42 protein-coding genes, 1 tRNA gene and 1 rRNA gene (1 of these 44 running past the window's edge) are annotated in these 57,671 nt (G+C 47.1%); 4 read left to right on the top strand and 40 right to left on the bottom strand.

Annotated elements, in window-relative coordinates; all coding sequences use genetic code 11:
• The 8 genes from NSB28_RS18385 to NSB28_RS18350 form a co-directional block, all read right to left on the bottom strand.
• Positions 1-6,340: the 5' portion of a GEVED domain-containing protein gene (locus NSB28_RS18385; RefSeq protein ID WP_109748072.1), read on the bottom strand. It extends 1,235 nt beyond the left edge of the window; 6,340 of the gene's 7,575 nt are visible here — the first part of the coding sequence; it begins with the start codon at positions 6,338-6,340; its stop codon lies beyond the left edge, outside the window.
• Between the two features lie 72 nt (positions 6,341-6,412).
• Positions 6,413-8,683, bottom strand: coding sequence for an endopeptidase La (gene lon / locus NSB28_RS18380; protein WP_109748071.1), 2,271 nt, complete (start codon positions 8,681-8,683; stop codon positions 6,413-6,415).
• 165 nt (positions 8,684-8,848) lie between these two features.
• Positions 8,849-10,261: an alpha-galactosidase gene (locus tag NSB28_RS18375; protein WP_109748070.1), complete on the bottom strand. Its 1,413-nt coding sequence runs from the start codon at positions 10,259-10,261 to the stop codon at positions 8,849-8,851.
• 24 nt (positions 10,262-10,285) lie between these two features.
• Positions 10,286-11,977 carry an alpha-glucosidase gene (locus NSB28_RS18370; protein WP_257497884.1) on the bottom strand — a complete coding sequence of 564 codons (1,692 nt, stop codon included), beginning with the start codon at positions 11,975-11,977 and terminating at the stop codon, positions 10,286-10,288.
• Between the two features lie 17 nt (positions 11,978-11,994).
• A complete protein-coding gene (deoC, locus tag NSB28_RS18365; RefSeq protein ID WP_109748069.1) occupies positions 11,995-12,684 on the bottom strand; it encodes a deoxyribose-phosphate aldolase in 690 nt (229 codons plus the stop codon).
• Between the two features lie 9 nt (positions 12,685-12,693).
• The gene (locus tag NSB28_RS18360) at positions 12,694-13,761 is read right to left on the bottom strand and encodes a Gfo/Idh/MocA family protein (protein ID WP_109748068.1); all 1,068 of its coding nucleotides are present in this window, start codon (positions 13,759-13,761) and stop codon (positions 12,694-12,696) included.
• A gap of 93 nt (positions 13,762-13,854) precedes the next feature.
• On the bottom strand, positions 13,855-14,895 hold the full coding sequence (locus NSB28_RS18355) for an alcohol dehydrogenase catalytic domain-containing protein (RefSeq protein ID WP_109748067.1): 1,041 nt from the start codon (positions 14,893-14,895) through the stop codon (positions 13,855-13,857).
• Between the two features lie 53 nt (positions 14,896-14,948).
• Positions 14,949-16,001, bottom strand: coding sequence for a Gfo/Idh/MocA family oxidoreductase (locus NSB28_RS18350; protein WP_109748066.1), 1,053 nt, complete (start codon positions 15,999-16,001; stop codon positions 14,949-14,951).
• Positions 16,002-16,228: 227 nt separating this feature from the next.
• On the opposite strand from NSB28_RS18350, the gene NSB28_RS18345 reads away from it, so the two are divergent.
• The gene (locus NSB28_RS18345; RefSeq protein ID WP_257497885.1) at positions 16,229-17,017 is read left to right on the top strand and encodes a DeoR/GlpR family DNA-binding transcription regulator; all 789 of its coding nucleotides are present in this window, start codon (positions 16,229-16,231) and stop codon (positions 17,015-17,017) included.
• A 94-nt stretch (positions 17,018-17,111) separates the two neighbouring features.
• Here the strand turns inward: NSB28_RS18345 and NSB28_RS18340 are convergent, their stop codons facing one another.
• The 22 genes from NSB28_RS18340 to NSB28_RS18235 form a co-directional block, all read right to left on the bottom strand.
• Positions 17,112-18,611, bottom strand: coding sequence for a xylulokinase (locus tag NSB28_RS18340; RefSeq protein ID WP_109748064.1), 1,500 nt, complete (start codon positions 18,609-18,611; stop codon positions 17,112-17,114).
• 35 nt (positions 18,612-18,646) lie between these two features.
• Positions 18,647-19,921, bottom strand: coding sequence for an L-cysteine desulfidase family protein (locus NSB28_RS18335; RefSeq protein WP_109748063.1), 1,275 nt, complete (start codon positions 19,919-19,921; stop codon positions 18,647-18,649).
• Positions 19,922-20,006: 85 nt separating this feature from the next.
• Positions 20,007-21,122: a uroporphyrinogen decarboxylase family protein gene (locus tag NSB28_RS18330; RefSeq protein ID WP_109748155.1), complete on the bottom strand. Its 1,116-nt coding sequence runs from the start codon at positions 21,120-21,122 to the stop codon at positions 20,007-20,009.
• A gap of 38 nt (positions 21,123-21,160) precedes the next feature.
• A complete protein-coding gene (locus NSB28_RS18325; protein WP_109748062.1) occupies positions 21,161-22,195 on the bottom strand; it encodes a Gfo/Idh/MocA family protein in 1,035 nt (344 codons plus the stop codon).
• 29 nt (positions 22,196-22,224) lie between these two features.
• Positions 22,225-23,586 carry a hypothetical protein gene (locus tag NSB28_RS18320; protein WP_109748061.1) on the bottom strand — a complete coding sequence of 454 codons (1,362 nt, stop codon included), beginning with the start codon at positions 23,584-23,586 and terminating at the stop codon, positions 22,225-22,227.
• Positions 23,587-23,636: 50 nt separating this feature from the next.
• Complete coding sequence (locus tag NSB28_RS18315) at positions 23,637-24,620, bottom strand: ABC transporter ATP-binding protein (protein ID WP_109748060.1); 984 nt, start codon at positions 24,618-24,620, stop codon at positions 23,637-23,639.
• On the bottom strand, positions 24,617-25,612 hold the full coding sequence (locus NSB28_RS18310) for an ABC transporter ATP-binding protein (RefSeq protein ID WP_109748059.1): 996 nt from the start codon (positions 25,610-25,612) through the stop codon (positions 24,617-24,619). The genes NSB28_RS18315 and NSB28_RS18310 overlap by 4 nt, the downstream gene beginning before the upstream one ends.
• Positions 25,613-25,633: 21 nt before the next feature.
• A complete protein-coding gene (locus tag NSB28_RS18305; RefSeq protein ID WP_109748058.1) occupies positions 25,634-26,485 on the bottom strand; it encodes an ABC transporter permease in 852 nt (283 codons plus the stop codon).
• Positions 26,486-26,495: 10 nt separating this feature from the next.
• Positions 26,496-27,452 carry an ABC transporter permease gene (locus NSB28_RS18300; protein ID WP_109748057.1) on the bottom strand — a complete coding sequence of 319 codons (957 nt, stop codon included), beginning with the start codon at positions 27,450-27,452 and terminating at the stop codon, positions 26,496-26,498.
• Between the two features lie 120 nt (positions 27,453-27,572).
• The gene (locus NSB28_RS18295) at positions 27,573-28,961 is read right to left on the bottom strand and encodes an amidohydrolase (RefSeq protein ID WP_109748056.1); all 1,389 of its coding nucleotides are present in this window, start codon (positions 28,959-28,961) and stop codon (positions 27,573-27,575) included.
• Positions 28,962-29,145: 184 nt separating this feature from the next.
• Complete coding sequence (locus NSB28_RS18290) at positions 29,146-30,846, bottom strand: ABC transporter substrate-binding protein (protein ID WP_257497886.1); 1,701 nt, start codon at positions 30,844-30,846, stop codon at positions 29,146-29,148.
• 230 nt (positions 30,847-31,076) lie between these two features.
• Positions 31,077-32,204, bottom strand: coding sequence for a GGDEF domain-containing protein (locus NSB28_RS18285; protein WP_257497887.1), 1,128 nt, complete (start codon positions 32,202-32,204; stop codon positions 31,077-31,079).
• Between the two features lie 79 nt (positions 32,205-32,283).
• Entirely contained in the window at positions 32,284-32,697 is a 414-nt protein-coding gene (locus NSB28_RS18280) for a DUF3021 family protein (RefSeq protein ID WP_109748053.1), read from the bottom strand.
• 25 nt (positions 32,698-32,722) lie between these two features.
• Complete coding sequence (locus tag NSB28_RS18275; protein ID WP_257497888.1) at positions 32,723-33,157, bottom strand: LytTR family DNA-binding domain-containing protein; 435 nt, start codon at positions 33,155-33,157, stop codon at positions 32,723-32,725.
• 210 nt (positions 33,158-33,367) lie between these two features.
• Positions 33,368-34,267, bottom strand: a complete 900-nt coding sequence (gene iolE, locus NSB28_RS18270) for a myo-inosose-2 dehydratase (RefSeq protein ID WP_109748051.1) — start codon at positions 34,265-34,267, stop codon at positions 33,368-33,370.
• On the bottom strand, positions 34,260-35,285 hold the full coding sequence (gene iolG / locus NSB28_RS18265; RefSeq protein WP_109748050.1) for an inositol 2-dehydrogenase: 1,026 nt from the start codon (positions 35,283-35,285) through the stop codon (positions 34,260-34,262). Before iolG ends, iolE begins: the two co-directional genes overlap by 8 nt.
• Positions 35,286-35,297: 12 nt before the next feature.
• Positions 35,298-36,320 (bottom strand): Gfo/Idh/MocA family protein, encoded by a 1,023-nt coding sequence (locus tag NSB28_RS18260; protein WP_109748049.1) that lies wholly within the window; start codon positions 36,318-36,320, stop codon positions 35,298-35,300.
• Between the two features lie 21 nt (positions 36,321-36,341).
• The gene (locus tag NSB28_RS18255) at positions 36,342-37,493 is read right to left on the bottom strand and encodes an iron-containing alcohol dehydrogenase (RefSeq protein WP_109748048.1); all 1,152 of its coding nucleotides are present in this window, start codon (positions 37,491-37,493) and stop codon (positions 36,342-36,344) included.
• Positions 37,494-37,504: 11 nt separating this feature from the next.
• Positions 37,505-38,287 carry a 5-deoxy-glucuronate isomerase gene (locus NSB28_RS18250; protein ID WP_109748047.1) on the bottom strand — a complete coding sequence of 261 codons (783 nt, stop codon included), beginning with the start codon at positions 38,285-38,287 and terminating at the stop codon, positions 37,505-37,507.
• 51 nt (positions 38,288-38,338) lie between these two features.
• Complete coding sequence (gene iolD, locus NSB28_RS18245; protein WP_109748046.1) at positions 38,339-40,270, bottom strand: 3D-(3,5/4)-trihydroxycyclohexane-1,2-dione acylhydrolase (decyclizing); 1,932 nt, start codon at positions 40,268-40,270, stop codon at positions 38,339-38,341.
• An 18-nt stretch (positions 40,271-40,288) separates the two neighbouring features.
• A complete protein-coding gene (gene iolC / locus NSB28_RS18240) occupies positions 40,289-41,326 on the bottom strand; it encodes a 5-dehydro-2-deoxygluconokinase (RefSeq protein WP_109748045.1) in 1,038 nt (345 codons plus the stop codon).
• A 325-nt stretch (positions 41,327-41,651) separates the two neighbouring features.
• The gene (locus NSB28_RS18235) at positions 41,652-42,689 is read right to left on the bottom strand and encodes a LacI family DNA-binding transcriptional regulator (protein ID WP_109748044.1); all 1,038 of its coding nucleotides are present in this window, start codon (positions 42,687-42,689) and stop codon (positions 41,652-41,654) included.
• Positions 42,690-42,988: 299 nt separating this feature from the next.
• On the opposite strand from NSB28_RS18235, the gene NSB28_RS18230 reads away from it, so the two are divergent.
• From NSB28_RS18230 to NSB28_RS18220, 3 genes are all read left to right on the top strand, one after another.
• Positions 42,989-43,720 carry a hypothetical protein gene (locus NSB28_RS18230; RefSeq protein WP_109748043.1) on the top strand — a complete coding sequence of 244 codons (732 nt, stop codon included), beginning with the start codon at positions 42,989-42,991 and terminating at the stop codon, positions 43,718-43,720.
• A gap of 81 nt (positions 43,721-43,801) precedes the next feature.
• Positions 43,802-45,487, top strand: coding sequence for a vWA domain-containing protein (locus tag NSB28_RS18225; protein WP_109748042.1), 1,686 nt, complete (start codon positions 43,802-43,804; stop codon positions 45,485-45,487).
• Positions 45,488-45,528: 41 nt separating this feature from the next.
• Positions 45,529-46,671, top strand: a complete 1,143-nt coding sequence (locus tag NSB28_RS18220; protein ID WP_109748041.1) for a toxic anion resistance protein — start codon at positions 45,529-45,531, stop codon at positions 46,669-46,671.
• An 86-nt stretch (positions 46,672-46,757) separates the two neighbouring features.
• Here the strand turns inward: NSB28_RS18220 and NSB28_RS18215 are convergent, their stop codons facing one another.
• From NSB28_RS18215 to NSB28_RS18170, 10 genes are all read right to left on the bottom strand, one after another.
• Entirely contained in the window at positions 46,758-48,344 is a 1,587-nt protein-coding gene (locus NSB28_RS18215) for a carboxylesterase/lipase family protein (protein ID WP_109748040.1), read from the bottom strand.
• 189 nt (positions 48,345-48,533) lie between these two features.
• Positions 48,534-49,658 carry a nucleoside hydrolase gene (locus NSB28_RS18210; RefSeq protein ID WP_109748039.1) on the bottom strand — a complete coding sequence of 375 codons (1,125 nt, stop codon included), beginning with the start codon at positions 49,656-49,658 and terminating at the stop codon, positions 48,534-48,536.
• 252 nt (positions 49,659-49,910) lie between these two features.
• Positions 49,911-51,398, bottom strand: a complete 1,488-nt coding sequence (locus NSB28_RS18205) for a response regulator (protein ID WP_109748038.1) — start codon at positions 51,396-51,398, stop codon at positions 49,911-49,913.
• Positions 51,383-53,173 (bottom strand): sensor histidine kinase, encoded by a 1,791-nt coding sequence (locus tag NSB28_RS18200; protein ID WP_109748037.1) that lies wholly within the window; start codon positions 53,171-53,173, stop codon positions 51,383-51,385. The genes NSB28_RS18205 and NSB28_RS18200 overlap by 16 nt, the downstream gene beginning before the upstream one ends.
• Before the next feature lie 31 nt (positions 53,174-53,204).
• On the bottom strand, positions 53,205-54,035 hold the full coding sequence (locus NSB28_RS18195; protein WP_109748036.1) for a carbohydrate ABC transporter permease: 831 nt from the start codon (positions 54,033-54,035) through the stop codon (positions 53,205-53,207).
• A gap of 1 nt (position 54,036) precedes the next feature.
• The gene (locus NSB28_RS18190; RefSeq protein ID WP_109748035.1) at positions 54,037-54,894 is read right to left on the bottom strand and encodes a carbohydrate ABC transporter permease; all 858 of its coding nucleotides are present in this window, start codon (positions 54,892-54,894) and stop codon (positions 54,037-54,039) included.
• 57 nt (positions 54,895-54,951) lie between these two features.
• The gene (locus NSB28_RS18185) at positions 54,952-56,268 is read right to left on the bottom strand and encodes an ABC transporter substrate-binding protein (protein WP_109748034.1); all 1,317 of its coding nucleotides are present in this window, start codon (positions 56,266-56,268) and stop codon (positions 54,952-54,954) included.
• A gap of 99 nt (positions 56,269-56,367) precedes the next feature.
• Positions 56,368-57,342 (bottom strand): D-2-hydroxyacid dehydrogenase, encoded by a 975-nt coding sequence (locus tag NSB28_RS18180; protein WP_109748033.1) that lies wholly within the window; start codon positions 57,340-57,342, stop codon positions 56,368-56,370.
• Between the two features lie 60 nt (positions 57,343-57,402).
• Positions 57,403-57,474 (bottom strand) — tRNA-Asn (locus NSB28_RS18175).
• Positions 57,475-57,557: 83 nt separating this feature from the next.
• Positions 57,558-57,671: ribosomal RNA gene (locus NSB28_RS18170) — 23S ribosomal RNA — on the bottom strand; the annotation flags it as partial.

Genomic DNA, 57,671 nt, shown 5'->3' with positions numbered 1-57,671 from the left:
CCGTACTGCTGCCTGCTGAAAGCTCACTAATCCTGTAAACGGAATCCCATTTTTCCCACGTCAGCCCATTATCTGCCGAATACTCTGCATCTGTGAGCTGGCTGGGCACAGCATCGATCACGGCTATTCCCCTGGCGGTTCCCGGTCCATTATTTGTAACAGTCACTGTATAGACTACCCTTTGCCCCGGAACAGCCGGAACAGGTGAGGCTGTCTTTGTAACAGCAAGGTCCGCCGTATCGTATACCTTCACCACAACCGTAGACGTGTTATTGTCCGGATCAGGGTCAGGAGTACTACTCTTTACTACAGCTGCATTCGCCGTCTCCGCTGCATTCTGGCTTACTCTTCCTCTTATAGCCAGGTCTGAATAGGATTCTCCGGCAGCCATACTGCCAATCACATAGCTGCCGCTCCATCTGCTCCAGGTACTTCCTCCATCAGTCGAATACTCTGTATCTGTGAGTTCACTCAATACTGCCTTATCTTCTATTGTCACCTGCTCTGCTTCCTCCGGCCCCAGATTCCTGACATCCACATAGTAAGTGAGAAGCCCTCCCGGAGCAGCCGTTTCAGGTACTGCTGACTTGGTGATCTTCATATCTGCCAGGCCGCTGACAGGAGTCTCTATCACAGCCGTATTATTACCGGGATCAGGATCGTCTGTTTCACTTTCTACAGAAGCTGTATTCCTGAGAATTCCTGCACCTGCCTCATTTAAAGGCAGCAGTCCTCTGACAAGGATTTCAGCCGCCATTCCTCCTGCCAGACTGGTCATCTCATACGTTCCGCTCCATGGATACCAGCTGACGCCCCCATCGATGGAATATTCCTGATTCTGGAGCACCTGCGGCAGCATATCAGTAAACTGAACATTTACTGCATCTGACGGTCCTGCATTGGAGGCAGCCAGAGTATAAGTGACCCGCTGCCCCGGCACCGCCGGACTGGGGCTGACTGATTTGACCAGTGAAAGATCCGCTTCCGGCTGTATCTGACGCTCATCGACAGCTTTATTGTCGGATGGATCAGGATCAGGCGTTGCCGATGTCACAACAGCCGTATTAATTACTGTACCGGATGCCAGGGAGGCCAGGACTCCTCTTATGGTCAGGCTCAGTTCCGATCCCGGCGCCATCACATCACTCTGGTACGTTCCTGTCCACGGCTGCCATCCCGGGATGCCGTCTGTGGAATATTCTGCATTTTCCAGGATTCCCGGCACGGCATCTATCACTGTTATATCTCTTGCAGCAGACGGACCTGCATTTTTGACTGTCAGAGTATATGTCAGTACTTTTCCCGGTACGGCCGGATCAGGTATCCCGCTCTTTGTAATTGACAGATCTGCCAACGGAACAAGGGCTGTTTCCGCAGCGTCGTTATTATTAGTCATATCTGGATCTGGTGTTGATGAAGCCACAAATACTCTGTTCATCAGATCCCCTTCCGCCTCCGGGTCTATGGTCCCCCTGAGATGTACCGTGATGCTCTGTCCATCTGCCATACTCCCCAGATATATGCTGCCCGTCCACGGGGAGTATGTGATTCCATCAAGTGAGTACTCAGGATTCTGAAGCCCCATCATGTCTGAATCTGTCATTGTAACATCTGCTGCCGTATCAGGCCCGCCATTTATAATATTTACCAGATAATTATATAGACTTCCCGGTACTGCTGTTCCCTCTTCCGCAGTCTTCGTCACGGATAAATCTGCTGACGTACTTACCGGCGTATTAAGCGTAAATATATTGTTGTCAGGATCAGGATCAGGCGTCTGGGCCGCAGCCGAGACAGAATTGTTCACAATCCCGGAGGCCGCACTGCTTAAAGTCCCCCTCAGCAATATCTGTATGCTGTCCCCGCTGGCTATATCTCCGGCCGCATAGGGATTTACCCATGGATTCCAGGTATTTCCTCCGTCTGCTGAAAATTCCGGCCCTGATAATTCCGGCGCTGTACTGTCTGTGACTGACACTGCCTGTGCCGTATCAGGCCCGGCGTTGTTCACCACTATTGTATAAGTCAGCTGCTGCCCCGGTTCTGCCGGTACAGGTGCTGCAGTCTTTTTCACTGATACATCTGCGGAAGTTTCGATGGGCGTCAGAACTATATCCGTATTATTGACAGGATCCGGATCAGGCGTCGCAGAACTGACTGCTGCTGTATTGCTCAGTATCCCTGCTGCCGCACTGTTTACTGTTCCCCTGATCAGAACCTCTGCTGAAGCATCCGCCGCTATTGTCCCAACATTTAAAAATCCAGGCCAGTCATTCCAGCTAATGCCGTTATCTGTTGAAAACTGCGGATTTGCCAAAAGTGAGGGCAGAGTATCTGCCAGTTCTATATTCTGGGCATCTGCCGGACCAGCATTTGAAATAGTGACAGTATATGTCAGTTCTCCTCCTGGTAATACAGGACTGGGGCTGGCTGTTTTTGTGACTGAGATATCGGCCGACGGATCCACAGGCGTAGCTGTGGATGAAGTATTATTGCCCATGTCCGGATCAGGTGTATCTGATGAAACTGACGCCGTATTTGCAATTGTATTTACAGCTGATGCTGCCACAGTCCCGCGCACATATACAACGGCTGCCTCACCCGCATCCAGAGTTCCTACAGAATACGGGCTGCTCCAGGGCGCCCAGTTCTGCTCATCAGCAGACACCTCTGCTCCTGTAAGGACCGGAGGCAGCTCATCCTCAAGGATAACACCTGCTGCCGCTGACGGGCCTGCATTGCTCACAACTAAGGTATAGGTCAGATACTGCCCGGGAACAGCAGGACTGAGGGAGGCTGTCTTTACGACAGAAATATCTGCACTTGCTTCAACAGACGTCGTCACTGTACCGCTGTTGTCCGATGGATCCGGATCAGGTGTGGAAGATGTGACTGAAGCACTGTTTACCACGGTCCCTGCCGCCAAAGAACTGACATTTCCGCGGATCATAATAGTTACAGATTCAGATGCTTCCAGCGTACCTGCCCGGAAGCTGCCGCTCCATGGTATATATACGCCTCCATTTACAGAATACTCCGGGTCATTTATCTCAGAAGGCACCGCATCTGTCACCTCCACATCAGCGGCAGCCCCCGGTCCTGCATTCGAAACTGTAACCGTATAAGAAATCATTCCGCCTGCTTCCACTGATGCCGGTCCTTCCTTAACCAGTGTAAGATCTGCTAAAGCTTCGGCCTGCGTAATGACTGTATCTGCATTATTATCTGGTATGGGATCAGGCGTATCACTCGCAACAAATGACGTATTCACCAGGCTTTCCGTCTGTGTGACATTTACTGTCCCGCGTATAGTCAGCGTAAAAGAACTCCCTGCGGGTAATATCGAAAGTGAGTAGCTCCCCGTCCAGGGTTCTTCTGCACTTCCGTCCACAGAAAACACAGGATTTTCAATTTCTGCCGGCAGAGTATCGGACAGGACCACATTTGCTGCATCTGAAGGCCCGTCATTGCTTACCACTACTGTATAAGTCAAAATCTCTCCCGAAAGGACAGCAGAAGGAGATGCAGTCTTAGTTACTGACAGGTCTGCCGCCGCTTCCACAGTTATGATCTCTGTGTACGTATTATTATTTGGATCAGGGTCATCTGTGGCAGAACTTATCGTAACTGTATTCATCATTTCACCTGTCTGCGCATCAGGATCCACATCACCTCTTAAATAGAGTGTATATATATCCCCCGCTGCCAGGCTCCCCGCCGCATACTCTCCTGTCCATGGATACCAGATAACTGAATCAAAAGAATATTCCTGGTTTAACAGCTCTGCCGGAAGCGCATCGGAAATAATGACCTCTTCCGCCTGGGACGGTCCGCTGTTTGTCACTGTTATAGTATAGATAAGCTGTTGGCCCACACTGACAGGATCAGGCTCTCCTGTCTTAATGACCCCCAGATCAGCCAGCGCAGACTTTGGTACAGTAATGGTTACCGTATTATCAGAGGGGTCAGGATCTGATGTGTCGCTTGTAACAGACGCTGTGTTCTGCAGCTCATCCTGAGTGCCCGCTTCCACTGTCCCCCTCAGCAGGAATGTAAAAGCAGTGCCCGCCTCAATTATCCCTGCATCCAGCTGCCCATGCCACGGCATCCAGCTGGTTCCTCCGTCAGCAGAATATTCCGGCGTGCTGAAATCTGCCGCTGCTATATCATTTATTATGGTATTTTCGGCCGGATCCGGCCCATGATTTGTCACTGTAATATTAAATGTGAACGCCTCTCCTATTACAGCAAAGCTTTCATCTGCTGTTTTAGTGATCTCAAGATCAGCTGCCCGGTCCACCGGCGTGACGGTGGTAGCTGAATTGTTGCCCGGATCAGGGTCCTCTGAGTAAGAAGTCACTGTCGCCGTATTTATCACAGGGCCAAGTACAGAACCATCAAACACCCCCTGGATAACAACAGTGTTCACCTGTCCCGGCGCCATAGTTCCCAGTACAAGAGTTCCGGGCCAGTAGTCAGACGGCCCTCCGTCCAGACTGTATCTCGCACCTGTGATCTCAGGCGGGACTATATCTGTCAGGAGCACATCATATGCATCCTCCGGACCATAATTACTTACTGTTATCGTATAGGTTATGGTATCCCCTGTGGACAGTACCTGCAGATCTGCTGTTTTAGTCACCGACAGGTCCGTGGTAGTCCCGATCTTCAGAATATAATCCTCCACTTCCCCGTCTGATGCCGGCCCCACACTCCTGGTATCCTGGATCTCTGTCCCTGTATCCTGCAGATCATCCGTGGTGAGGCGCAGGCGCAGGAATGTATGGTCCGGCGTCAGCGCACTGCCGGGAGGGCGGCCAAAATCCAGGGTATACTGGCCGGTACCTGAATATGGAGGTATCTGAATGACTGCCGCTGCCTCCGAAGCCTCAAACAGCCCGTTCTTATTAAAATCGATCCACCCATACAGATTTGCCGTATCCCCTGTATCATTCGTCACCGCTGCTGTCAGTGAATAGTTCAGGGCATCTACAGGCAGAACAGGCAGCGGAAGAGTCAGGGCATCATCCTGGATCCCCTGGGTCAGGTCATCCCCGTCTGCCATTGCACTCTGATGTGCGTCATCCTCTGAAGTTACCCGTGTTCCCAGATACAATGGACTTCCCAGACCATGCCGCGGGCCATTGCTGGCAAGAAGAGTATTGTAATTTCCTGCTCCCCCGCCTCCTCCAGCATCAGGGGCATCTCCGAAATCTGTTTCTATAATGGCATAAGGACACATTGCCGCATCAATAAAACTTCCCGGCTGTGTGGCTGAGAAACGCATTCCCGCCGCTGAATACCCGCTGAGCCTGTATCTGTAAATAGTCCCGTCGCTGCTGCTGACTGCATAGAGATTCCCATTGCCATCGACAGCCACAGCCCCGAACAAAGCACCCGGGTTCGGCCCGGTTGTATCAAGGGGAGCCACATCTCCCGTCAATTCATTGATCCTGTAAACTACCCCATTCCTCTCCACTCCGTACAGCCGCCCGTCGGCCGGATTAAACGCCCAGTCTCCTATAGCCAGCGGTGAGGACAGAGCTGTGCCATAGTCCTCTGTCTGCTCCCTGTAGCCGTCTGAAGGATCCACCAGACGGAGAAATGTGGCTGAATCAGGCCGCAGATCTACCGTATAGAACCTGCTGCCGCCCGGTATATATACATAGTAAAATCCCGACATATCAATGGCTCCGGCCGAGTAAGCCGCTGCAGGCATCCCCTCAGGCCTGGGTTCAAGATACATGACATCACCATTCTGATCTACTCTGACTATTGTATTCTGCACCTGGTCATAGCCATAGATAAAATTATCCTCTGTATTAAACCCAACAGCATTCACAGCTGCCGGGCTCTGTACAGGTCCCATGTCGGCTGCATCGCCTGTCACAAGATTGACTGCAAACCTCCCTGTAGGCTGCTCCCCTTCAAATAATATCATTTCCGGCCCGCAGTTATATGGTATCCCCCACATATCATGGCCAAAATCAGGCCCATTTACTGTATTATCACCTGATATCTCTTCCTGTGTGAGTATGACCGTCCCTTTTCTGGGAGTGTTTGAGTGATAGTACCCCGGGGGCTGGCTCACCAGTGAAGGCGGACAGCTGCCTGGAAATATTACGGTTTCATACACAGTGTACGTGCCCGGCTCTGTAACTGTAAAGCTGTAAACACCGTCTGTTCCGGTCTGGACAAAAGTGCAGGCCGGGCTGCCGGGCTGTGTACTGTCTGCTGAATATAAAACGACGTTCACTCCTGGAATTCCCGGCTCACCCGGAGTAAAACGGCCGTCATGATCCATATCATGGAACACCGTGCCGGTGATAAATGCTGGCATAAGTATAATTCCTCCTGAAAATATGCGTATAGTTTTATTGTATTCTGTTTTCAGGAGGTGGTGCCTGCATATCTACGATGTTAACACAGTCTTCAGTACATCCGTCACTTTTTTCACCGGCAGGATCTGCAGCTTCCCTTTTACCTCTTCCGCCACCTCTTCCAGGTCATCTATATTATCTTCCGGTATAAAGACCATTGTTATGCCAGCGCGCTGCGCGGCCAGAAGCTTCTCCGGCAGGCCGCCTATGGGCATTATCCTGCCCCTGAGGGATATCTCCCCCGTCATTGCGTATTCGGGGTCAACTCCCCTTCCCGTTATCAGGGAGGCAATGGCAGTCAGAAGCGTGATGCCTGCTGACGGGCCATCCTTGGGCACAGCCCCAGCCGGGACATGTATATGCAGATCATTCGTATTCAGTTTTTCTGCTTCCTCAGGATAGAGAGCTTTTACAAGGGTGATGGCTATCTGAGCTGATTCCTTCATCACCTCTCCCAGCTGGCCCGTTATCTGTATCTTTCCCGAACCTTTTGTAAGAGAAGTCTCTATAAAGAGGATCTCACCGCCTGCTGACGTCCACGCCAGTCCGGTCACTACCCCCGGAATCTTCTCCTCCAGTATTCCTTCATGATGCAGGACATTTCTTCCAAGAAATTCCGCAACTCTCTTTTCGCTTACTGTGATACTCTTCTGCTCTTCTTTTACAAGCTTTACCGCTGCCGATCTGCACAATGTATCTATCTGCTTCTTTAATCCTCTGACACCGGACTCCATCGTGTAATCGTCAATTATTTTTCTGAGCGCACCGTCTGTGATATTTAAATTTCTGGCCTTTATCCCCATGCTCAGCATTGCCTTTGGAATCAGATGTTTTCTGGCTATCTGAAATTTTTCCAGGGCTGTATATCCAGGGAACTGAATGACTTCCATCCTGTTAAGAAGAGGCTCTGGAATCGTATCCGTTGTATTTGCCGTGCACACAAACAGGACCTTTGACAGATCATACGGCACATTCATATAGTGGTCCGTAAAGTTGGAATTCTGCTCCGGATCAAGCACTTCCAGCAGCGCGCTGGCCGGGTCGCCCCCATAGTCCTTTGCCAGTTTGTCCACCTCGTCCAATACCATTACAGGATTCATCACTCCGCTGCGTTTCATGCCCTCCATGATCCTGCCCGGCATGGCCCCTATATAAGTCCTCCTGTGCCCGCGTATCTCAGCCTCATCCCTGATGCCTCCCAGGCTGATCCTGACATAGCCCCGGTGGAGCGCACGGGCTATGCTCTGGCCTATGCTGGTTTTTCCTGTTCCCGGAGGCCCCACAAAAAGCAGGATAGAGCCGGCCTGCTTTTTATTCAGGATCATCACCGCCATCTGCTGTATAATGCGCTCCTTTACTTTCTTTAGCCCATAGTGGTCCTCATCAAGTATACGCTCAGCCTCCAGAAGATCCACATTATCATCCTCATGTGTCTGCCAGGACAGGCTTGTCAAAAAATCCAGATAGTCATACAGCATCCCGTATTCATGGCCGTCCTTGCCTTCCTGCTTCATACGGTTAAGTACCTTATCGGCTTCCCTGCGCGCTTCTTCATTCATACCTGATTCATTCAGCTTGCTCTCAAACCTGCGCACATCAGATATATTCTCAGGGTGCATTTCATCCAGCTGCCTCTGCAGTATCTCTATCTGTTTCTTAATAGCCATCTCACGGTAAGCCTGCTCATTTGTCTCTTCCTGGGCATCCTCCGCCTCTCTGCTGATCTTGGATACTGCCATGAATTCATAAACAGCCGCCTCTATTTTCTCATAACGTTCTTTTTTGGAGCCTGTCTCCATAATGGCATATTTCTCTTCTGAAGAAATAGTCAAATACCCTGAAAGTGCACATGCTACCTCATCCAGGCTCCTCCAGTGCAGTATAAAGCTCCTGGCCCAGACTCCCCACTGGAATCCCTGTACAAACTTCAAAAGTGAGGACTTGATCTTTTCAAATTTCTGGCCAACTTCTTCCGGTGTAATATCCTCTTTATCCTCCAGAGAGCTGGCTGAGGCCTCAATCACCTGTTCAGAAACCTCTATATCACATATCTCCACTCTCTCATTAGCTTTAATTGAAATATTGCCCTCTGAATCAATGTTATCAACCTTTCCTGATATGCCGACAGGATAAAAATCATCAGCCGTCATTCCCCCTCTCTCTTTGTCGGATTTCTGGACTATGAACAAAATGTCCTCATCCTTTTTTATCTCTGCAATATCAGGTCTCTGTAATATTTCACTTTTAAAATAGAATGTCACTCCCGGCAGAATCATCATGTCATATATAGGTACGATTATCATAAAATCCCTCCTCCCCGATGTACGCCACTAACCTGGCATATGCAAAAGTTTTTGACTCTGGCATCTTTAGATTATTATAGCAAATTTTCTGCAAAAGTAAAATAGCTGTGCATCACGGAGCGTGTTACTGATCACGGAATAAACAGTAACAAAAAGAGCAGGCCGTCAGTCCGCTCTCTCTATCCTGTATGCTCTTACTCCTCCCCCTGCTTTATAATCTCCCGGCACACTCACCCGCAGGCATCCCATATACTTCCCTTCTACTGTCCTGCACTCCCCGCTCCATAAATCGCGGACCTGATAAGATGCCTCCGGTCCAAACCCTATCTCCTCAAGAGGTATCTGCACAATAAAATCCCTGTCAGCAATGCCCTCATTCCCCATGACCAGGATAGCCGCTTGTCCCTCAATATACCGAATATAAGGTATTGACCCGCTTTTGGGAATACACTTTGCTGGAAGGATGTTTGTCTCTTTTCTGTTATAGTGAAGGATGTCCTGGTTTTCATTCCGGATCCTTAATATCTGTCTGCAGTCGTCCAGCATTTCTCTGTGTCCGTGTTCCTTTATCTCATCCCATACGATGCGGCTGCCAAGCAGCCAGCCGCCTGACTCTGAGTCAGGATTGGAATCGTAGAAATCAATCTCCCGGCTCTTTTCAAAGCCTTCATAGATCTTTTTCTTTAAACTGCTCACGAAATGCACCCCGGAATCAAATTCCTCACCTGACATAAATAATGGGATATTATATCCAAATACAGCACTGTAACCGAATTTAAATCTGCTGCCTCTGAGCGCATAATAATTCCCGCTGCCCATATTGATCCCCTCATCATGGCAGCTAATCTGCATTGTGGCATACCCTGGCTCTTCTGAGAATTCGCCTGCCATATTATGTGAAAAATCATCCCTGTCACACTGCCTGATATGATAACGGCTGTTTTCTCCTATCACCGCTATCTCATGCCCTCTCCTTCTGCATTCCCAGGCAATGTCATCCCAAATGCCCATCACGTCCTCAAAGGGCGAAACACCGTTTGGTCCGTCCAGCCTGTACCCGTCAAATCCATATTTGACTGTAGTTTCTACCCACAGGTCGACCCACCATTTTTTGAATTCGGGATTTGCATAGTCAAAGTCCGCCATTCCCCATTCTCCGCCTCTGAACCAGCCCGGATGTTCCGCAAGCAGCGGGCTGTCCAGTGTCACTCCATGTGTCACTGCTTCTCCAATTATGCGTATCTCCCTCTTGTGAGCTTCCCTGATAAGCTCCTTCAGAGCCTCGTCTGTCCCAAGGGCAGGATCTACTTTTCTTGGATCCCGCATGGCATAGACAGTCCAGAATTCAGAAAAATGACTGCTGCCCTCAGTGCAGCCTGCCAGCCATACTGTATTAATTCCCAGCTCCTTCAGATAGTCCAGCTTTCCTATAGTACTACTGAAGGTACCGCTTCCTGAGCCGGCACCTTCTCCATCCGGTGAAGTAAAGGTCCGCGGATTAATCTCATAGATGATGGCATTCTTCAGCCAATCAGGAGGTGGGGTGGGGTTTTTCGTCGTAATTTCAATATGTGCCATTTTTCTCCTCCTCTTTCATTTGCTTCATACAAGGTACATTCTGGCCTCATATGGTCTAAGCTCTGTTTCTTTTCTGATTTCTGGATAGTTGCAAATCAGCAGTTCTCCCCATTCCTCATTATCAGGCAGCTTTATCGCTCTTGTAAGCTCATGAAAATTACAGATCACCCGCAGGCTTTCCTTCTCCCCCGTCCTTGTGTACCATATAATGTCAGGATCTTCTTTATACTCCATCGTGAATCTTCCATCCCTGAATACATCATAGGTTTTCCGTAATCTTATAAGCTTTTTGTAATAATGAAATACCGAGTCTTCATCCTGAAGCTGGGCACCGGCATTTATAGTTTTGTAATCCGGATTCACAGGCATCCACGGATCTCCGGTTGAGAAACCCGCATTTGGTGAATCATCCCACTGCATAGGTGTCCGGGCATTGTCCCTGCATTTTGCATGTACAGACCGCATAATTTCTGCTCTGCTGCACCCCGCCTCCAGTCTTTCCTGATACATCCTGAGAGTCTCAATATCTCTGCACTCTTCAATAGAAAGCCCCGGATTTGTCATTCCCAGTTCTTCCCCCTGATAGATAAAGGGTGTACCCTGCATTCCGTAAAGAATGGAAGCCAGCATTTTTGCCGACAGTTCTCTGTATTCTCCGCTGTCATTTCCCCATCTGGATACGACCCTGGGCTGGTCGTGGTTATTCCAGAAGAGGCTGTTCCAGGCCTTTCCATACATCCCTGTCTGCCATTTTTCAAAGATCTTCTTCATTCTAATAAAATCAAGAGGCTTCAGGTCCCACTTTATGCCATTCTCGCAGTCGAGTTCCATAAGCTCGAACTGGAAAATCATGTTTAATTCTCCTTCTTCAGCCCCTGCATATTTCCATGCTTCTTCCAGAGTCACTCCGCTGCACTCGCCTACTGTCATCACATCATAAAGGCTCAGCACCTTCCTGTTCATTTCCTTCAGATACTCATGGACACAGGGACCATTTGCCGTGACTTCAAATGAAGTATACCCGCTCTCTCCTGCTTCACCGTCAGGGTACCCCGGCAGCTTTGAGATCAGACTGATAACGTCCATCCTGAATCCATCGATCCCTTTATCCAGCCACCACCTCATCATTTTATATATCTCTTCCCGCACCAGAACGTTTTCCCAGTTTAAATCAGGCTGCTTCCGGGAAAAGAGATGCAGGTAGTATTCTTTTGTGGTGCTGTCCCATTCCCATGCACTTCCCGAGTAGCAGGAGCCCCAGTTATTTGGTTCATCCCCCCAGGCCTGTTCTTTACTGGTATCTAATCCCTCCCTGGTGTTCTGCCTTTTCCCCTCTTTCCATATATAATAATCCCTGTATGGATTGTCTTTTGACTTTTTGCTCTCCTGAAACCAGACATGCTCATCCGAGGTATGGTTCACAACTAGATCCATAATGATTCTAAGCCCAAGCCCATGAGCTCTTGAAAGCATCCTGTCAAAATCCTCCATGGTTCCGGCCTCTTTTAACAATTTATAATAGTCTCTGATATCGTAACCGTTGTCATCCTGAGGGGAATCATAGATTGGAGACAGCCATACAACATCCGCTCCCAGTTCCCGGATATATGGCAGCTTTTCTGTAATTCCGTTAATATCTCCTATCCCGTCTCCGCTGCTGTCCTTAAAGCTTTTTGGATAAACCTGATAAACTACTGCATCCTTCCACCATTCCATCCTGCTCATCCTCCCCTTCATTTATTTTCCATCTCAAATTCTTCCAGTATCTTAAGGGAGCTGCTGGTGCCTATCCGGCATGCACCTGCCATAAGCATCTCCCGGCATGTCTGCCAGTCCCTAATCCCTCCTGCGGCCTTTACTTTCACATCCTCTCCCGATGCTTCCTTCATGATCCGCACAATATGCGCATCTGCCCCAGAACAGCCAAGCCCGGTACTCGTCTTAATATAATCCGGTCCCACCTTCTTTGCCATACCTGCAGCCATTTTGATTTCCTCTCCGGTGAGATAACAGATTTCAAATATGACCTTCAAAATCACATTGAAGCTTTTGCACAGAGATGTCATTTCTCTCATTTCTTTTTCTATGTAATCCCAGTTTCCTGCTTTAAGCTCCCCAATATTTAGCACATAATCAATCTCATCCGCCCCGTTTTTTACTGCATCTTCAGCACAAAATATCTTTGCGGCGAGAGTATCCTGTCCAAGCGGGAAGCTGACCGCAGCGCCTACATGTACACCGCTTCCGGCCAGCAATTCCCTGCACAGCCTGACCGGCGCCGGATTGATGGCCACCATGGCAAAATTATTTTCTCTGGCCTCCCGGCACAGCTTTTCAAAATCCTCCCTGACTGCATATGGCTTCAGGTTTGTGTGATCGATCATGCTGCAGAGCTGCTGCCTTGTTATCCTGAATTCCTCCATAAATTCCTCCTACACCCAGTCCTGAGATCTTGTCATCTCAGTGCTGCCTTTTGATATGCACGTCTCCATGGCAAAGGAAAGATAAGTATCCTGCAGAGCATCCCTGAGGCTCAAAGATTCCCTGCCTGTATCCAGATATTCCTTCATTTTTATGAGGCACTCTGCCACTGCGGTTTCATCATCGTTCATCCTTACATCTCCGAAAGGATTTTTATATACATATTCCCCCTGAAACTGCATGCCGAGATGATGCCACCCTGCATTGCCGCAGATTCCTCTGTCAACCCTGCGGATATTTTCTTCCATCCCCTCATTATGGCCGTTCAGGTATCTGACTGTTAAATCATTTATCTCACCGCGCGTTCCCTGTATATTCAGCCTCCTTGTACGGATAACTGAATTATACTGCTCTCCCATGAAATCATATATACATGTTCTGCCATTTTCAAATTCCAGGGTGGCCAGAGCCCTTTTTGTATCAATGACAGTTCCGTCATAATCAAATCCGCCCCTGTCCTCCGTCTTTACAAATGATGTTTTCAAAGATTCCCCATGGATTCTGCAGTTTTCAAAACCAAGTCCCAAAAAATTTCTGAAAAGATTTACTGCGTGATAATCATGTACTGCTGAAAGCATGGCCATAGAGGTTTTTCCGATGATTCCCCTGCTAATTATCTCCCTGATAGCTGCATACACAGGCCAGAAAATATACTGCTCAGCCACCTGGATTTTCATTTTTGTCCTCTCCGCCATATGCCACAGCTGATTTAAGCCCTCCGTATCAGCTGCAGGAGGTGTCTCGCACAGTACCGGCACCTGAAGCCTAGCCAGCTGCCCAAGATACTCTTCCGCCGCTTCTCTCGGGACACAGAGCACTGCGAAATCCGGACCCGCCTTTAACGCCTCCTCAATAGATGCGAATGCCGCCTCTCCCCGCTTTCTGAGTTCGCCCGCCCTCTCACTTGTCCGCACTACTCTGGATACGGCTTCCAGCCTGTCGGGCAGCATCTGAGCCGCCCTGATATAGAAATCCGCTCTCCATCCATAACCGATTACCATATATTTGATTTTTTCCATTCTGCTTTCTTCTCCTTATTATCCTGCTGCTCCAGTTTCCTGCGGGCCAGGCATTTCCGTGCCCCTTTCCGTGCCCCTGCAGCTGTCACATGTTCAGAACCTGATCAGTGTCTTCAGTCCCTGACCGCTCTCTGCATATTCTACTGCCTCCAAAAATCTGCCAAGTTCAAATTCCCTTGTAATCAGCCCTCTCAGATCAAGGCTTCCATCCTCCGCCATGTGTGCGATCTTTCTGCACTGTCCTGCATTACACCTGGTGGACCCGCAGACCTTCAGCTCTCTGTAATGGAGTATGTTGGAATGCAGCTGTATACAGTCTTTTCCCTGGGGCAGCCCGCCAAAAAACAGAATCCTTCCTTTGATATCCATAAAATCAAATGAATTTTCCTGTACTTCTTTAGAGGCACAGGCGGTGATGCACACATCCACTCCTCTGCCTCCCGTCATGCTCATAACAGTATCTTTTATTTTTTCCGGCCCTCCGGTTATGACAAACGGGGCAACAGCTTTTCCTTTTTCCAGCCTCTCCCCGGACAGATCGCTTAAAAAGACCATACCGGCTCCCTGGGCCTTTGCAAGCAGCGCATGAAGGACTCCGATAGGCCCCGCTCCGAAGATCAGAATGTTATCTCCCTTTTTAATGCCTGCCCTCTCCTGACCGTTCAATACACATGCTGCCGGTTCAAATACAGCTGCCTCTTCCATGGATATGCTGTCTTTTAAAAGAATCACGCACCCCTGGCGTACTGCCTTATCCGGCACTCTTATGTACTCAGCAAACCCCCCGTCAGTATTGATACCGAAGGCCTCATATTCTCCGCAGAGATGATAATCTCCTTCCCGGCAGCTTTTGCATTCCCCGCATCCAAAATTAGGAGCTATGAATACACGCATGCCGGGCCTGTAATTTTTGACTGCCTTGCCCACACCCACAATCACTCCGCTGATCTCATGACCCAATGTCAGCGGATGATCTTCATCTACCCCCATATAGCCGTTTTGTATCATTCTGAGATCTGAACCGCATATGGCGGCTGCACATGTTTTAACAAGAATCTCATTCTCTCCTATCCGCGGAATCTCACACTCCACCATACGGATATCGTTTTCCCCAAACAGCTTTGCACTCAGCATACCTTCCCTCCTTTTCCCAGCACCCGGCGCTTCACAATATATTTGTGGTTGTTTTACATAACAAGCTTTATCACCTTCCCAGTATTTATAGATTCATTTCCTGCCCTCACTACAGCAACTGCCATTTTGCCATCCCTGCCGTCGGGAGCCGGTTTGCTGCCATTTTGTATACATTGGATAAAAAACTTGTCTTCCTCCAGATAAGCCTGCTCAAAAAGATTTCTCCAGCTCTTTACAGCATCGCTGTGGATACCGCTGCCTGCGCTGCATGAAATTACTGTGTCCTCCTTCAGGCTGCCCACTTTTATCACACCCCTGGTCCCCAGCACTTCCAGCCTGGCATCATATCCGTAACCTACTCCCTGGGCCCCTTCTATACACCCGATCACACCATTTTTCATTTTTATATTCAATAATACAGTATCGTAAAAGTCGGGATACTGCTCTGCCGCATCCCTGCATCTGAAATTGCCGCCCACCGCATATATCCGCTCCGGCTCACTCCCGGAAAACCAGCGCAGTGTGTCAATGTCATGGCTGTTCACTTCCGCAAGAGGCCCATTGCTCTTCTTAATATCATACATCCATTCATGAGGTGTGCTGGGCCCTCTTGTAAGAGACTTAATCATAACCACATCCCCAATTTCACCTTCATCTACCATCTTTTTCGCTTTAACAAAACCGGCGTCAAACCTTCTCATAAAGCCTACCTGGAGTATTACCCCATTTTCCTCCGCGGCCCGGAACATCCGCTCACACTCCTCCTCATTCATGGCCATAGGTTTTTCACAGAAAATATGCATTCCATGAGCAGCCGCCATAATGGCTATTTCGCAGTGGTATTTTGTAGGTGTGGCAATTACAACTGCATCCGCATTGCACTTCATTATCGCTTCAGAATAATCTTCATACCAGTATGCCGCTCCCAGTTCTGCCGCCGCCCTCTGGGCCTCTGTCCCGTCCGTGTCTGATACACCGGCTATCTCTGCATCAGGGATACTGGCGGTAAAATTTCTGGCATGTATCATACCTGCTCTTCCTGCACCGATCAGGCATACTTTTATTTTATCTCTTTTATTTTTCGTTTTTCTTTCTTTTATTGTCATTTATGCTCCTTTCTTTCCGTTTTTATTGTTTGTTTTTATTTTTATATTGAGCAGTATACTATTTGTATTAAACAAGCATAATAACAGATATATGCTTTTCTTATCCGCTTATTTTCTATCGTTTTATATCATTTTGTTTGTTTTATAAGCGTTGACGCTTTTTCCAAAATATTCTATAATTGTAAATAACAATAAACTGTATGAGTTAAATATAACCGGAGGTAATTATGGAAAACTTGTCACATCCTCTCTTTGCTGAGGAAAGAAGAAAGGAGATTCTGGAGCTTCTTGAAAGACAAAACAAAGTACTTGTGCCTGAGCTCTGTGAGCTCTTTAATGTCTCTCCCGCCACTATACGGACGGATCTGCGCATTCTGGACAGTGAAGGAGTCTTAAAACGTACACATGGCGGTGCAGTTAACCTGAGCAAAGCTGCCTACGAGCCCACTTCAGATTTAAAGCTCTCCCAAAAGAGCGAGGAAAAAAAGCGGATTGCAGAATATGCCATACAGCTCATAGAAAACAGTGACACCATTGCCCTTGATACCGGAACAACTACTCTTGAACTGGCTAAACTGCTTCCATCCAAGCATGGCCTGACTGTGATCACAAACGATATTACAATCGCCATCTACCTGGAACAGAATTCGGACGCAAACGTGATAGTACTGGGTGGTCCGCTGCGAAGAGGCTTTAACTGTACTGCCGGTTCCCTGGCCGTTAAAATGATGGAGCCTTTTAACGTAGATAAAGCATTTCTGGCCTCCAACGCCTTTTCTTTTGAGGCCGGTTTTTCCACCCCCAGCATTGAACAGGCAGAAGTAAAACAGGCAATGATACGGTCGGCTTCAGAAGTAAATATGCTGATCGACAGCTCAAAATTTGACTGTATCGCCTTTTACCGTTTTGCTTCCCTGGATGATATTCACCAGTTAGTTACAGACAATTCACTTTCTGCGGAAGACAGAGATACGCTCAGAACTTGTCACGAAACACTTAAGCTTGCCATTGTCTGATCCCCGGCCGGAAATCCTTTCTCCTATTCTTACGGTTGTTCTCACGGTCTGTGCAGTAAATGTGCAGACCTTCTGAATAGCTGCATGTATATATTTACTTCCCCTCACAAAATTCCTCTATCTTCTCCAGAAGCCTTAAATAATCCTGAGCCAGTTTTTCATATACTTTATTATTTTCTTCCCGGGGATAAATATACCCTTTTTCTTCGTCTGCAGTTTCCTTATGTTGTTCAGTACTGATACCCACTGCTCTGGCTGCGATCATAGCGCTTCCTTCCAAGGCTGTATCCACCTCTTTACATGGCATTACTTTTACGCCCAGCACGTCCGCCTTGATCTGGTTAAACAGATGGCTGCCGGCCCCTCCGCCCATAGTATAGACACGATCGAACCTTCCTTCAGGATACAGCTCATGCAGTACCCTCATATAATGTCTGTATTCATATGCGATGCCTTCCATGATGCTCCTGTACATGGCCCCTCTTGTATGATTCCAGCGGAGGCCCGCAAAGCACCCTGACAGTTTAGGATGGCAGGGCAGCACCCGGCCTGAGAAGTGGGGAATAAAAAATATGCCTCCGCTTCCCGCCTCCGCCTTCCCGGCCTCCCTTTCCAGTTCTTCATATGTGGCATGAGGACTGCCGGAAAGCTCATCCCGCAGCCACCTAAGTCCCAGACCTCCTCCATTTATATATGCCATAGGCAGCCATATATCCTCATCCGGTGAACGCATCAGTGTAATAGTGTCATACTCTGTATCAGGCTTATAGCTGTCCACTGCCCCGCAGAGTACTGAAGCCGTTCCTGCACAGTCCAGGAGCATTCCTTTCTCCATTCTGCCAGTCCCGTAGACAGATGCGGCAGTGTCACCGCATCCTGCAGCTACAGGGATTCCTGAAGGCAAACCGGTAGCTGCCGCAAATTCCCGGCCCGTCCTGCCCACCACATCAAAAGGAGAGATAATTCTGGCCATTTTCCCCTCATCTGCCTGAAATACTTCCAGAAGTTCCTCCGACCACGTTTTCTTCAGATTATCCCCAAAACCCGAATACTGGATATGTGTATAATCAAAATACTGTTCGTCTCCCCGCAGGCCTGTTATCCTGCCAGCTACATACGCCGAGGGAACCACAAATTTATATACCTTCTGATAGAGCTGCGGCTGTTCATGCTTCAGCCACAGGATCTTGGGGCCATGCGTAAATGAGACGGGAGCCCCTGTTATCTCCGTAATTCTTTTCCCGTATCTGCGTCTCATATCTTCTGCATACGTACTGCACCTGGTATCCAGCCAGGAATCATATGGTGTAACTGCCTCTCCCTCTTCGTCCGTTCCCATAATTCCAGCCATCTGACCGTCAATACCGATCGCCGCTATTTCTGCCGGCGGCACTTTGCTGTTTTCTGCGGCTCCCCTAGCTGCCTCCAGACATGCCTGATACATGCCCCGTGGGTCCTGCCAGACCATACCTGGCTGCGGACTCACTAAGGCCAGCGGTACAAAATATGTCCCTTTCCGTTTCATCTCTCTGTCAAATACAGCTGCCTTACACCCCTGTGTTCCTATATCAATGCTTAAAATATATTCTGCCATGCAAGTCTCTCCCCTCCGGTTACAAATAAGGCAATTCAGCTATGTTCCAGCATGATCTGAAGGATCTTCTCATCCGTGGAAGTCATTCCTTCTCTGGCCATCCTGCCAATACATTTGATTGTCTCCTCCGTCCCATCCTTCATAAGTCCGTCACCCGGTGCAAAGAAAATTCCCTGCTTTGCCATCTCCAGAGACAGGAGGCCTGCTTCCAGAGCTATTGCTATTTTAGACGCGCAGGACGCTTTTGCTCCATCACATACCATCCCGCCAATAGTACATATGGTATTTGCTACAGCTTTCTCTATCACTTCCCTGCTGTCTCCCTCAATCCACCCGATACCGCTGACCGCGCCGGCTGCTGCAGATACAGCGCCGCAGAATGCAGACAGACGACCGATAAATGATTTCTGGTAAATGGCAATGAGGTTGCCAAGCGCCAATGCCCTGTATAATGTCTCTTTATCTGTTCCCATCTGATCAGCATACTCTATAATCGGAACAGATACAGTCAACCCCTGGTTGCCGCTTCCTGAATTGATCACTACCGGCATAGGGCAGCCTCCCATCCTGGCATCAGAGCCGGCGGCGGCAAAAGCAACTACCCTGTTCCTGACGTCATCTCCAAAGTTTTCCATTATAACTCTTCCTACCCCTGCGCCATATTTTTTCTTTATTCCCTCTATGGCAACGGATTGGTTACATGCTATCTGTGCATCCAGCAGCCCTCTGATGTCCTCCTGCTTTACCTCTTTTGCAAACCTGAAGATATCATCCAGATTCAGGCTGGATGCCCCGCCGGTGTTCTGCATTTCCTCCTGCCCTTCCTCGTCCTCAAATACCGTTTCTCCATTTTTCTTTATCCTCACAACATGTGTATGGCCGCCTGCTATCACAACCTCAGCACTATTCTCTTCTGCTTCAGCTTCCACAGCTATATACAGATTTTCTTCCGTACAGGCCAGCTCACATGTGATTATTTCCGCATTTAAGATTTTTTTTGCCGCTTCTCTGGCCTCTATTCCTATACCGTCAAGCAGTTCCAGCTCCATTTTGCTGTCTCCGCCTGCAATTCCCAGTGCAGCTGCACTTTCAATACCCTTTAGTCCGCCTGAATTAGGCACCTCCACTCCCTTTACATTCTTGATTATATTGCTGCTGCAGCTTATCCTCACTCTCTGCGGCATACTTCCAAGGACCTCCCTTGTCCGGGCTGCCGCATAGGCAACTGCGATCGGTTCCGTACATCCCAGCGCCGGTACCAGTTCCTTCCTAAGTATTCGCAAACAATTTTGATATGCTATGCTGTCCATCTGCTCCCCCCCCTGTCATCTCACTCAGCTGTATTGATTCAGTGCCGCAAATCAAAGAATCTATTTGCGGCACTGTTTTTCCTGACTACTTTTCAGAGCTGTAAAAATCCCTGCCTGCTGCTATTTCCTCTGCCACTTCATCCAGTACCTCCCTGACCAGACAGAATCTGTGCAGGGCATCATGGTTCCAGCCGCAGCCTCCTGACAATACAAATTTGGGACCAGCTGCTTTCATGGCCGTCTCCAGCCTTCTGCGGACTGTTTTCTTTACTTCTTCTCTGCTTGGACCAGAAAGGTCTGTTCCGCTGCCGCTGCCTCCTCCTGTGATAGACAGATATCCACTGGAGCCTCTGTCATGGTCCAGACCACCCACCAGCACTTTATCTGTCACCTGGCGCATCTCTTCTAAAGAGCAGTGTTCCCTGTGAGTATCAGCCCAGTTGAATGCCTGTACAGGATAATCCAGAAACTGGCTGGCACTGGCCCTGTCCCCATGGCACAGATGCGCTAAATTAAACCAGGTCTTGCCCTTTACCGCCTCCAGGTTTCTGAGATCATATTTTCCCGCACATTCCTCATACATTTCTTTTCCCATTTTTTCATAGAGGCCCATCTGGTAACCCAGGAAAAATCCGTCAGCGCCGGCATCTACAAATGCTTCCATCAGCCTTTCATTTGTCTCAGCCACCACTTCCATGCCCATACGTGCATATTTTTCCGAATACTTAAACTGGGAAGCTATGACTTCCTGATGAAAATGTCCCGCAGTCATTTCACACATCCATACTATATTGCTGAATATAGTCGGAAGTACCGGCACATCCCCTTTGTAATGGTCACACAGCCTTTTAACCACTTCGATCTCTCTCGCCAAAGCGCCTTTTTTCAGGTCAGGTACCTTGATCTTTGCCCATTCATGCGGGTCATTGACCGCAAAACGCACAGTGTTCATCCATGTATCATCTGTATAGCTCTCAGATGGCCGGATAACCTGCCCGAAGTCCTCTGTAAAGTACACACCGTTTGGCATGACCTTAATAAAGTCAAAGTCATAATTATCCTGGTAGTGGATAGTCGCCTGAGTAAAGTCCTTTACATTTCTGTCCTCCAGGTTAAAATGCGGCCCCCACATGGCGCATGGCGGCCTGTCCGCCACTCTTCCTTCTATTGCCGCCTGCAGTCTTGCTTTGTGTGTAATCATATCCTTCTCCTCCTGATTGTTTATATAATATTTTTTAGTTATCTGCTGACATCCACCCATCTCCCTGTCCTGTCCGACTCTCTGACAGCTTCCAGGACCTGCATGCATTCTATTCCTTCCCCGGCCGGCACAAAGGAGGGCTTCTTCCCGGCAATACACTCTATGAATTTATCCACTATTGCCGTGGCTCCCCCCGAGCCTTTCTCCGCCCATGGGCTTAAATCGTAATAAACCTTTTCACCGCTTTTTTTATATAATGTCACAGACCAGGGGTCTTCAAATGTTTTAATAACCCCTTCCGTGCCGAAGATATGTGTCTCTCTGTCCGTACACCCGTATGTACACCAGCCTGTATATAACATGCCTGTAATGCCCCCCTCGCACTTCAGCAGGATCATCGCCGTATCTTCATTGCGGATCAGGCATCCGTCAGAAGTGCGTTTATCCAGAGTAGGTGTACAGGCCATAACTGAAATTATCTTTCTCCCCAGCATCCAGGGAATCAGATCTATCCTGTGGCATCCTACAGACAGCATGACTCCCCCGTTTCCTTCTGCCCTGTCGTAATAGTTCCCCATCTGCCCGCTGTCAGTCACGGAATTTTCCGGACCGTTGTGGGACAAGAATGTTCGGAAAGACAATACCTTACCGACCGCTCCTTCCTCTATCAGCTGCTTTGCCTTCCAGTGAGGTTCATAGATTCTCTGGTTGTGGGAGATCATCAGCAGCCTGCCGCTCTTTTCTGCCGTCTCTTTCATTTCCACTGCCTGCTTCAGATTTACAGCCATTGGCTTTTCACACAGTACATGCTTGCCGCTTTTAAGAGCTGCTATGACTGTATCTCTGTGATATTTTTCGGGCGTACAGACACTGACCGCCATTAGTCCGGGATGTGCAAGCATTTCCTCCAGATTCTCGTAGGGGACTGCCCCATACTGTTCTGCTTCCCGTGCAGCCCGCCCCGGTACCGGGTCATAGATGGCTGCAAGCCTTGTGTGAGGATTTTGTACATAGGCAGGGATATGTCTCCCCCTGGCGATACTCCCGCATCCGATAATTCCTGTTAAAATCATAATGTCCCCTCCTTGCCTTAAGAAGCAGCTCAGATCACTTCTACCTCCATTCCATAGACCCTTCCTGCCTGCTGTATAAGAAATCCGCAGTTTCCTTGTATCAGAATAGCATGGTGGGATGACAGGCTTTCCATTATCCTGTGTCCGTTCCTGTTTTTAAAATGCAGAAGCGCTCCGTTTCTGCAGTCTGATCCCGGATATCCCACGTACTTTTCCAGATCTGCTTCTATGACGGTTATTTTCTTCATGTCCACATGTACCTTAGCCAGCACTACAGGACCGCACTCCATACGGCAGTCGATCACCGCTGCATTCTCATTTACAATTTCCAGTACTTTTGGCCGCATCATCCATTCACAGCAGAAGCTTTTCGGCACAAACCCAAAATATCCACAGTGAACACCCAGTGCATAATTATCCGAATCCTCAAGCCGTGGGAACTCTTTTATTTTCTCGTGTTTCAGGGCGGCCATCCCAACCAGGTACGGATAGATATTTGTCATCATAAACGGAGCTTTCAGGGCAGTGTACAAGATTTCTTCGCTTAAGAGCGTCACCAGATCCCCCTCACAGGCCCAGAGGATCCCGTCATACTCAAATAACCACTCCCACGCCAGACAGGGTGTTGTGTTAGAAGAAAACGACTCATTCAGGCAATTACTGCCGATACCCAGTACATTTTTATGCTGATCTGCTTCCTCTTTTATAGCTATATACAGCTTAACAGCATTCAGTATTGTCTCTTCCCCAAGATTGGAATGCGGCATCTTTCTTTTTTCCCAGAGTTCCCTGGCTTCTTCTTCTGTAATCTCTCCTGCCCTTACATTTACTTCTTTCCAGCTTCTGAAAATGATTTCCACACCAAAACTGTTTTTTATCTGCTCAATGCACTCCTCTTCCCACCAATAAAACCTTTTAAAGATATAGGCCTGCATCCCCTCCCCGGGACTGTCCTGAAAGATCAGAAATTTTCCGCCTTCTCTCATAGAATTTCTGGCCGCAACAGATCGCAGTATGACCTTTGCCATATCCTGGCTGTAGGGTGTAAACACATTTTTCATTCCCAGATTTTCCCTGAGATAAGCTGCTATCTCCCAATCCCACATTTCCACTGTTCCAAATTCTGATGTCATGATAATCACAGGCATTCCTATCCCTGATAACTGTTCTCCATATCCGAATACCGCACCTGTCATCTGCAGAAATACTGCAGCATCAGCCTCCGCAGCAGCTCTCCCTCCAACACCAGCCCCGCCAAGAGCTGCAGGCTCCAGAAACTCTGCCTCCTGTCTGTATGTTTCCTGCATTTTTTCTAACTGTATCCTGTACTCTTCCCTTTCCCGCGTATTTGATTCTATAAAATATAAAGGCAATAATCTGGCTTTTCTCATATACCTCCTCCTTTCTTATCCCCCTCGTTGTCCCGCGTCTCCTGCCCCGGTCAGCAGTGGTTGTCCTGCAGAAAACATGCTGTATAATGGCCGTTCCCGTCTGAAATAAGCGGAGGCCTCTCTTTCCTGCACCGGTCCTTTACATACATGCATCTCGTATGGAACCTGCATCCGGCCGGAGGGTCAAGAGGACTGGGGACATCTCCCTCCAGACATATCTGTTCCCTGTGCACATTCACATCTGCCACAGGAATTGCTGACATCAGCGCCTGTGTGTAAGGGTGGAGCGGATTTTGAAACAATTCGTTTTTATCAGCCATCTCCACAATACTTCCCAGATACATAACTGCCACCCTGTCACTGACATGTTTAACCACGCTTAAGTCATGTGAAATAAACAGGTAAGATAAATTATATTTCCTCTGGATATCTGCAAGCAGATTCAGGACCTGGCTTCTGATAGAAACATCCAGCGCAGATACAGGTTCATCACATACAATGAATTCAGGATTCAGGATCAGTGCCCTGGCTATTACGATCCTCTGCCTCTGTCCCCCGGAAAATTCATGGGGATATTTGTACATGGAATCTTCTCTGAGGCCTACTACCTTTGCCGTATCCAGAACCTTCTCTTCCCTTTCTTTTCTTGTACCTGTCTTATACACATCCAGAGGCGCCCTGATGATTTCCATTACTGTCATTCTGGGATTCAAAGATGCATATGGATCCTGGAAAACGATCTGCAGCTTTTCCCGTATCTTTCGCATCTCTTCCTTATCCAGTCTGTTCAGGTCTGTATCTTTATAATAGATCTCCCCTGACGTTGGCTCTGTCAGCCTGAGGATACACCTGCCCAGCGTGGACTTTCCACAGCCGCTCTCTCCCACCAGCCCCAGCGTCTCGCCCCTGTAGATATCAAATGTCACCCCATCTACAGCTCTCAGCTTTTTACCTTTTGTAAGAAAACCCTTTCCCACATCAAAATCCTTGCTCAGCTTATCTACTCTTATCAGAGGTTCTTTTAAGTCTGTCATATGTCTCCCTCCTTTGGCTGCTTTTCATTATAAAGGAAACACCTTACTTCTCTGCCCTGTATCCTGCCAAGAGCCGGATTTTCTTCTCTGCATCTGGGCATGGAATACTCACATCTGTCGCAGAACCGGCAGCCCCTTGGCATATCCTGAAGACTGGGGACCACACCTTCAATCGTATACAGCCTGTCCGTATCCTTTGCCAGCGAAGGGATCGATGCCAGCAGCCCTTTTGTATAGGGATGCAGCGGCTCCTCAAACAGCTCTCTCTTTCCCGCTTTTTCCACTACGTTCCCAGCATACATAACCATGATTTCATCAGCCATTTCCGCCACTACACCCAAATCATGTGTTATCAGGATAATCGCTGTATCCAGCTTTTCCTGTAATTCTTTCATGAGCCTGACGATCTGAGCCTGTATAGTCACATCCAGGGCTGTGGTAGGTTCATCTGCAATCAGAACCTGAGGATTACATGACAAAGCCATGGCTATCATCACCCTCTGCCTCTGTCCCCCGCTCAGCTGATGGGGAAATTGCTTTATTTTTGTCTCCGGAGATGGGATCCCAACCTTTTTCAGCATATCCAGGGACTTCCTGCGGGCTTCTGCCCTGGAGAGCTTCTGGTGTACCATAAACGGTTCCACCATCTGTCTTTCAATTGTCATGACCGGATTCAGCGATGTCATAGAATCCTGAAATATCATAGCAATCTCATTTCCTCGTATCTTACACATTTCTCTTCTGCTTTTCTTTGTCAGTTCCTCCCCGTGCATTCTCACGGAAGAGTTTTCCTCTATGAGAGAATTTCTCTCCGGCAGCAGTTTTAACATAGAAAGACAGGTCACACTTTTGCCGCATCCGCTTTCACCTACGATCCCCAGGGTCCGGCCGGGCATGAGTGTGAAATTTACATCTTCGACTGCATAGAATATTCCTTTCTTCGAATAAAATCCTGTTTTTAGATTTCTCACTTCCAAAATAGGTTCTGCCATATCTTTCTCCCTTCCACCGGTCTATATCTTCATTTTAGGATCCAGTGCGTCTCTCAGCCCGTCGCCAAACAAATTGATGCTAAGTACAGTTACTAACAGGCATACTCCAGGCGGAACCCACATCCATGGCCTTGTGGCAATAATGGAAACTGACTGTGCCGCATACAGCATATTTCCCCAGGAAGCCTCTGGTACCTGCACACCCATGCCCAGAAAACTCAGTCCCGATTCCTGAAGTATGGCGCTGGCTATTCCAAAAGTGAACGCGATCAGAATCGGCGCAAATGCATTAGGCAGGATATATCTGAACATGATCGCAAAGTTCTTAGTACCTATAGCTCTTGCCCCTTCTATATAATCCTTTTCCCTTACAGACAGTACGCTGCCATAGAGCTGCCTTGCAAAACCGGGCCATCCCATGATCCCAATGACTACCGTGGCCGATGTGATAGACGGACCGATCACAGAGACAAGCACCAGTATGAATACCATAGACGGGAAGGACAGGAATACATCCGCAGCACGCATTATAACAGCCTCTACAGGCCCTCTGTAGTATCCGGCAAGCATTCCAAGCGGCACTCCCACGGCAAAGCTGATCAGTACTGAGAAGAATCCCACATACATGGAGGTCCTGCCGCCGTAGATGAGGCGTGCAAACAAATCCCTTCCCGTATTGTCTGTACCCAGGATATGTTCTCCCCCTGGTACCGCTCCAAACCCACTGTATATTTCATATGGCTGCAGCTTCATAATTTCGGGAAGAAATATCAGCAGGAGCAATTCCACAATTAAGACCCACATTCCTATCATCGCCAGCTTATGAGTCCTGAACCTGCTGACTACATCTTTTAAATATGAACTCTTTTTCATACAGCGCCTCCTATCTTTTTGAAACTCTCGGATCAAGAACCCCATAAAACAAATCCACCGCAATATTTCCTAAGAGTACAAATCCTGCTATCAGTACTGTAATCCCCATTATAGTGGGATAATCTCTGTAATTAATGGACTGTACCATAAGCGTCCCCATTCCCGGCCAGCTAAACACCTGCTCTGTGATTATGGCTCCTCCGATCAGAGCCGGCAGAGACAGCCCTATCTGCGTTACCAGCGGAATCAGCGCATTGCGGAAAGCGTGGCTCACGACAACTGACTTTTCCCGAAGCCCCTTTGCCCTCGCTGTCCGTATATAATCATCCCCCAGGACCTCCATCATGCTGCTTCTCATATGTCTTGTATAAATACCTACATACTGGAGCATCAGAGTCACTACCGGAAGCACCATATGCCGCAGCAGCATGGGCAGTGTGGTCTTCACTCCTGCATCATACATGCCGCTTGTGGGAAGTACACCAAGGCGGATGCTGAAAATAAAAATCAAGATCATAGCGGCAAAAAAATTGGGGGTGGCTGCACCAATAAAAGCAAACACAGAAGATGCATAATCCCAGGCTGAATATGGTTTGTGAGCAGACAGAATACCCAGCGGAACAGCAATGCACAGGGCAAGTATGAGTGCAGCCACAGTCAGCATAAGAGTTGGACCTATTCTTTCGGCTACCATCTCTGCCACTGGCCGCATAGTTCTGTAAGAAATACCTAAATTTCCACTCAGCACATTTTTAAGCCAGATCAAATATTGGATATACACCGGTTTGTCCAGCCCCATCTGTGCCTCCAGCCTGGCCACATCGCCTTCTGTCAGATTATTGGTGCCCGCCAGGATCATTTCTACCGGGCTCCCGGGTGCCATAGAGGCCAGGACATACACCAGCACTGTAATTCCAAAAAATGTGATTACTGCGATCAGCAGCCGCTTAAAAATATATTTTCCCATAATATCTGACTCCCTTCTCCTGGCGCCTCTTCTGTTATTGTTTCTCTTTTGTATTTCTTTTATATTTCGTTTGTTATCATTATTCTATCGTTTATTATCGTTTATGTCAATATTTTTCTTTTATTTATTATCATATATTTTCATTTTACCATTTTCTGGTAATACAGGATAATACGCCACACTTTTATTTTTCTTCTCCCGAAACTCTTCCTTTGCCCTGCTGACAATTTCCGGCTTTTCCATCACTCTGCTGCAGAACTCAGCCATAACTTCCCCCGCAAATAACAGGCCTTTATGTCCTATAGAGGTACCTGCTGCCGCAACTGTTGACCAGTGATGCCCGGATAGCCCATTCACTGTCCCCCCTCCGAAAAATTGCGTGACAGGCATAATCTGGCTCACGTCTGTGATATCGCTGGAACCAGGCGTATAAAACGCTTCTCCGGAAGGTTTCTGTATTTCGGATGAGAGCAGCCCTGCACGTTCATCTTCACTTGCCTCCCTTCCTGATGCATTTCTGAACAGTTCCTCTGCAAACTCCCATTCATCTTTTGTATACCGGGGCTTTGGGACACTGAGCGCGGCTTCATATAATATCTCATTCAGTGTAAAATTCAGCAGTGATTCCCAGCTGCCCCCCATACATACAGAGCTGACCGAAGTATCTGTCATCATTGCTGCTCCCTTTGCTGTCTGGTCAAGTCTTTTTATCACTTCCTCATTCGACTTCCGTTCCCTGCTGCGCACATAGTAATACGCAGACGCATAACCCGGCACTATATTCGGACGCACTCCGCCGTCCGGAATACAGTAATGGATCCGCGTTTCCTGCGGCACATGTTCACGCAGGAATTCGGCTCCGATATTCATCAGCTGTACAGCATCCAGGGCACTTCTCCCCTCTTCGGGACAGCAGGCGGCATGGGCCGTCTTCCCCCTGAATTCATATAGAATCCCTGTCAGTGCCTGCATAATAAACTCAGCGATCCTGAAAGGCCCCTCATCATGCCAGGCCACACAAAGGTCAATACCGTCAAAGAGTCCCTTATCTATCATATGTACCTTACCATATCCCCCCTCTTCAGCCGGGCATGCCAGATATACGATCGTCCCCTCCAATCCTCTGCTCTTTACGGCTGCTTTTGCCGCTGCTGCAGCCGAAGCGCATCCTGCTGCCATAAGGTTATGTCCGCAGCCATGCCCCGGTCCGGGCAGAGGGCTGTAATAGGGCACAGCCTTTTGTCCCAGCCCCGGCAGGGCATCATATTCCCCTATAACTCCTATGACCGGGCTCCCGCTCCCCCATCTGGCAATCACGCAGTTAGGTTTCTCTGCCGGAGGAATACAGTAGGTTTCAACTGTAAATCCCTGCGCTTCCATAAACGCCGCTGTCACTGAACAGGCATAATACTCTTCACCTGAACGCTCCGGGTGTCCATGGATCTTATCTGAAAGCTTTATGCATTCCGCCTTGTATTTCTCATACCAGGCCCTTATCTCATTATTCATTTCTGCCTCCTTTAACCAAATTCAAAACATAGGTGCGCTTTGCGTACCTCGCGAGCCTGCAAGTTGAATTGCGCAGCTTTTGTTCCGCGTTCGCGGCTGCGCATCCTCCCGGAGGAGTTAAAAAGGCGGCACATTGCTGCGCTGACGCCGTTCAACAATGTACCGCCCGGTAATTCCCTGTGTGCTATTCTACTGTCCAGTTCCAGAAATCAAACACTGACTGGGACATATCTTTTGTGTTCATATTGCTGAGCCTCTTGTTATAGATTACCGTAATATCAGGTGCATACAAGAAATAATAGCAGTCATTTTCCGCCTGCCACAGCTGCAGTTCACTTGTGTATTTCATGGCATCCTCGTCTGTAAGTGAAGACATTACCTTATTGAATAACTCCTGTCCGGTGGGATCTGTCACATGCGCCAGATTGTACACCCCGTCCAGGATAAAGAAATCCTGGTTCTCAAGCGGGTTAGCCCCGTCACTTGATGTCTTCATGATTGCAAAGTCTGCTTCCTTATCACGCATCATCTGCATCATTGTAGAAAGGTCAACCGACTGTACATTTACTGTAACACCGATATTTGACATATCTCTCTGGAACATTGTGGCTGTCTGCTCACGCAGTGTATCTCCTGTCACATACAGGATCAGTAATTCCTGTGAAAAATCAAAATTATTTTCTTCCAGAAGCTGTTTTGCCTTTTCAGGATCATATTGGTTGCTGAGACTTACCTCCCCAATTTTAGGATCATAGTACTTGTTATTGCTGGCATACATCCCTTCACGGACTGTGCCTCTTCCACCAAGCAGTTCTTTCACCATCTCTTCCCTGTTTATAGCCATGTCAAAGGCGCGCCGGGTATCCACATCAAATTTCTCGTTATCCGGGATTATCCACACCTGGCCCGGTGACTGTATGGATTCCACTACCAGATTATCCTGTTCCTCTGCCATGGAAATATCAGCGATTGGAAAGCTTACCCTGGCTCCCGGAACAAGATCTATTTCACCGCTCATTAATGAAGCCAGGAGATTGGCCGATGCAACATTTCTGATCACCAGTTTGTCAAAATTGATCTTTCCCATGTAATAGTTCGGATTGGCTTTATACACCACACGCTCTCCTGGAATGGTACTTTCAAATATAAACGCCCCATTACCTACAGGTTCATTCCAGAAATCAGCTTCCATAAAATTAGCCGGTGTCAGGTCATTTAGCAGATGCTCCGGCAATACAAAGAAAAAAGCCGCCTGTTTTAAAAACATGAAATCTGACATAGGACGTTTCATATTCATCTTTACGGTCAGGTCGTCTACCTTTTCAACCTCTACACTGTCAGCTGACAGTTCAACGCCGCTGTCATCTGTCCCTGCCACATTCTGCATAAGCTGCCGTCTGCTTGTCACTATATCTGCCTTTGTAACAAGTTTACATGTGAACACTACATCATCTGCTGTTACCGGCTCCCCATCGTGCCATTTGGCATCAGGATTCAGATGGAAAATAATTGATGAGTTATCTTCTGCCACTTCCCAGCTCTCTGCCAGTCTTGGATACATAGTGCCAGACATGCCTCCTGCAACCAGGTTGTCAAATATCTGATTGCATACAGTATCACCGATCACACCAGTTGATGCATACGGGTTCAGACTGTTCCAGGTCTGGTCATATGCTATAGTTACAATCTTCTCCTCCCCGCCTTCCTTTGTCAGCCCTGCCTCTGTCTCCAGCTTATCTGCCAGCTCACCAGTGCCCTCTGCTGGCTGGCCAGCCGTATCAGCTCCGGCTGTTCCTGATGATATTTCACCTCTTCCGCAAGAACACAGCATCAGCCCCATAGCAGCAGCCATTGCAAATGATAGAATCTTCTTACACTTTGTCATACCTTCTCCTCCTTTTCTTTTTCGCATTTTGCGATATATGGTTTATTATTATTTCATTTATTATTATATTCTTTTGTTTATTGTCATTATATTATCATTTTCTTTCATTGTCAATAGCAAACAACAAAAATATAATATAACAATAGAGAAAGAAAAAAACGCTGCCGCAGGCTGCCGGATACTTCCGTACCGCCTGCAACAGCGTTCTTTTAAAGAACGTCTGTCTTATATTATATACTTCGTTTTTTTCTGCCGTCACCGCTTTTCGCAGCTTTCTTCTGCTCATACATACGTTTATCTGCCAGCTCCAGCAGTTCGGGAATTGACCCGGCTTCCTCAGGATACATTGCTATCCCCACGGAAACACCCAAAAATTCTATATCTCCTAAATTAGCAAAGCTGATTTTCTTAATCTTTTCACAAAGCCCCCGCTCTTTCGTAAGGCAGACGAATTCATCTCCTGCAAGCCTGTAGCATCCCTCCTCTGTCCCGACGCATCTCCTTAATTCTTCAGCAAAGGCACTCAGGTATTCATCACCGACTACATGTCCATACTTATCATTCACTGATTTGAAATCGTTCAGATCCAGGAATAAAAGATAAAAGGATTCCTTCTCTGACTGCAGTTTTTCCAGGCCTCTCCGAAGCGCCAGCCTGTTGCCCAGCTTTGTCAGCCTGTCTGTGCAGGCCAGCTGGTTCAGTTCATGTTTATCATCGTCCGCCTTCAGATATGAGACCCCCAGCCTGTATGTCAGAATGATAAAGTAGATCAGCAGCAGATATACGACCAGCTTCATCCACATGGGGGAATCCACCACCATTATGTTATTGTATACAATGATCAGGATAAAGCTGGCTATGGTATAGCGGATCAGCATATTCTTCTGACTGCAGTTTGCTTTTTGTATATACGGCATCACCTTTTCTTTTGAGAAATGGATGTATACAGGGAAGGATATCAGGTAGAGCAGCGTCTGTGCAATCAGTACTGCCGCTGAAAGTACATCTGTTCCAAAAAGGTAACCTATCCTGACAGCAATCCCAAAGATTGCCAGTCCATAGGAAAAAGAGTAAAAGGCTATAATGATCCTGGTCTTTTTATCTCCCCCGTAATTGAGCATAGCGGGTATAAAATAAAATGCCCCAAGTATCATAAATCCGCCGCTTCCATTGCCATAGCCCGGAAGATTTACCGCTACAAGGCACATAAAAAGCAGAAGCGGAATGGTAACCGCCGCATATGTACCGGCAGCAGCCAGGAAATTATGTTTTCTGCGGGAAAGCTCCCATATGGATGAAAACTCCACTATAATGATTTCCAAAACTGTAATAATATTTAAAAATAAACCCAATTCCATCGATATACTCCTCATGCGTAAAATTTTGCCTATATACCTGCATTCAGTATACTATATCTTTGTGGAATTGTCATCAAACCTATTCCTTATTCTTTTCCAGCAGCCTGTTTATTTCTTCTGCGCTTCTTCTCAGTCTGTAATAACTATATTTCTGTATACAGATAAAAAATGCTGTAAAAAGTAATGTATATACAACTACATTTTTCAATGATACCCCTGACCATCCAAATCCGAAATTACATACCCCCAGCATCAAATACCATATTAAAAAAGAGGCCGCATTGTAACTTACGGAACTATTAAATTCTATTTTTTCCAGAATAAAATATTCCACACATGAAAGCACGAAAAAGCATCCGGCAATCTGAAGGAACATTATATAGACAGACAGATCTCCTCCTCCAAAAATGAGATTGCTTATAGAAATAATAATTAACGTTAACGTCACCAACAAAGTTGTCATTGGTATTACTTTTTCCGTTAAAATCTTCATAGTATCAGTCCCTTCTACTTTTCATTTACTTTAATCTCTGTTTTAAAGGTTCAATATATGTTCTCCCCACAATAAGCTTCTCTCCATTTTTCAGTGTAGCCATAAGTCTGTGGTTTCCCAGTGGAGCAACACATTTCAGGCAGGACAGATTGAGCAGGCAGCTCCTGCTTATCCTTATTAGACTGCTTCCTTCCAACTGTTTTTCCAAAGCCGCGGTTGTCTCCCGGCTGGAGTATATATCTGAAGCTGTATATACATAAGTCTTACCATCCACTGTTTCCAAATAGTACACCTGATACAGGGGAATCTGGTATTGCTCTCCGTCTTTCCACACAGGAAGCTGAATAGAAAATTGCCTGATATGGTTTACAAGTTTATTTATGCCCGGTTCCATCCTGCTGCACCGTATGACCACCTCCATTTCTCTGATCTTTTCATTCTCCTTTACAAAAACTTTCATTCTCCTCACCTCACTTTTAAATCTCTTAACTGTAACCACCCTTATTGCTATTATTGTAAGCATCAATATAACATTTCTGCAACTCCTATACTGTCAAAATACCCCTACAGACAGATAAAATGCCCTGGCAGGTATTCCCGCCAGGACATTCTATCCGACTTTCAGATAATTTTTTATTTCTTCCAGTATATTTGCTCACCTGCTGAGTATTTATAAACCTGTTTTCTCAGCGATAAATTTTCTTGCCTTTATGGCATATTCCAGGGGATTTGCTTTTGTAGGGTCCTGCTCTGCCTCTACCAGCATATACCCCTCATATCCTGCCTCTTCCAGTACTTTAAATATAGGATCAAAATCAATACACCCATCTCCCGGTACTGTAAATGCACCCAGACGGACTCCTTCCAGGAAACTTAGGTTTTCTTTTTTCACCTTTTCCACAACCTCCGGACGGATATCTTTTAAATGGACATGCCGGATTCTGTCTGCATACTTTTCTGCCATCTTAAGTGGATCTGCGCCGCAGTATGCGAAATGTCCTGTATCAAAGAGGAGGCTCACGTATTCAGGATCAGTATTCTCCATCATCCGCTCCACCTCGTCCGGATCCTGTACTACTGTTCCCATGTGATGGTGGAAGGTAAGAGTAATCCCGTATTCATCCCTGGCGATCCTCCCCAGACGGTTCATACCTTTGCAGAAGACTTCCCACTCTTCATCATTCATCACATACTTATGTCCGAATATGGGAGTATCCTCAAGCCCCTGCACACTGTGGCTCTGTTCAGAAGCACCGATGACCTTTGCACCCACAGCCTTCAAAAATTCCAGCTGTGCCCTGAAATCCTTTTCCACCTCTGCAAAGGGCCTGGTGATCAGGAAAGAAGAAAACCACTGATTACAGATTTCAATTCCACGAAGACTCAGTGCTTTTTTGAGCACCTGGGGATCCTTTGGATATTTATTCCCCACCTCTGAACCTGTGAACCCTGCCAGCGCCATCTCGCTGACACACTGTTCAAAAGTATTTTCTTTTCCCAGATCCGGCAGATCGTCATTTGTCCATGCAATTGGTGCAATTCCTAATTTTACTTTTTCTTTATTAAACATTTTTCTCCTCTTCTATTTCCGAAATCTTGACCGGTCTGTGCTCTTCATATGATTTTCTGGCTGCCAGACCCATTAATACAGGCTTCAGGCCATCCATAACATTTACCGGAGTCTCTTTATTATTTTCAATGGCATCGATAAACGCCCCAATCTCTTTTCCATATGCATCCATATATCTCTCAAGGAAGAAGAACAGGGGCTTTTCACCCGTCACTCCATCCGAGTTTGTAATGACTGCAGATGACTGGCTGTCATTGCCCACTGCTGCCATCCCAACAGATCCAAATACTTCAGCTCTCTGGTCATACCCGTAAACTGCTTTTCTGCAGTTGTCTATCACGGCAATGGCGCCATTTTCCATCTGCAGTGTGATGACAGCTGTGTCCACATCCCCTGCTTCCCCGATTGCCGGGTCTACCAGGTTAGCTCCCTGGACGTATACTTCTGTGGCATCACAGCCTGCCAGAAAACGTACCATGTCAAAATCATGGATAGTCATATCCAGGAACATTCCTCCTGATACCTTTACATAGTCGATGCCGGGCGGCTCCGGGTCCCGGGATGTAATCTTTATGATCTGGGGCCTTCCCACTTTGCCGGCGGCGACAGCGCGCTGCACCGCTTCAAAGTTATGGTCAAACCTTCTGTTAAATCCCACCTGATATTTCAGATTTGTGCCTTCCAGGGCACTGATCACCTCTTTAATCTTTTCCACGTCGTGGTCAATGGGTTTTTCACAGAATACATGCTTTCCTGCCCTGATCGCTTCTAATGAAATGGGTGAATGAGTGTCAGTGGAGGAACAGATTAACACTGCATCGATCTCAGGATCGTTGATGATCTCTGTATAATCTTTAGAAGTGTGTTCCACCCCCATGCTCTTTGCCCACGCTGCAGTCTCCTCACTTAAAAATGGATCTGCCACTGTCTTGATCTGTGCATCCCTGACCCTGGTACTGATACTGGTGATATGTACTCTCCCGATTCTTCCTGCCCCTATAATTCCTACCTTTACCATTTTTCATTCTCCTTATGAACTGGCTATTTTTACAATTCCGCCTTTTTTCCATGCCTCTGTAGTGGCAAATCCGATCTGCGTGGATCTGGTGCCGTCGTAAACCGTCACATCCGGTTTTCTGCCAGTTTCCACACAATCTGCGAACTCCTGCATTTCCAGAAGATACGCTTGGGCAAACCTTTCCGGAAAGCCTCCCACGCATTCTACTACAGCTCCATTTTTGTCATATATCATACACAGGTTCTTTTCCGGCACAGGACTGATTCGCAGAGAGCCTTCCGTGCCGATGATCTCTGTTTCCACATGATAGCCATGGGCCGCAGTCCGTCCCACATGTACAAACCCCAGAGCGCCGTTTTCACAGCGGTACATAGCCGCACCTGTCTCATCATCCCCTGCTTCCCTGAACTCGGGATGCTTGAAAGTAGCGCCTGCCGCATATACCTCCACAGGGTCTGAGCCGAGAAACCATCTCATCAGATCAATATCATGTATAGCCATATCAATAAAGATTCCTCCGCTGGTAGCTGCAAACTTGATGGCCCCCTCTGCGAGAGCTTCCGGGTCAATGCCTGCTGCTTTGACCATATAAGGAGTTCCTATTGCCCCCTCTTCTATTTTCTTCTTTGCATAGGCATATGATGGATCAAATCTTCTCATAAATCCCAGGAAAAATATAAGCTCAGGATGGCGCTCAACTGCTGCCTCTGCGAGCCTGCATTCCTCTACGGTAACTCCCAGAGGTTTATCAGAAAATACATGCTTCCCCGCATCCAGAGCCGCTGCGATCTGCCAGCAGTGCTCACTGCTTGTGGTAACGATGGCTACTGCGTCAATATCTGCCTTTTCCAGCATTTCTCTGTAGTCCGTATATACATCCTCCACACCAAGCTCTTTCCTGGCATAGTCCAGCTCGGCCGGAATAATAGAACATGCTGCCGTCAGCTCTGCATTTGGAATCTTAAATGCTATATTATTTGCATGGACCTTTCCCAGTCTTCCCAATCCGGCAATCCCCACTTTTACCTTTTTCATATGATCTCACCTTCCTTTACTTTACCACAGATTCCTGTATATCTGTTTCACATCTTCTTCAGCTGTTTCCCTCATGGTATTCTGGGGACTCCCGCTGGCCATCGCATCAAATGCCATCTTATCGATCGATTTAAAAAATTCATCCCGGTCAATTCCGTATTCAGCAAGGGTAGGTGTCTCCAGCAGTCTTGTAATATCTTCCACAGCAGCCAGAAATTTCTCACTGGCCTGCCTGTCTGTATCCGTATCAGCTGCCGCTCCGATGGCACGGCCCAGAGCCCCAAACCGCCCGTATGCCCCTTCCAGGGCAAAGCTTAGGCATTCTTTTAAAAGCATGGCATTAGAAAGCCCGTGTGCCACATGGAACAGTGCGCCTATTGGCCGGCTCATACCATGGATGATCGTGACAGAGGAATTATTGAACGCGATCCCTGCTTCCAGGGCAGCTACAGACATCTGAACTCTTGCTTCCTCATCACTGCCGTCCTCAAATGCCGCCGGCAGGTACTTAAAGATCCGTTTCACAGCAGATATGGCAAAAGTATCCGACAATGTCTGGGATTTCCTGGATGTATAAGCCTCCACTGCATGGCAGAGAGCATCCAGTCCGGTAGCTGCTGTGATCTTTGGGGGAGCAGTCATAGTAAACTGAGGATCAATAACTGCCAGAGACGGCATCAGGCACCTGCCCTTAAGCAGCATCTTAATATCCTTTTCTGTATCAGTAATGATCGTAAACTGGGTAGCCTCAGAGCCAGTTCCCGCAGTAGTGGGTATAGCCGCCATAGGGGGCATCTTCACGTCGATCACATTTCCCATATAGTCAGCGATCCTTCCTCCATTTACAGCAAGTGAACCGATCGCCTTCATAGAATCAATGGGGCTGCCGCCTCCCAGGGCCACCAGAAAATCACAGCCCTCCCGCCTGTATATCTCCAACCCCTTCTCAATCATAGTGTCAGTGGGTTCTCCGTTGATCTCCGCATATACGGCATACTCTATTCCCTGGTTTCTGAGGGCTGTCTCTGCCTTGGCGCAGTTGCCCAGCTGGACCATCACTCTGTCTGTTACAATAAGGGCTTTTTTCCCCATCTCTTTTAATGCCTCTTCCGCCATCTCAAGCGCTCCGGCGCCGGATATGATCCTGCCCGGTACAATAAATTCTCTAGCCATAAGTACTCTCCTTACTCTGCGTCATGCAGCCATGTATAGCGTTCATCCTCACACCTGTCTGTCTGCAGCCATGGATTCCCGTCTAAATGACGGATCATCCAGCAGGTATACATCTGAAACCCCGGCGCAGCAGCCTGGGGATGAAGCTCACCTCCCGGTATTGCCGAGAAGCTGCCGTCCGTGCTCTTAAAGACATGGTCACCCACAAAGCTGGCTCCGAATCCCTCCGGCCTGTCAAACTTGAAGTAATATGTCTCTGGCTGCGGATGCCTGTGGGGCAGATAGCCCGACCAGTTACCTCTGTCGTTCAGGACCTCGCCCAGTACCATTTTTGAATATGGAGCAGTCTCATAGTCAAAAATCGTGCTGACCCGCCTCCTGGCCACATCACCAAATTTTCCCTTACAGGAATATACCCAGGGTGCATCTTTTGGCCTGTACAGCTTTGCGGAGAATTCTTTCTTATTTTTTGTACACTGGACAAGGATCTCAGAAGGTGATTCCGCCGTCACACTGACAGAAGTGCCTGTACAGACATGGACACACCACGGACCTTCCGTAAACACATCCTTTCTGTCCGCCTTCTCACGGTTACCCTCCCAGGCAAAAACAATATTCCCTGAAAGGAGAAGTACAGCCATCTCTTCATCCTTTCTCATAAATTCCCTTGTCTCGCCCGCCTCCAGCCGATAGACACGGATGTCCATCATCATATCACTGTATTCATTGTTATATGTTGTTAAAATTTTTTCACCATTCTTATCAAATTCCGGATAACCAAACAATTTTTTCATTCCAGATCCTCCCGGGGAATTATTTTCCTACTACTAACAACAAGCTCAATATCAATACTTTCTCGCCTCACTGCGTCCTGTCATAACGCCCTCACAGGCTTTTCTCACGCCTTCCTTTTCCGAGGTTGTTGCAATGCCCACATTCCACCAGGACTCATAACCGTCCGTCATAGTCTTTGGGATAACCTTCAGATCAAAGAGGCATGCTATACTCTGTTTTCTGGCATCCTCAAGCGCTGCTGTCAGCTCTCCGATGGTCCTGCAGGTATATGATTTCAGACCGTACCCCTCTCCGATTTTGGCATAATCCACGGGAATCAGATCTCCTGACGGCTTCTTCCCATCAGTGTAACGGAATTCTGTTGCAATGCTGCCAATACCATGGTTCATTTCCAGGTTATTGATACATCCAAAGCCGCAATTGTCAAAAATAAGGATATTTACCTTCTTCCTTTCCTGCATAATTGTCATGATCTCACTGTGAAGCATCTGGAAGCTGGAATCTCCCACCACACAATACACCTCATTATCAGGCTCAGCGAACTTCACGCCCAGGGTGGCGGCCACCTCATACCCCATGCAGGAATAGCCGTATTCCGCATGGTAGCCTCCCCTCTTATCTGTCCTCCACATGCGCTGCATACAGCTTGGAAGGGAACCCCCTGCCGTAATGACAATGGCATCCTTGTCAACCGTTCTGTTGATGGCTGCCAGAGCCGCCGTCTGAGTGATCCTGCCGTTTGTCAGCGCCACAAATTCTGGTATCGTCCTTGGGTCCCTCGCCTTGATGATCGGCTCAAAATCTTTGCCGGTATATGTAATGTCCGCCAGGCGGTCCCATTCTCTGTCCCAGGCCTCTTTCGCCGCTTCGATCTCGCCGTCATAAGCTGATACATACCCTCTTTTGCGAAGCTTCTCTGCAAGCGCTTCTATTGTGGCCTTTGCATCCCCCACAGCCTTCACTGCATCCATCTTATATGCATGGAACCTGTTATTATTTATCGTGACAAACTTAACATTTTCATTTCTGAACAGGTGCTTGGAGCTTGTAGTAAAATCAGAAAGCCTTGAACCAACTGCTATTACTACATCTGCGTCCTTTGCAATGACATTTGAGGCCAGTGTGCCGGTCACACCGATGCCGCCTAAGCAATACGGATGGCTGGATCTGCAGGCGCTCTTTCCCGCCTGGCTCTCACCGAACGGAATATGAAATTCTTCACAGAATTTTTCCACAGCTTCTCCGGCTTGTGAGTACTTCACGCCTCCGCCCACGATGAGCAGCGGCTTCTTCGCTGCTGCGATAACCTCCGTGATATCTTCCAGCTCCTCCCAAACTGCCGCGGGCCGGGTAATCCTGTGCACACGCTTCTGAAAGAAATAATCGGGATAGTCATATGATTCACCTTCCACGTCCTGGGGGAGCGCAATACAGCAGGCGCCTGTCTCCACCGGGTCTGTGAGCACACGCATGGCATTTATAAGAGCTGTCATCAGCTGCTCAGGCCGGTTGATCCTGTCCCAGTATTTACATACCGGCTTAAAAGCATCATTTGTGGACACCGCCAGACTGCTGCTCTGCTCCAGCTGCTGCAGTACCGGGTCCGGCTGCCTGGATGCAAAAGTATCTGCCGGAAAGACCAGCAGAGGGATATTATTCACTGTGGCAGTAGCGCAGGCTGTCACCATATTGGCCGCTCCCGGCCCCACTGAGGATGCACATGGAATGATCGACTTCCTGTTATTCTGCTTTGCAAATGCAATCGCTGCATGGCACATACCCTGCTCATTTCTGCCCTGCATGACTCTTAACTGCCCCGGGTCCGTATCCAGCGCTTCTCCCAGCCCCACCGCGATTCCATGGCCAAAAATAGTAAAGAAACCCTCCACAAACTTCGTTTCCACACCATCCATAGATACATACTGATTATCTAAAAACTTTACTACAGCCTGCGCTGTAGTCATTTTCCTTGTCTCTGACATGATGAAACTCCTCTCCGTTTACTGCATTCTTGCGATCATTTCTCCAAACTTCTCTTTTTCCTCTTTAATAAATTCATGTACCTCTTCCGGCCCCGGGAGAGAATCCGAACAATTATTGCTCCTCACCATCATAGATGCCTCCGCCGAGCCAAATTCCAGGCAGTCGATAATTTCCCACCCCTGGTACAGCCCGTACAGGAAGCCGGAACCATAGCCGTCTCCGCCGCCAAAGCCTTTCCGCGCTTCTACAGGGAAGGGCTTTATTGAATATTTCTGCCCGTCACAAGTATAGGCTGCAGATCCCTTCATGCCGTGCTTGATAACCACGATTTTAGCATTATAGCTCTGCCACAGCGCTGCTGATTCCTCATCTGTCATACCAGGCCGTATCAGCTTTTCTGTCAGATCGAATTCCTCCCTTGATCCCATGATGATATCAGCTTCCTTTGCCACCATGGAATAGTAGATGGATATCTCATCACTGTTTTTCCAGTTATATTCTCTGTAGTCAATGTCAAAGATTATCTTTGTATTATTTTTCTTTGCCAGAAGCACTGCCTTTATTGCTGCTTCCCTGGACGGACTCTCCGCCAGCGCAGTTCCGGATATCAGGATGGCCTTTGTACTCTTTATGTAATCTTCATCAATATCATCCACATGCAGCTGAAGATCCGCTATACAGTTTCTGTACATCAGGATACTGCTTTCTTTAGAGGAAAGCATCTCAGTGAAGGTCAGCCCCAATTTCTCGCCGCCTGTGCACTTTGTGATACAGGAAGTGTCGATCCCCCTCTCGTTAAAGTAATCCACCACAAATTCTCCAAACTGGTCATCTGACACTTTACCGATGAATCCGGCCTTAAGACCATGCTTTGTGACGCCCACAGCTATATTGGCCGGAGAACCGCCCAAAAACTTTTCGAACATATGGACCTTCTTCAGCGGTTTAAATTCCTCCTTTACCTGATCGTTATAAGCCGGGTTAAAGTCAATTGCCACACGGCCCAGCAATACAAGATCCCTCTCCCTGTCCTCATCAAACTCCACATACTTCATAAAATTCCCTCCTGATCCCCATTTGGAATTGCGTGCGTTTTATTTATTTTGTGTGCTTTTTTCTTTATCTTTGTGCCTTCATATTATCACACGCACCTGCTATGTGCAAGCACTTTTCCTGCATTTTACCGTTATTTCGCTATTTGCACAATTTTAATCAATCCTTTTGTTGCACTTTCACAACAGATTCCTTTATAATAAGTGCGTGTGTATTTGCGTGCTATTTCTTTTGTGGAGTAAATTTTTTTTAAGACAAAAGCAGCCACACCAGAACCGGACTGTTCTGATATGGCTGCTTTTACTGCATGTTGAAAGCTTCTCTGCACTACAGATTATATTTTGTCTTTATATTGATTTCCGTATACATATACTCTTTCTCCGGCTGTTTCTTAAAACAAAGTATATCCGAGAGAATAGACAATGCCCTGTACCCCTGGTCATATCCCTCCTGGTCGATCAGAAAATCCACAGTCCCCTCACTCAGCGCCCTCACATTCTTTGGAGTCAGGTCATAGATAATCACATAGGGGCGTTTCTTAAGCATCAGTTTATCGAATGCCCTCCTGACGCCGGCCTGTCCGCCAGAGGCCACAAAGATCCCTTCCAGATCCGGAAAGACAGACATAGAATTCACTATGATCTTCTCTACCTCATCTGTCTGGTCAAAGCTGCTCTGCACACCTACAAGCTCCATGGACGGAAAGCTTTTCTTCAGTTCATCCACAAAACCGTCCACCCTGCGGCTGCCGGCGCTGTTGGAAAAATACCCTGTGATCACCAGCACCTTTCCCTGTCCCCGCATCATCATTCCCATAAGGCCCGCCGCAGTCTGCCCGCTCTTCCAGTTATCCAGCCCCACAAAGCAGCACCGCCTCGTCCCCACTATATCCGTATTAAAGGTAACTACGGGAATCTGACCTTCATCCGCCAGCTCATTTAATTTCAGCCGTACACTGTCACTGTCCACCGGCATGATTGCCAGGGCGTCTATGCCCTCTTCCTCCAGCTGCCTGACAGCCTCCAGCTGCTCTGTCTCATCCACAGATGCATTTTCCCTTACAAGAACCTGTATTCCCCTGTCCGACAGCTTCTTTGCCGCTTCCCTGATCCCCCGGTTTACCTCCAGCATAAAGGAAGACTGAGAAAGCTGGGTCACAACACCAATCCTCTTCTCCTGTCCTGTCCCTGCATTTCCGCCTGAGGCTTTCTTCCTGTGCTTTGGCACATACCCGATCTCTTCGGCTATTTTTTCAATTTTTTCCGCCACCTCCGGGTTGATCCTCCCCCGGTTATTCAGAGCTCTGTCCACCGTTCCGCGCGACACTCCTGCCAGCTGGGCAATCTGCTGTATCGTTCCCGCCATAATCCGCCTCCGTAATCCTGTTACTGCACGCAAAGCACATGTCTTTATTAATAATGCACGCTTTTTAACATTATATCCTCACAGGCCGTTTTTTACAAGCTCATTTTAAAAAAGAAATCGTGCAAAATACGTGTAAAAACATTTTGTGGGACATTGTCCCGTGAGTCCTGTCTTGTCAGATTTTAATCTGTAGGTTATAATGTCGTTAGACATTATAATGTGCCGCAGCAAAACAGAGTACACATAAACTTAAAGCCCGGCAGATTAAAATATTATATTCACAGGAGGGAATTTACATATTGAAAAAATACATATGGTTATTTGCTGCCAATGTCATACTCGCAGTCATTGCAGTCATTCTGTACTCGCCCGGCCTTGTAGCGCTCAGACCGTCCGATCCCGGTATTTTCAGAGCCGGTATGTCCATCATAGCAGGTATTGCACTCGTCGCCGGATTTTTATTTGTGAACGTGCGCAGTTTGGCAAAACCAAAACAGATACTTGTGAGCAGGGACGAAGTTGCCAGCCTGGAAGATGCCAGGGCCATCCTGCGCCGCCATCAGGACAGCAAATATTTTGGAAACATTGCTAAAACTGCTGCCGGACAGCTGGAGCGTGTTATGAAATCACGTCAGAAGCTGTCAGACCTGATTGAACGGAAATTCACAAAAGGAACTATGAGCTGGGAGAAGTTCTACGGCATAGTCAAAGCCGCTGAGGACTCTGCAATAAAAAATGTTGTCACTATGGCTAACAGGATGAGCATCTTTGATGAAAATGAATACGCCAGACTGCAGCATTACAAAGAAGATGATATACCCGACGATATCCAGGAAGAACAGCTGCAGTTGTATCAGGATAATTATGAATCTGTGAAATCTGTTATCGCATTAAATGAAAGGATACTGCTTAAGCTGGATGCTCTGGCAATTGAACTGTCCTCTTTTGAAACTAGTGAAAATGAGGAAATGAACAGTGAAATACTAGTTGAAATAGAAAAACTGATTGAAGAAACAAAGTATTATCAGTAGGCAGAAATGTATAGAATGCACCTGAAGGCCGGCCGCGCCGGTATATAAAAATATCAGGTTCATTCAGGAACGGAGGAAAGTATGGATAAGAAAAAGATTGGGATACTTGCGGCCTGTGCTGCTGCTGTCTGTATCATTGTGTTTGGGGGAATCTACCTGACCAGAAACATTGGGAAATCAGATAAAGTGATTTCTGAAGAAAAAGCTTCCAGCAAACTGACAAAGCTGGTAAATAATATTAGTCCTTCAACCGCAGAGCCTGTCAAATCACCAGTGGAGTATGATGCCGTTGAGGATGAGGCCAGTGAACTGCCGGATATTGAGACATGTGATATCACTGCCAAAGCGACCACCCAGCTCTATGCAGAGATCTACTCCTCGCCCGAAAAGGCCGGGACAGGTACAGACGGCTGGCTGTGCGAAATGGCAGATGAATTTAACCGTCAGGGTTACTCAGTAAACGGCCAGAAGATATCTGTCCAGATACGTAAGGTGAACAGCGGGCAGGCTCTTGATTATATCGCTTCAGGCAAGGCAGTTCCTGACGGCCTCTCACCCTCCAATATGCTCTGGGTGGATATGCTGAATTCCAGAGGAGTAAAGACCGAAACAATTTCTGAGAGTATGGTGGGAAATGTAGCCGGCATACTGCTCTCAGAAGAAACTAACAAGAAAATAATGGAGAAATACGGCACTGTAGACTTAAAAGCTATCACTGAAGCCACTGAAGCCGGTGAATTTGCCATGGGATATACGAACCCCTTTGCCAGCAGCGCGGGCCTGAATTTTCTGATCTGTACTTTGGAACGCTATGACTTAAAGAACCCTCTTTCTGATACGGCTGTACAGGGCTTCCAGAAGTTTCAGAAGAATGTGCCTTTCGTCGCACTGACAACCATGCAGATGCGTGATGCTGCTGAGAAGGGCTCTCTTGATGGCTTTATACTGGAATACCAGTCTTATATTAATGATGCAGTCCTGTCAAAAAATTATAAGTTTACTCCTTTCGGTTACCGTCACGATAATCCCCTGGTAGCTGTAGGCGAGATCAGTCAGGACAAAAAAGAAGTCCTGAAAAAATTTGCCGAGTACTGTGCAACAGAAGAAGCTGTAAAACGTGCTTCAGACTATGGTTTTAACGGTATGCCTGACTATGTTCCTGAATATGAGAACGTCTCAGGGGATATCCTGATCGCTGCCCAGAAGCTTTACAAGACAAATAAGGATACAGGAAGGCCGGTAATCGGCGTGTTTGTTACAGACGTTTCCGGAAGTATGGACGGCTCGCCCCTGAGGGCTCTTCAGGATTCCCTGATAAACAGCATGAAATATATCAATTCAGATAATTATATAGGACTTGTAAGTTATTCCAATGATGTCACAATTGAATTGCCCATAGGTAAATTTGATTTAAACCAGCAGTCACTTTTTAAAGGCGCCGTAGAAAATCTCTATGCCAACGGCGGAACCGCTACCTTTGACGGAATCTGTGTAGCTATGGATATGATCAATAAAGCTATGGAACAATACCCGGATGCCAAGCCCATGCTGTTCGTTTTAAGTGACGGTGAAACAAATTCAGGCTGCAGCCTGAATGATATCCGTGATATCCTGAGCAGCCTCAAAATTCCTGTCTATACGATTGGATACAATGCAGACCTGGAAGCCCTGCAAAACATCAGTGCTGTAAACGAGGCTGCAAGCATCGACGCATCTACTGACGATGTCGTATATCAGCTTAAGAACTTATTCAATGCCAGCATGTAAAAAGATGGAGTCCGCTATACTGCGGCAGAACGGAGGAAAATATGAGCGGTTTTTCATTAGACCTGCCTAAACCTGAGGAGATCAAAGAAGAAGTTGTAAAAGAACTCATGCCAACTGAACAGGAAAAGACGGTGATCAAAGATGCTGTGAAAGAAAAAGCAGATATGATCATGGCCGTGGATCTTGATTCATTAACGGAGCGGCGTGAATTTGTCCAGGTAGTCGAAACTTTTGGCGCTGATATCATCAAACAGTCAGAATCTAAAAACAGTATCCTGCAAAAGAGGATCGGTGACTTTAGCAAAGCAGGCGGCGAATCCGGCGAGGTGGCAAAAGGCCTGGCTGATCTTTCAATAAAAATGAAGGATCTGGATCCATCGGGTCTGGACTTTACAAAGACAGGAGTACTAGGAAAATTTTTCAATCCTATAAGGCGCTATTTTGAACGTTATAAAACAGCTGACGCTGAAATCGCTGAAATCGTCAAGTCCCTTGATAAGGGCAAGGCAATCCTTAAGAACGACAATACAACACTTGAAATTGAGCAGGCTAATATGAGAGATTTGACAAAACAGCTTACCCAGAAAATAGAACTGGGTGCACAGCTGGACAGCTACCTTACAAATTCAGTTGAAAACGCCAAGGCTGCGGGTACAGACCCTGAGCGTATCAAGTTTATAGAAGAGGAAATCATATTCCCCCTGCGCCAGCGTCTGATAGATTTCCAGCAGCTTCTGGCGGTAAACCAGCAGGGCATCATCGCCATGGAAGTAATACGCAAAAATAATCTGGAGCTGATAAGAGCTGTAGACCGTGCAAAAACCGTGACTGTTTCTGCTCTGCGTGTGGCTGTAACAGTGGCCGGCGCTCTGTATAATCAGAAAATTGTGCTGGAAAAAGTACAGATGCTGAATGAAACTACAAATAACATGATCACCGCTACTTCCAGAATGCTGAAGGAACAGGGTGTGGCAATCCAGAAAGAGGCAATTGAAGCCAGCATTTCGCCAGATACTCTGATACAGGCATTCTCAGATACATTGTCTGCCCTGGATGATATCAATGCCTACAAAACAAAAGCACTGCCCCAGATGGTCCAGACGATCCAGGAGTTCCGGACTATCGCAGAGGAAGGTGAAAAACAGCTGCAGAAGCTGGAAAAGGGAAAATCCTTCTCCCTTTAATTTTCATTTATCTGCTTTCTAAATAAAACAGCACCGGACTCTGACAGAGGTTTTACCTCCTTTCAGAGTTCAGTGCTGCAGCTGTATCAGACTTCCAGGCACATTCTCATTTCTCTTAACGGATCTTTTTCCATCTTCCACTGCTCACCGATCACCATAGTCCACTTCTCTTCCTGTGTAAACGGTTTCCACTCCAGCCCCTCAGCAGACGGAACTCCGTCTCTGATAAACGCTGCCCAGGCATGAGCCATTTTTCTGGATAATTCCTCACTGTCAGGATACAGCACTATCCTCATCTGCAGCGGCAGGTCCGCCGTATGCCAGGAATATCTTTGCCCCTCTATTCCCGGATGCGGGCTGTCACAGGAGACTATATAGCTGTATACGGCAGCCTTCTGCCCGGCCTTTTTCATTGCCTGGTAATACGCACCGCCCCCAAGCATACTGGCCTGAGAACATATTTTAGCAAAAAGATGTGCCGGGCTGCTCTGATCCTTATCAAGTTCCCGAAACCTGCTGATGATTCTCCCCCAATCTTCTCTGTTGATTTGATATAGAGGTTCTTCTATCGTTATTTCAGCCAATGACTTGTCCATATTTTCCCATGTCATATTCTCCAGCAGTTCCGGCTCCAGGAAAATTGCCAGTTCATCCTCTGACGCTCCCACAAGCAGAGGGATATTCTCTGCACCTTCAGGCGCCGTATATCCCTGACCGGCCTCTATGTGGATTCCATCTGCCACAGGCTGGAATTCCATTGCCCCCATATTCCCTGATTCTTTCATTGCCCAAAGCAGCTCCTCCGTAGTCTTATCCTCCAGAAGCCCCGGCCTGTCTCCGGGTATCCCCAGTTTTTCCAGCAGCTTCAGGGCCTGAAGTGTTCCTTCCTCCCTGGACCTGCACCCCACAGGCATTGAACCGCTCTCCACTATAGCTGCCCGGAACAGATCCCCAGCTTCCTTCATTGCCAGCAGCGTGCTCACTTTAGCCCCGCCGCCTGATTCTCCCATGATTGTAACACGTTCTGGATCTCCGCCAAAATTTCCAATATTCTTCTGTACCCACTTAAGTGCCAGGATAAGATCCAGCATCCCTGCTGCACCAGAATCAGCATATTTAGGATCCAATTCCCCAAGATACAGATATCCGAACAGATTCAGACGGTGATTGACGCCCACTATTACTAGATCTTCTTCCCGCACCCACCGGTCAGCGCCCAGTACCAGCGTGCCCGATCCGGTGGAAAAGCCGCCCCCGTGGATATAGACCACGACAGGCCGTCTTTTGTCATCACAGCCCGGCGTCACCACATTGAGCACAAGACAATTTTCATTCTGCTCTTCCCCCGCAACGCCGAACTTTTCCGGATGACCGCCGCTGAAATATTCACCAAGCTCACGGCTTCCAGAAATGCTGCATCCGAATTGAGGCGCATAAAAGCCGTTCCTTGTACAGTCTCTGACGCCCTCCCAATTTACGGCCGGGCGCGGCGCCTGAAAGCGCCTGCTGCCGGTACAGTCATCCCCGTACGGGATACCCCTGAATATTGAGATACCCTCCCTTATTTCTCCCTTTACTTTCCCGCAGTCTGTTTCTGCCACAGGACTTTCTGTTTCCGCACTGGCTGCACATACCGTTTTCTCTTTTCCAGCCATGTCATATTTTTGCTCCATTTTACCCTCCTGCTTTTTGATTTGAAAATCTGGCTATGTGCAGACAGCAGCATGGGCGCCACAGTTTTATTTTTATAAAAACAGGACTGCCGCAAACCGCAACAGTCCCATTTTTACTCGTATATTATTCACACATCCCTGACTAACACAAAATACACTTTTGCTTTTCCAATCAGATTACAGACCGGATCAGAACTTTGTGCTGAACAAGTCAGATACGAAATTCCAGTATGCTTCCCCGTCAACATCATAAACTACAGTACATGTGGCTGATTTCGCCGGTCCAGTTCCTTCAGCCCAGGCTACTGACTCACCATATGAATAACCCATGTCAGTCACCATAGCGATATCGCGGACATCAGTCTTTGAGATCAGATCCGGGCAAAGGAAAATACCAGGAACCTGAGCATCCCAGAGTTTCTGTCTGCGGTCCGGCTCGTCAACGAATTTCGGATATGCATATTCTTCTACAAGCTTATTGTATACACTGTCACCAGATTCAATAATATGTTCTACTTTATCTTTTGTCAGTACCTGATTATAGGAAATATCATGCGGCACTACTACCTGTTTCGGGAATCCGGCTTTCAGGCAGATCTCTACAGCTGCCGGATCATAATACCAGTTTCTCTCTGCACACGGAGTATCATTTCCAGGCACATCGATTGCGCCGCCCATGTAATAGATACCTGCAGTCTTTCCTGCAAATTCAGGATCACTCTGAACTGCCATTGCCACATTTGTACATGCTCCCACAGCTATGATCGTTACCTTGCCAGGATTAGCATTTACCTGGTCAACCATAAACTTCCAGGCAGAGTCCTCCTGAGGCTTAAGAGTACTGTATCCCCAGTCCTCATTTTCAAGATCCCCCAGATTATCATAGGAAATACTGTCTCCATAAGTCAGCACTTTTTCCATACTCTTAATGCGTTTTAAACCATTTGCTTCTATTGTGGCATCGTCATTAAGGCCCATGATCGGAATATCTGTGCCCATATACACCGGGATATCGTCGCGCCCTGTGGCTTCAAGCTGATTTAAGATAGCAGTTGTTCCCTCTGCAATTGTTACATTTCCGCCGACAGATGTAACGCCCAGCAAATCAAGCCAGCCCGCAGCATCAGCCTGGAGCAGCATAAACAGCGCATAGGTGTCATCGCCAAAATATCCCATATCAGTATCAAAAATAACCTTATTGTCTTCTGCATTTGTAACGATCTTATAATCGTCCAAAGCCGCTAATGACGTCATAGGTGTGAGCATGGTCCCTGCCATTCCTGCCGCGAGAAACATTGATAACATTTTTTTCATAAACTTTACCTTCTTCCTTTTGTTTTTTATTTATTTTCACATCTGATGCAGCTCTTCGCCCTGCCGGACAGCTTGGCCAATTCTTTCCGGCCCTGGTTTTGTGCCACATCAACTGCTCAAATCCCTCACTGGTGAAAGTGCTAAGTTTATGATGATTATATGATATTCCCCTGCATTAATCTGTGACAGGAATCACACAGATTATAATTCTAGTCAACTGTTCTCAGGATGCCTGGCATTCCCCCTTTCTTTCTACTTATCCAAGCTTCTGCTCCTGCCTGACTGCTGTTCCAAATATTCTGACGGACTGATTCCCAGTGCGGAGTGGAAGACACGGCTGAAATAAAACTGATCCGTATATCCCACCCTCTCTGCCGCATCCTTCACCAGGATCTCCGGATTTTCATTCATGATACTCCTGGCTTTTTCCATCCGTATTCTTGTAAGACAGACAGAAAACGGGGAATTTCCATATTTGTGGAACATTTTGCTCAGAGTTGTCTGAGACATGGCAAACTGTCTGCAAATCAACTGGGCAGATATGCTTTCTCCCAGATGCTCATCCAGATATTGAAGGATTTCTTCATACTCTTCTTTTCGCCTGTCACCTGCCGTTTTAAGCTCTCCTCCGGGTATAAGCAGCATCTGTATATTTTTTGCTACCTCTTCCATAGAGACAGCTTCTGAAAAAATATCATCCAGCACGAATTCGTTGAATTCCAGGAGATTTCCCTTAGAATAGAGATGCCCAAAGAGATAGTGTATCTTCTCCTCAACCCAGACCTGAGGGCGTACTTCTGCCTCCCACTTCCCAAAAAGCCTCTTTATCTCCCCCTCTATCCCATGTGCTGACTTTTTCCTCACATAATATTCCAGCATGCTGAAATCTTCCTGTCCGGGTCTGAGGGACGGACAGCCTGCGCTCTGCCCGGCTGTCACGATCTGGTCTTTACCTATTACGATACTCTCATCCAGCTTCCTGTATAATTCTCCCAATATGCCCGGCAGCCCCTCTGGCTGAAATGGCTCTTCCCTGACTACCGCAGTATAAAAAGCCCCTTCCTCCTTCACCCTGGCATATACCTTTGCAAAATAATCTACAAAGCTCTCCCCATTCAAAAGGTTTTCGGGGCAAAGATACAGTGCCTCCATTTCATCTCTCCCATAGATGATGATCTTTTCCTGTGGCATGGAATACAGATCTGCTGAATACCCCTTGCTGAATCTTGAGGGCAGCCCATTTTTCCTGTAGATGGCTGCATAATACAGATCTTCTGGAAAAAGGCGCCGTATTTCCTGCACGCCTGTATTTCCTGTTCCCCCGGAGGCTTTTTTCAAAAAACTGTTTCTTTTCTCATAATACAATTCATCCAGTCTCTGCCGCAGGCTTTCCATCAGCTGCTCTATATCAGATGGCCTGACAGGCTTTAGAATATATTCGCATACCCCGGACTGTATCGCACCTTTGGCATACTCGAAATCACTGTACCCGCTAACAATCACGGAAAGTATTTCCGGCCAGCGTTTTTTCACTTCAGAGACAAGCTCAATCCCGTTCATCAGCGGCATCATGACATCAGATATAATCACATCAGGCTGCTCCTCCTCCGCCTTCTGAAGCGCAATCTGCCCATTCCGCGCCGTATCTGCCACCTTAAAATCAGGACACCTGTTTCTTATGATATTGCAGATATGCTTTAAGGAAGCCGGCTCATCATCAACAACTAATACCTGGTACATGATATCCCTCCCTGCTGCCTCACTCCTATAGCCACTTCAACCCCTTCTGCAAGTGTCCGGATTTCCATAAAGAAATCTTCTCCATAAATCTGATATAGCCTGGCATACGTATTGACAAGTCCCATACCGCCTATCCCCATTTCCACATGACTCCGTTTTTCAGAAAGTGCCTCGCGTATTTCCCCGCACCGCGCATATATTTCCTGTATTTTCTCTTTAGACATCCCCGTTCCGTTGTCTCTTATTTGTATGATCCAGCCATCCGGCCTCCGGCTGCCGCAGACACAGATCCGTTTTATCCTGTCCACATCCTGATAGCCATGGGCGACTGAATTTTCCACTATCTGCTGCAGGACCATCTTGGGGATTTCCAGCCCATACAACGGCTCCTCTATATTAATTCTATACTCCAGCATATCCTCATACCTGAATTTTAAAAGTGTCAGATAGAGCCTGAGGTAGTGGACTTCTTCTTCCAGCCTTGCCCGTTTTTCCTTAACATCAGTGGAATAACGGAGCATCTGAGCCAGATCCGAACAAATATCACAGATCACTTCATCATCCGCCTCAGCTCCCCTGCTGGAAATCACATTCAATACATTAAACAGGAAATGAGGATTTACCTGGGCCTGAAGCAGATCAAACTGTGCTTTCTGCTGAAGTTCTGAAAGAAGCCGTTCTTTTCTTATACTCTGTTCCAGTTTCCGAAGGACATGGATATAAGCATCATAAAGCTTTCCTATTTCCTTATCGGCAATCACAACCTGCTCCGAAACCTTCATATTTTCTATATCCGTCTGCTCCATCTGCTGTTTCAGCTGGCGGATAGGTTTGACCATATGGCGTGACATAAAGCAGATGCAGGCAAATAAACCTGTTCCCATTAAAATTACGATCATCGCTGTAAATGGAAACGCCTTTTTCATAGCCTCTCTCGACACTAAAGTATGGTCTGCGATCACCACACGCAGCTGGTTGCTCTGTATCTGGCTGACCGCCGTAAGCTCTCCCGTGCTGTTCATACGGCGCGTTCCTGGCCCTTCACTCTCCTCCTGTACAGCCTCAAGGATTTCTGCCATTTCCGGCACATTCTTGCTGCTGCTGTAGAGCAGCTTCTCACCCTGAAGCACATAGAGGCTCCACTTGTCATTTCCTGGAACAAAAAGTCCGTCTAATGCCTCAACTTCTTTCTGAACCTCCAGATATCCCAGGTTCTCCCCAAGTATTTCCTTCACTGCTGATATGACCAGCCGTCCGTTCTCTTTATCCCAATCATCCTGATGCATCCCAAGAAGTACATATTTTCCTCTCTTACCTGAAAGCTCATCCAGCCATCCTATTCCATTTATGTCCATCTGCGCATCCACGGGATTATATTTATAATTTGTCCCGCTGATCACAGTCCCGTTCTGCATAAAGAGAACCACCCTGTTAAAACTCTTTTTGTAGTAATCAGCGTTCAGCAGTGCCCTTAAAGTCCGTCTTGCCTCCGTGTAATAATATGTTTTATCTTTCTTGCTGTTCCCTTCATGTGATAAGATCTGGATCGCCTTCAGAGCCTCCTGGTTGGAAAGAATCTGTGATATGACCTCTTCCATCTGTCCTACTGTATAGGCAAACTGCTGAGCATAGTTGTCCGCCGCCGTCTGCAGATTGTTCTTTTCTGTTTCTATATAATTATTTTTAAGAGTCGTATAATAAATAAACCCAAAAATTACTGATGCTGCTAAAATCAAAGCGGAAAACGCCATAACCATTCTTTTCTGAAAATTCATAACAGACCTCTTCCTCTGCTGTCAGCACACTTCAGCCCTTTACCGCACCTGCCACCATTCCGTCCACGATCCGTTTGTTAAAGAAAAGGAAGAGGATCAGCATGGGAACTGTAATTAGAATCACATCTGCAAAGAGCAGATTATAAGAACTCTGATATTTTCCCATAAAATTATATATAGTCAGCTGCACTGTCACATTTTCTCTTCCCGGCAGAAAATAGAGAGGATTAGTAAAATCGTTAAATATTGTCACTGCATCTAATATTATAACGGTTGCCGTTATGGGTTTCAATAAAGGAAAAATAATTTTCCCGAACAGCCGCATGGGTGAGCAGCCGTCAATAAAGCCTGCTTCCTCCAGTTCTGTTGGAATATTAGACATATATCCTATATACAGCATGACAGTAAAGGGAATGCTTAAAGCTGCCTCTACCAGGATCATGCCTGTCATAGTCTTGTAAATGCCAAGTTTTTGAAGGACCCAGATAGTGGGCAGGATAGCTGCCGGCATCATCAGCCCTGTCATAACAAGCTTATTTAAAATCCCTGACAGCCTGTCATGTCTTCTCTGGAGAAAATATCCTCCCATAGAGCAGACTACGATCAGAAGGGCAACCGATATGCCCGCCAGCAAAATAGAATTTTTAAAGGCTCTTAAAATCTGATAGTCGTTTTCCTGAAACACCTGTATATAATTTTCCAGATGAATCTCCGAGGGCAGGCTAAGACTTAGAAGATTAGCTTCTTTTCTGTCTTTTAAGGACGTCAGAAGCATAAAGATGAAGGGGATGATAAAAATCAAAACTGTCATAAGACAGCCAATTATATCTCCCATCAGATACTTAATCTGTCTCTTTTTCACTCTATACCTCCTTTTTCCAGTTCAACAATTTCTGCAGAGGAAATATCAAAACAGCTATTATCAAAAATAAAACAACATTTCCTGCTGTAGACAGCCCGTAAAAACCCGCTGCGTATTGTTTATATACTATTGATGCCATATTGTCAGTCGCATATCCCGGACCGCCGCCTGTCATAGCCCACATCAGATCAAAATTTCTGAAGCTGCCTATGACGGACAGCAGGATTACCGTGTTAATCGATGAACGGCAAAGCGGGACAGTAATGTGCACAAGACGCGCCCAACCATTTGCTCCATCAATGGCCGCAGCTTCATAGTAATCTGTATCAATTGAAGTAATCCCGGCAACATAGATAACAGTCGCTATGCTCAGCCCCTTCCACAGCAGGACCAGGATTACTGAGAACAGGGCGGTTTTCGTGTCTCCCAGAAAATTGATCCTTGTTCCTCCCAAAAATTCAATCAGCTTATTAATGATTCCTTTTGTAGGATGCATCATAGCTGTAAAAGTAATTCCCACTGCAATGGCAGAGACTAGATTTGGAAAAAAGACTGCCGAGCGGATAAAGTTTTTCGTCCTGATCCTGCTTGTCAGAAATGCTGCCAGCATAAAAGCCAGCACTGTGATCCCCCCTGAGCCCAGCAATGCATAAATAAGAGTATTTTTTACACCTGTCCAGAGAGACTTTGTAGTAAAAAATGTTATATAATTTTTCAGCCCGCAGAACTTAGCCGAATCAAAATTCCAGACTGTCATGCTGAAGTAAAGCGATATCACCATTGGTACCAGAAAAAATGCAGTAAATACAATAATGAGCGGAATCACAAAACCGACATGGTAAATTTTATTTTTTCTCATCTTCTTACCTCATTAAAAGCGGTCAGCCCGCAGAAGCGGGCCGCCCTTTTATCTTTTCTATTCCCATTCTAGACCCAACTGGATAGCGCTGGACTCCAGATTCTGGTCATATGCCGCTGCTGCCTCTTCTGCCGTGATCTCTCCCATTGTCACCTGCTGAATCAGGGCAATCGCTTCTGTTCCTTCCAGAGGAGATGAGAATTCCAATGCAGGCCAGGTTTTACCCTCATCAAAATAAGCCTGCATGTCATCCTTTACAGCCGGATAAGTGTTCTTTGGCATCTCGTATTCTTTAATACAATAAGGTCCGTCAGGAGGAATCTGCTCTGAATACAGATCTAAAGCTTCATCTGATATGTAGAACTTCATAAATGCCTCTGCCGCAGCTGCATTTTCTGAGTCCTTATTCGCATAAATAGCGCCTGGCATCCATACAGTAAGGCCATGATCATCCGGATCATCACCCGGTATGCCAAATGCACCGATATTGCTGACTGCTTCCTCTCCGTAGAGGGAATAGATATTGGAAAGTACCTGTGTCAGTATGATCCAGTGTGCCCCCTCACCGTTTGCAAATCTGTCGCAGGCATCACTATAGCCTGTGGACATATAATCTTCATTCAGATATTCCGCTATATCACCACATTTCTGAAAGCTCTTAACTCCCGCAGGCGTAGCAGCCCATTTAGCCTTACCTGCCGTAAGTTCCTCAGCAAAATCAGGGTTTTCTGCATGTACATTATAATAATCTCCGAAATTTGTCACAATGCCAGGCCATCCATCCCCAAAAGCTCCTAAAACAGGCGTCTGCCCTGACTCCTTTATCACCTTGCAGTTCTCCAGAAACTCATCCCATGTATGGGGAATCTCCAGATTCAATTCTTTATATATTTCCTTATTATATAAGATACATCCTGCCTGGGATGATGAGAATGGGACACCGTATACAGCCCCATCTGCTGACACCGTTTCCAAAAATGTCTCATCCAGCCTATCTACCAATTCCTTATCGTTTGAAATATCCACAAAATACTGAGATGGATTCAGCTGTTTAAACAGCGCTCCCGAATTGTAGAGCAGTAAATCATCCATATCACCTGATGCCAGCCTTGTCCTTACAAGATTATTGTAGTCCTCACCTCCTGAACCAGTGATATCCAACTCGATCTTAAAGCCAAATTTTTCTTCAGCTGCAGTAATTACCGCATTCAACCCGTCAAGAACATTCTCATTTGTTGTCATAAGATCAAGTGTTATTCCTGAAAATTCCTTTTCTCCCTCAGATGCATTTACTGTTACTGATCCCATACCAGCCGCTACACTTCCTGTAAATAATACTGCCGCTGTTAAACCCGCCATAAACCTTTTCTTCATCGTGTTCCCTCCCGTTTTTTATTATATTGATATTTTAACGGAGAACAGCCAGAACTGACATAGAGAATTTCACTTTTGGGGATGGAAAAATCCACTTTATTACACCCTGTTTTCTAGTTTTCTGTAGCCAGTCTCAAAATCTACCTCGTTCATAACGGGTCTGCCTTCACAGAATGCTCTCAGATTTTTAACTGCTATCTGGACCACATTCTCACAAACCGCCTCCATATGAGATATACCAGAGATATGGGGCGTTATTATGAGATTAGGCGCCGTCCAAAGGGGAGATTCTGATGGAAGCGGCTCTTCTTCTGCCACATCCAGGCAGGCGCCCCCAAGCGTACCATCCTCCAGGGCTTTACAAAGTACTTCTGTTGATATGAGGCTGCCTCTGCCCACATTGATCAGTACAGCCCCCCTTTTAATATTATGCATCCTTTTCTCATCAAACAGATGATACGTTCCGGGGATTCCCGGGAGAGTACACGCTATGATATCTGCCCGCCGCAGTTCCTCATCCAATGCGTCCATAGTATACACCGCTTCAGTGTAATCCGGTTTCGCAGCCGCATTATGCCTGCGTATTCCCACTACTGTACTTCCAAGTGCACTCATTTTCCTGGCAAACTCGCTGCCGATGTCTCCCATTCCCACCACCAGTGTGCGGCTGCCGCTGATTGTCCGGGCATCGCCCTCATACTCCCACAGATGTCTCTTCATATTTTCTATATAAATCCCCAGATTTCCATATAAAAGAAGAAGCATCCCCAGCATGTGTTCAGAGATAACAGGCCCATAAGCGCCTGAAGCGTTTGCCAATATTGCTCCGGGCCGCAGAACTCCGGGCTTTGTATAGCCCTCTGACCCTGCGCTGCTCAATTGCATAAATTCCAGCTTACAAGCATGATGCATCACTTTGGGTGATACACTACCTATTATAATATTTGCCTCTGCAATCTTGTCAATTGGCGCCCTTTCTCCTTCTGTATAATAAAAATGCAGATCTGGAGAAATCTCCTCCAGCATTTGTTTATGTTCATCTTTAAGCGGCAGAATAACTAACACATTTTTCATTTAGTCCTCCTTTTCATGAAAAAAAATCCGTAAACACATTTGTCTACGGATCTTTAACGACTCCCCGAGTTGGGCTCGAACCAACAACCCTTCGGTTAACAGCCGAATGCTCTGCCATTGAGCTATCGAGGATTATTCAATTTTGAAAGTTTGCACCTTCAAAACCACACACAGTACTGATTCATTTCCATCCGTTTTCTTCTGCCTAAACCTTTATGGATAAGCCTTCGACCTATTAGTATTGGTCAGCTACACGCATTGCTGCGCTTCCACCTCCAACCTATCTACCTCGTCGTCTTCAAGGGGTCTTACCGCTTTCGCGGGGGATA

It is taken from the genome of Murimonas intestini (genome assembly GCF_024622195.1).
GTDB classification, from domain to species: Bacteria; Bacillota; Clostridia; order Lachnospirales; family Lachnospiraceae; genus Murimonas; species Murimonas intestini.
Note: the sequence above shows the minus strand (reverse complement) of the source record. Positions and strands in the feature narration are given on the sequence as shown.

What these genes read in the sequence shown, in the direction of transcription:
- NSB28_RS18260 (WP_109748049.1), bottom strand. Translation starts at nt 36,320, where the DNA reads ATGAAAAAGGTAAAAGTGGGGATTGCCGGATTGGGAAGACTGGGAAAG.
- NSB28_RS18215 (WP_109748040.1), bottom strand. Translation starts at nt 48,344, where the DNA reads ATGGAGCAAAAATATGACATGGCTGGAAAAGAGAAAACGGTATGTGCA.
- NSB28_RS18210 (WP_109748039.1), bottom strand. Translation starts at nt 49,658, where the DNA reads ATGAAAAAAATGTTATCAATGTTTCTCGCGGCAGGAATGGCAGGGACC.
- NSB28_RS18220 (WP_109748041.1), top strand. Translation starts at nt 45,529, where the DNA reads ATGAGCGGTTTTTCATTAGACCTGCCTAAACCTGAGGAGATCAAAGAA.
- NSB28_RS18345 (WP_257497885.1), top strand. Translation starts at nt 16,229, where the DNA reads ATGGAAAACTTGTCACATCCTCTCTTTGCTGAGGAAAGAAGAAAGGAG.
- iolE (WP_109748051.1), bottom strand. Translation starts at nt 34,267, where the DNA reads ATGTTTAATAAAGAAAAAGTAAAATTAGGAATTGCACCAATTGCATGG.
- NSB28_RS18355 (WP_109748067.1), bottom strand. Translation starts at nt 14,895, where the DNA reads ATGCTGAGTGCAAAGCTGTTTGGGGAAAACGATATCCGTATGGTGGAG.
- NSB28_RS18375 (WP_109748070.1), bottom strand. Translation starts at nt 10,261, where the DNA reads ATGGCACATATTGAAATTACGACGAAAAACCCCACCCCACCTCCTGAT.
- NSB28_RS18335 (WP_109748063.1), bottom strand. Translation starts at nt 19,921, where the DNA reads ATGGACAGCATAGCATATCAAAATTGTTTGCGAATACTTAGGAAGGAA.
- NSB28_RS18290 (WP_257497886.1), bottom strand. Translation starts at nt 30,846, where the DNA reads ATGACAAAGTGTAAGAAGATTCTATCATTTGCAATGGCTGCTGCTATG.
- NSB28_RS18360 (WP_109748068.1), bottom strand. Translation starts at nt 13,761, where the DNA reads ATGGAAAAAATCAAATATATGGTAATCGGTTATGGATGGAGAGCGGAT.
- NSB28_RS18225 (WP_109748042.1), top strand. Translation starts at nt 43,802, where the DNA reads ATGGATAAGAAAAAGATTGGGATACTTGCGGCCTGTGCTGCTGCTGTC.
- iolG (WP_109748050.1), bottom strand. Translation starts at nt 35,285, where the DNA reads ATGGTAAAGGTAGGAATTATAGGGGCAGGAAGAATCGGGAGAGTACAT.
- NSB28_RS18310 (WP_109748059.1), bottom strand. Translation starts at nt 25,612, where the DNA reads ATGGCAGAACCTATTTTGGAAGTGAGAAATCTAAAAACAGGATTTTAT.
- NSB28_RS18320 (WP_109748061.1), bottom strand. Translation starts at nt 23,586, where the DNA reads ATGAGAAAAGCCAGATTATTGCCTTTATATTTTATAGAATCAAATACG.
- NSB28_RS18205 (WP_109748038.1), bottom strand. Translation starts at nt 51,398, where the DNA reads ATGTACCAGGTATTAGTTGTTGATGATGAGCCGGCTTCCTTAAAGCAT.
- NSB28_RS18275 (WP_257497888.1), bottom strand. Translation starts at nt 33,157, where the DNA reads ATGAAAGTTTTTGTAAAGGAGAATGAAAAGATCAGAGAAATGGAGGTG.
- lon (WP_109748071.1), bottom strand. Translation starts at nt 8,683, where the DNA reads ATGATAATCGTACCTATATATGACATGATGATTCTGCCGGGAGTGACA.
- NSB28_RS18295 (WP_109748056.1), bottom strand. Translation starts at nt 28,961, where the DNA reads ATGAATAATGAGATAAGGGCCTGGTATGAGAAATACAAGGCGGAATGC.
- NSB28_RS18330 (WP_109748155.1), bottom strand. Translation starts at nt 21,122, where the DNA reads ATGATTACACACAAAGCAAGACTGCAGGCGGCAATAGAAGGAAGAGTG.
- iolD (WP_109748046.1), bottom strand. Translation starts at nt 40,270, where the DNA reads ATGTCAGAGACAAGGAAAATGACTACAGCGCAGGCTGTAGTAAAGTTT.
- NSB28_RS18340 (WP_109748064.1), bottom strand. Translation starts at nt 18,611, where the DNA reads ATGGCAGAATATATTTTAAGCATTGATATAGGAACACAGGGGTGTAAG.
- NSB28_RS18300 (WP_109748057.1), bottom strand. Translation starts at nt 27,452, where the DNA reads ATGGGAAAATATATTTTTAAGCGGCTGCTGATCGCAGTAATCACATTT.
- NSB28_RS18325 (WP_109748062.1), bottom strand. Translation starts at nt 22,195, where the DNA reads ATGATTTTAACAGGAATTATCGGATGCGGGAGTATCGCCAGGGGGAGA.
- NSB28_RS18315 (WP_109748060.1), bottom strand. Translation starts at nt 24,620, where the DNA reads ATGACAGACTTAAAAGAACCTCTGATAAGAGTAGATAAGCTGAGCAAG.
- NSB28_RS18370 (WP_257497884.1), bottom strand. Translation starts at nt 11,977, where the DNA reads ATGGAATGGTGGAAGGATGCAGTAGTTTATCAGGTTTATCCAAAAAGC.
- iolC (WP_109748045.1), bottom strand. Translation starts at nt 41,326, where the DNA reads ATGAAGTATGTGGAGTTTGATGAGGACAGGGAGAGGGATCTTGTATTG.
- NSB28_RS18180 (WP_109748033.1), bottom strand. Translation starts at nt 57,342, where the DNA reads ATGAAAAATGTGTTAGTTATTCTGCCGCTTAAAGATGAACATAAACAA.
- NSB28_RS18235 (WP_109748044.1), bottom strand. Translation starts at nt 42,689, where the DNA reads ATGGCGGGAACGATACAGCAGATTGCCCAGCTGGCAGGAGTGTCGCGC.
- deoC (WP_109748069.1), bottom strand. Translation starts at nt 12,684, where the DNA reads ATGGAGGAATTCAGGATAACAAGGCAGCAGCTCTGCAGCATGATCGAT.
- NSB28_RS18185 (WP_109748034.1), bottom strand. Translation starts at nt 56,268, where the DNA reads ATGAAGAAAAGGTTTATGGCGGGTTTAACAGCGGCAGTATTATTTACA.
- NSB28_RS18305 (WP_109748058.1), bottom strand. Translation starts at nt 26,485, where the DNA reads ATGAAAAAGAGTTCATATTTAAAAGATGTAGTCAGCAGGTTCAGGACT.
- NSB28_RS18350 (WP_109748066.1), bottom strand. Translation starts at nt 16,001, where the DNA reads ATGACAATAAAAGAAAGAAAAACGAAAAATAAAAGAGATAAAATAAAA.
- NSB28_RS18285 (WP_257497887.1), bottom strand. Translation starts at nt 32,204, where the DNA reads ATGGAATTGGGTTTATTTTTAAATATTATTACAGTTTTGGAAATCATT.
- NSB28_RS18190 (WP_109748035.1), bottom strand. Translation starts at nt 54,894, where the DNA reads ATGAGAAAAAATAAAATTTACCATGTCGGTTTTGTGATTCCGCTCATT.
- NSB28_RS18200 (WP_109748037.1), bottom strand. Translation starts at nt 53,173, where the DNA reads ATGAATTTTCAGAAAAGAATGGTTATGGCGTTTTCCGCTTTGATTTTA.
- NSB28_RS18280 (WP_109748053.1), bottom strand. Translation starts at nt 32,697, where the DNA reads ATGAAGATTTTAACGGAAAAAGTAATACCAATGACAACTTTGTTGGTG.
- NSB28_RS18250 (WP_109748047.1), bottom strand. Translation starts at nt 38,287, where the DNA reads ATGAAAAAATTGTTTGGTTATCCGGAATTTGATAAGAATGGTGAAAAA.
- NSB28_RS18255 (WP_109748048.1), bottom strand. Translation starts at nt 37,493, where the DNA reads ATGGCTAGAGAATTTATTGTACCGGGCAGGATCATATCCGGCGCCGGA.